The organism is Borrelia turcica IST7 (genome assembly GCF_003606285.1).
Classification (GTDB): Bacteria; Spirochaetota; Spirochaetia; order Borreliales; family Borreliaceae; genus Borrelia; species Borrelia turcica.
Genome location: NZ_CP028884.1, coordinates 692,057 through 749,727, shown reverse-complemented (window position 1 = coordinate 749,727; position 57,671 = coordinate 692,057). Strand labels below are relative to the sequence as shown.

The 57,671-nt window shown below is 29.5% G+C and carries 52 protein-coding genes (2 of these 52 running past the window's edge); 21 read left to right on the top strand and 31 right to left on the bottom strand.

What is annotated here, in order from left to right:
• Positions 1-48, bottom strand: partial view of a type 2 isopentenyl-diphosphate Delta-isomerase gene (fni, locus tag DB313_RS03570; protein WP_174220867.1) — the beginning only. It extends 1,017 nt beyond the left edge of the window; 48 of the gene's 1,065 nt are visible here — the first part of the coding sequence; it begins with the start codon at positions 46-48; its stop codon lies off the left edge, out of view.
• Positions 32-1,255, bottom strand: a complete 1,224-nt coding sequence (locus DB313_RS03565; protein ID WP_120104453.1) for a hydroxymethylglutaryl-CoA synthase — start codon at positions 1,253-1,255, stop codon at positions 32-34. The genes fni and DB313_RS03565 overlap by 17 nt, the downstream gene beginning before the upstream one ends.
• 95 nt (positions 1,256-1,350) lie before the next feature.
• On the opposite strand from DB313_RS03565, the gene mnmA reads away from it, so the two are divergent.
• Positions 1,351-2,415: a tRNA 2-thiouridine(34) synthase MnmA gene (gene mnmA, locus DB313_RS03560; protein ID WP_120104452.1), complete on the top strand. Its 1,065-nt coding sequence runs from the start codon at positions 1,351-1,353 to the stop codon at positions 2,413-2,415.
• A gap of 44 nt (positions 2,416-2,459) precedes the next feature.
• On the opposite strand, the gene DB313_RS03555 is transcribed toward mnmA, so the two are convergent.
• The 5 genes from DB313_RS03555 to DB313_RS03535 form a co-directional block, all read right to left on the bottom strand.
• Positions 2,460-4,361: a methyl-accepting chemotaxis protein gene (locus tag DB313_RS03555; RefSeq protein WP_120104451.1), complete on the bottom strand. Its 1,902-nt coding sequence runs from the start codon at positions 4,359-4,361 to the stop codon at positions 2,460-2,462.
• A 30-nt stretch (positions 4,362-4,391) separates the two neighbouring features.
• Positions 4,392-6,626, bottom strand: a complete 2,235-nt coding sequence (locus DB313_RS03550; protein WP_120104450.1) for a methyl-accepting chemotaxis protein — start codon at positions 6,624-6,626, stop codon at positions 4,392-4,394.
• Between the two features lie 158 nt (positions 6,627-6,784).
• On the bottom strand, positions 6,785-7,711 hold the full coding sequence (locus DB313_RS03545) for an ABC transporter permease (protein ID WP_120104449.1): 927 nt from the start codon (positions 7,709-7,711) through the stop codon (positions 6,785-6,787).
• Positions 7,683-8,834: an ABC transporter permease gene (locus DB313_RS03540; protein WP_120104448.1), complete on the bottom strand. Its 1,152-nt coding sequence runs from the start codon at positions 8,832-8,834 to the stop codon at positions 7,683-7,685. Before DB313_RS03540 ends, DB313_RS03545 begins: the two co-directional genes overlap by 29 nt.
• Positions 8,835-10,415, bottom strand: a complete 1,581-nt coding sequence (locus DB313_RS03535; protein WP_120104447.1) for an ABC transporter ATP-binding protein — start codon at positions 10,413-10,415, stop codon at positions 8,835-8,837.
• Between the two features lie 220 nt (positions 10,416-10,635).
• Between DB313_RS03535 and DB313_RS03530 the strand changes: the two genes are divergently transcribed.
• Genes DB313_RS03530 through DB313_RS03515 form a run of 4 tightly spaced genes read left to right on the top strand, consistent with a single transcriptional unit; the run spans position 10,636 to position 13,716 of the window.
• A complete protein-coding gene (locus DB313_RS03530; RefSeq protein WP_120104446.1) occupies positions 10,636-11,298 on the top strand; it encodes an HAD family hydrolase in 663 nt (220 codons plus the stop codon).
• A complete protein-coding gene (locus DB313_RS03525) occupies positions 11,295-12,158 on the top strand; it encodes a hypothetical protein (protein WP_120104445.1) in 864 nt (287 codons plus the stop codon). The genes DB313_RS03530 and DB313_RS03525 overlap by 4 nt, the downstream gene beginning before the upstream one ends.
• Positions 12,152-13,198 carry a hypothetical protein gene (locus DB313_RS03520; protein WP_120104444.1) on the top strand — a complete coding sequence of 349 codons (1,047 nt, stop codon included), beginning with the start codon at positions 12,152-12,154 and terminating at the stop codon, positions 13,196-13,198. Before DB313_RS03525 ends, DB313_RS03520 begins: the two co-directional genes overlap by 7 nt.
• Positions 13,195-13,716 (top strand): hypothetical protein, encoded by a 522-nt coding sequence (locus tag DB313_RS03515; protein WP_120104443.1) that lies wholly within the window; start codon positions 13,195-13,197, stop codon positions 13,714-13,716. The genes DB313_RS03520 and DB313_RS03515 overlap by 4 nt, the downstream gene beginning before the upstream one ends.
• A gap of 12 nt (positions 13,717-13,728) precedes the next feature.
• Here DB313_RS03515 and DB313_RS03510 read toward each other — a convergent pair whose 3' ends face one another.
• From DB313_RS03510 to DB313_RS03475, 8 genes are all read right to left on the bottom strand, one after another.
• On the bottom strand, positions 13,729-14,169 hold the full coding sequence (locus DB313_RS03510) for a response regulator (protein ID WP_120104442.1): 441 nt from the start codon (positions 14,167-14,169) through the stop codon (positions 13,729-13,731).
• A 48-nt stretch (positions 14,170-14,217) separates the two neighbouring features.
• The gene (locus DB313_RS03505) at positions 14,218-14,703 is read right to left on the bottom strand and encodes a chemotaxis protein CheX (protein ID WP_120104441.1); all 486 of its coding nucleotides are present in this window, start codon (positions 14,701-14,703) and stop codon (positions 14,218-14,220) included.
• Between the two features lie 11 nt (positions 14,704-14,714).
• A complete protein-coding gene (locus tag DB313_RS03500) occupies positions 14,715-16,046 on the bottom strand; it encodes a CheR family methyltransferase (protein WP_420808993.1) in 1,332 nt (443 codons plus the stop codon).
• Positions 16,047-16,054: 8 nt separating this feature from the next.
• Positions 16,055-18,634, bottom strand: a complete 2,580-nt coding sequence (locus DB313_RS03495; protein WP_120104439.1) for a chemotaxis protein CheW — start codon at positions 18,632-18,634, stop codon at positions 16,055-16,057.
• Between the two features lie 70 nt (positions 18,635-18,704).
• A complete protein-coding gene (locus tag DB313_RS03490) occupies positions 18,705-19,733 on the bottom strand; it encodes a flagellar filament outer layer protein FlaA (protein ID WP_120104438.1) in 1,029 nt (342 codons plus the stop codon).
• 95 nt (positions 19,734-19,828) lie between these two features.
• The gene (locus DB313_RS03485; RefSeq protein ID WP_120104679.1) at positions 19,829-20,365 is read right to left on the bottom strand and encodes a flagellar filament outsheath protein; all 537 of its coding nucleotides are present in this window, start codon (positions 20,363-20,365) and stop codon (positions 19,829-19,831) included.
• Positions 20,355-21,350: an N-acetylmuramoyl-L-alanine amidase family protein gene (locus DB313_RS03480; protein ID WP_174220866.1), complete on the bottom strand. Its 996-nt coding sequence runs from the start codon at positions 21,348-21,350 to the stop codon at positions 20,355-20,357. The genes DB313_RS03485 and DB313_RS03480 overlap by 11 nt, the downstream gene beginning before the upstream one ends.
• Positions 21,343-22,302: a glycosyltransferase family protein gene (locus DB313_RS03475; RefSeq protein WP_120104436.1), complete on the bottom strand. Its 960-nt coding sequence runs from the start codon at positions 22,300-22,302 to the stop codon at positions 21,343-21,345. Before DB313_RS03475 ends, DB313_RS03480 begins: the two co-directional genes overlap by 8 nt.
• Positions 22,303-22,361: 59 nt before the next feature.
• On the opposite strand from DB313_RS03475, the gene DB313_RS03470 reads away from it, so the two are divergent.
• Positions 22,362-22,994: a hypothetical protein gene (locus tag DB313_RS03470; protein ID WP_174220865.1), complete on the top strand. Its 633-nt coding sequence runs from the start codon at positions 22,362-22,364 to the stop codon at positions 22,992-22,994.
• Here the strand turns inward: DB313_RS03470 and DB313_RS03465 are convergent, their stop codons facing one another.
• Genes DB313_RS03465 through DB313_RS03455 form a run of 3 tightly spaced genes read right to left on the bottom strand, consistent with a single transcriptional unit; the run spans position 22,995 to position 24,210 of the window.
• Positions 22,995-23,432 carry a DUF192 domain-containing protein gene (locus tag DB313_RS03465; protein ID WP_420808992.1) on the bottom strand — a complete coding sequence of 146 codons (438 nt, stop codon included), beginning with the start codon at positions 23,430-23,432 and terminating at the stop codon, positions 22,995-22,997.
• Positions 23,429-23,842 carry a hypothetical protein gene (locus DB313_RS03460; protein WP_120104433.1) on the bottom strand — a complete coding sequence of 138 codons (414 nt, stop codon included), beginning with the start codon at positions 23,840-23,842 and terminating at the stop codon, positions 23,429-23,431. Before DB313_RS03460 ends, DB313_RS03465 begins: the two co-directional genes overlap by 4 nt.
• 11 nt (positions 23,843-23,853) lie before the next feature.
• On the bottom strand, positions 23,854-24,210 hold the full coding sequence (locus DB313_RS03455; RefSeq protein WP_120104432.1) for a hypothetical protein: 357 nt from the start codon (positions 24,208-24,210) through the stop codon (positions 23,854-23,856).
• A 103-nt stretch (positions 24,211-24,313) separates the two neighbouring features.
• Between DB313_RS03455 and era the strand changes: the two genes are divergently transcribed.
• Together era and lysS are read left to right on the top strand one after the other, a co-directional pair.
• A complete protein-coding gene (gene era, locus DB313_RS03450; RefSeq protein ID WP_120104431.1) occupies positions 24,314-25,186 on the top strand; it encodes a GTPase Era in 873 nt (290 codons plus the stop codon).
• Positions 25,187-25,259: 73 nt separating this feature from the next.
• Entirely contained in the window at positions 25,260-26,825 is a 1,566-nt protein-coding gene (lysS, locus tag DB313_RS03445) for a lysine--tRNA ligase (RefSeq protein ID WP_120104430.1), read from the top strand.
• Between the two features lie 95 nt (positions 26,826-26,920).
• Here the strand turns inward: lysS and gpmA are convergent, their stop codons facing one another.
• Positions 26,921-27,667, bottom strand: coding sequence for a 2,3-diphosphoglycerate-dependent phosphoglycerate mutase (gpmA, locus tag DB313_RS03440; RefSeq protein WP_120104429.1), 747 nt, complete (start codon positions 27,665-27,667; stop codon positions 26,921-26,923).
• Positions 27,668-27,879: 212 nt separating this feature from the next.
• Here gpmA and rpiA point away from each other — a divergent pair, with 212 nt between their 5' ends.
• Positions 27,880-28,566, top strand: a complete 687-nt coding sequence (rpiA, locus tag DB313_RS03435) for a ribose 5-phosphate isomerase A (RefSeq protein WP_120104428.1) — start codon at positions 27,880-27,882, stop codon at positions 28,564-28,566.
• Here the strand turns inward: rpiA and psgB are convergent.
• On the bottom strand, positions 28,553-29,698 hold the full coding sequence (gene psgB, locus DB313_RS03430) for a HemN-related non-iron pseudo-SAM protein PsgB (RefSeq protein WP_238614518.1): 1,146 nt from the start codon (positions 29,696-29,698) through the stop codon (positions 28,553-28,555). The two genes, rpiA and psgB, sit on opposite strands and share 14 nt — an antisense overlap.
• A 100-nt stretch (positions 29,699-29,798) precedes the next feature.
• Here psgB and DB313_RS03425 point away from each other — a divergent pair, with 100 nt between their 5' ends.
• On the top strand, positions 29,799-30,626 hold the full coding sequence (locus DB313_RS03425; RefSeq protein WP_120104427.1) for a DnaJ C-terminal domain-containing protein: 828 nt from the start codon (positions 29,799-29,801) through the stop codon (positions 30,624-30,626).
• 5 nt (positions 30,627-30,631) lie between these two features.
• Here DB313_RS03425 and DB313_RS03420 read toward each other — a convergent pair whose 3' ends face one another.
• Genes DB313_RS03420 through groL form a run of 6 tightly spaced genes read right to left on the bottom strand, consistent with a single transcriptional unit; the run spans position 30,632 to position 36,803 of the window.
• The gene (locus tag DB313_RS03420; RefSeq protein WP_120104426.1) at positions 30,632-31,783 is read right to left on the bottom strand and encodes a hypothetical protein; all 1,152 of its coding nucleotides are present in this window, start codon (positions 31,781-31,783) and stop codon (positions 30,632-30,634) included.
• Positions 31,784-31,806: 23 nt separating this feature from the next.
• Positions 31,807-32,706, bottom strand: a complete 900-nt coding sequence (secF, locus tag DB313_RS03415) for a protein translocase subunit SecF (RefSeq protein WP_120104425.1) — start codon at positions 32,704-32,706, stop codon at positions 31,807-31,809.
• Positions 32,690-34,450: a protein translocase subunit SecD gene (gene secD, locus DB313_RS03410; RefSeq protein WP_120104424.1), complete on the bottom strand. Its 1,761-nt coding sequence runs from the start codon at positions 34,448-34,450 to the stop codon at positions 32,690-32,692. Before secD ends, secF begins: the two co-directional genes overlap by 17 nt.
• 55 nt (positions 34,451-34,505) lie before the next feature.
• Complete coding sequence (gene yajC / locus DB313_RS03405; RefSeq protein WP_120104423.1) at positions 34,506-34,814, bottom strand: preprotein translocase subunit YajC; 309 nt, start codon at positions 34,812-34,814, stop codon at positions 34,506-34,508.
• A 15-nt stretch (positions 34,815-34,829) separates the two neighbouring features.
• Entirely contained in the window at positions 34,830-35,126 is a 297-nt protein-coding gene (locus DB313_RS03400) for a hypothetical protein (protein WP_120104422.1), read from the bottom strand.
• Between the two features lie 42 nt (positions 35,127-35,168).
• Positions 35,169-36,803, bottom strand: a complete 1,635-nt coding sequence (gene groL / locus DB313_RS03395; protein ID WP_120104421.1) for a chaperonin GroEL — start codon at positions 36,801-36,803, stop codon at positions 35,169-35,171.
• Between the two features lie 200 nt (positions 36,804-37,003).
• Here groL and DB313_RS03390 point away from each other — a divergent pair, with 200 nt between their 5' ends.
• From DB313_RS03390 to DB313_RS03380, 3 genes are all read left to right on the top strand, one after another.
• The gene (locus DB313_RS03390; RefSeq protein ID WP_120104420.1) at positions 37,004-38,698 is read left to right on the top strand and encodes a histidine kinase; all 1,695 of its coding nucleotides are present in this window, start codon (positions 37,004-37,006) and stop codon (positions 38,696-38,698) included.
• An 86-nt stretch (positions 38,699-38,784) separates the two neighbouring features.
• Entirely contained in the window at positions 38,785-39,321 is a 537-nt protein-coding gene (locus DB313_RS03385) for a ferric uptake regulation protein (protein ID WP_120104419.1), read from the top strand.
• Positions 39,318-40,301, top strand: a complete 984-nt coding sequence (locus DB313_RS03380) for an alpha/beta hydrolase (protein WP_120104418.1) — start codon at positions 39,318-39,320, stop codon at positions 40,299-40,301. Before DB313_RS03385 ends, DB313_RS03380 begins: the two co-directional genes overlap by 4 nt.
• Positions 40,302-40,332: 31 nt before the next feature.
• On the opposite strand, the gene DB313_RS03375 is transcribed toward DB313_RS03380, so the two are convergent.
• Entirely contained in the window at positions 40,333-41,883 is a 1,551-nt protein-coding gene (locus tag DB313_RS03375) for a PTS transporter subunit EIIC (RefSeq protein WP_120104417.1), read from the bottom strand.
• A gap of 48 nt (positions 41,884-41,931) precedes the next feature.
• Positions 41,932-42,627, bottom strand: coding sequence for an N-acetylmannosamine-6-phosphate 2-epimerase (locus tag DB313_RS03370; protein ID WP_120104416.1), 696 nt, complete (start codon positions 42,625-42,627; stop codon positions 41,932-41,934).
• A 146-nt stretch (positions 42,628-42,773) separates the two neighbouring features.
• On the opposite strand from DB313_RS03370, the gene ylqF reads away from it, so the two are divergent.
• The 5 genes from ylqF (at position 42,774) to DB313_RS03345 (ending at position 47,436) form a co-directional block, all read left to right on the top strand.
• Entirely contained in the window at positions 42,774-43,619 is an 846-nt protein-coding gene (gene ylqF / locus DB313_RS03365; protein WP_120104415.1) for a ribosome biogenesis GTPase YlqF, read from the top strand.
• 98 nt (positions 43,620-43,717) lie between these two features.
• Positions 43,718-44,764 (top strand): ABC transporter ATP-binding protein, encoded by a 1,047-nt coding sequence (locus DB313_RS03360; protein WP_120104414.1) that lies wholly within the window; start codon positions 43,718-43,720, stop codon positions 44,762-44,764.
• A 2-nt stretch (positions 44,765-44,766) separates the two neighbouring features.
• Positions 44,767-45,570 carry an ABC transporter permease gene (locus DB313_RS03355; protein ID WP_120104677.1) on the top strand — a complete coding sequence of 268 codons (804 nt, stop codon included), beginning with the start codon at positions 44,767-44,769 and terminating at the stop codon, positions 45,568-45,570.
• Between the two features lie 10 nt (positions 45,571-45,580).
• Positions 45,581-46,372 carry an ABC transporter permease gene (locus DB313_RS03350; RefSeq protein WP_120104413.1) on the top strand — a complete coding sequence of 264 codons (792 nt, stop codon included), beginning with the start codon at positions 45,581-45,583 and terminating at the stop codon, positions 46,370-46,372.
• Between the two features lie 26 nt (positions 46,373-46,398).
• Complete coding sequence (locus DB313_RS03345; protein WP_420808991.1) at positions 46,399-47,436, top strand: ABC transporter substrate-binding protein; 1,038 nt, start codon at positions 46,399-46,401, stop codon at positions 47,434-47,436.
• Between the two features lie 39 nt (positions 47,437-47,475).
• On the opposite strand, the gene DB313_RS03340 is transcribed toward DB313_RS03345, so the two are convergent.
• From DB313_RS03340 to zwf, 3 genes are all read right to left on the bottom strand, one after another.
• Entirely contained in the window at positions 47,476-48,816 is a 1,341-nt protein-coding gene (locus DB313_RS03340; protein WP_120104411.1) for a Na+/H+ antiporter NhaC family protein, read from the bottom strand.
• Positions 48,817-48,846: 30 nt separating this feature from the next.
• A complete protein-coding gene (locus DB313_RS03335) occupies positions 48,847-50,187 on the bottom strand; it encodes a Na+/H+ antiporter NhaC family protein (protein WP_120104410.1) in 1,341 nt (446 codons plus the stop codon).
• Between the two features lie 214 nt (positions 50,188-50,401).
• Complete coding sequence (gene zwf, locus DB313_RS03330; protein ID WP_120104409.1) at positions 50,402-51,838, bottom strand: glucose-6-phosphate dehydrogenase; 1,437 nt, start codon at positions 51,836-51,838, stop codon at positions 50,402-50,404.
• Between the two features lie 164 nt (positions 51,839-52,002).
• On the opposite strand from zwf, the gene DB313_RS03325 reads away from it, so the two are divergent.
• The 3 genes in view from DB313_RS03325 to recB are tightly spaced (at most 4 nt apart) and all read left to right on the top strand, a layout consistent with a single transcriptional unit that may run on beyond the window.
• Positions 52,003-53,448 carry a nicotinate phosphoribosyltransferase gene (locus DB313_RS03325; protein WP_120104408.1) on the top strand — a complete coding sequence of 482 codons (1,446 nt, stop codon included), beginning with the start codon at positions 52,003-52,005 and terminating at the stop codon, positions 53,446-53,448.
• Between the two features lie 4 nt (positions 53,449-53,452).
• Complete coding sequence (locus DB313_RS03320) at positions 53,453-56,677, top strand: PD-(D/E)XK nuclease family protein (RefSeq protein WP_120104407.1); 3,225 nt, start codon at positions 53,453-53,455, stop codon at positions 56,675-56,677.
• A gap of 4 nt (positions 56,678-56,681) precedes the next feature.
• A protein-coding gene (gene recB / locus DB313_RS03315) for an exodeoxyribonuclease V subunit beta (protein WP_120104406.1) crosses the window boundary here: on the top strand, positions 56,682-57,671 show its beginning. Its footprint extends 2,472 nt past the window's final position; the window shows 990 of its 3,462 coding nt (coding positions 1-990); its start codon is at positions 56,682-56,684; the stop codon falls past the right edge of the window.

Below are 57,671 nucleotides of genomic sequence, written 5' to 3'. Positions count from 1 at the left end.
CTCAATGTGTCGTCTCTTATTTTCTAATATATTAGGCTCGATACCCATAAACTCGGTATCCATCATCTCTGATTTCTTTCAAGTAAAATCCATAAGATTCGCCTGGAACTATCTTATTTTCAAAAAAATCCCTATATTCATCAAAATTTGCATTGTGTCTTATAGATAAAACTTTATCGACATTCCAAGTTTTAACAACAGAATGTGCATCATTCTCTACTGTAAGCTCATAAATAACCATAATATTACCAGAACCATAAGAACAAAAAAGTATTTTTTCTCCACTAATATCTTTCTTTGAAAATACTCGTTTTAAATAAGTCATCAAAGATAAAAATATTGAACCTGTATACAAATTTCCAACTTCCTTAGAAGCCTCAATAGAATCATAAAAATCTATTGACTCTAAATAAGCATTGCACACAGACTCGTCCTCACTATAATATTTCTTTAAAATATAATGCATTGAATCTATAGGCATTTTTGCAAAAGGTACATGCAAAACAAATCTATATTTAGAAAATAAATCTTTAACACTCATATTTTTCTTATACGCAAAATTTAACAAGGCCTCTTCATTTGCTCTATTGTAGCATTCAATAGAGTAGCGCCCCTTTACCTTAGCCTCAAGACTCCCAAATGGCCTAAAAAAATCATCGACATCATCCGTATAAACCCCAAATTCAGATAAATTAATAGATAATACCTTAGGATTCTGCTCAATAAGAATAGCCACAGCTCCAGCTCCCTGAGTAATTTCAGCTGTAGTAAGATTGCTGTAATGCGCAATATCACTAGAAAATACTATTCCATATTCAGACTTATCCAGGTGACTCAACATACTTGCAGCGCTATGCAAAGAAAGTGCGGTACCTGCACATGCATGTTGAACTTGATAGGTCAAAAAATTGTCTTTTAAACAAATACCAGCCGTTTTAAGAGCTCCATAGACATAAGACGATATTGACTTTGAATAATCGACTCCAGTTTCAGTTCCACCTAAAAACACTCTCATCCTTTCTAAATTAAGATCATTATTATCAAAAATAAACTTAACAGCAGCGCTAGCCATAGTAACGCTATCTTCATTAGGTCTTGTAAATCTAAATCCTTTCTGAAGGGTTGAATCTATTGCTCTATTAAATTTCCTAAAAAAATTTTCATCAGACTTATATAAAGAATTTTCTAAAAGAACAGAAAAATCCAAATAATTTAAAGGCAAAAAAAACCTAATATCACTTATACCTACTCTCATCGCCCCCCCCTACCAAAATGGATTTGCAGATATTATACTATAGATTACAAAAAACATCAAAATCAAATATGTTATAATTCAAAAAGAAATAAATTATGAGAATAGCAGTACTTTTATCTGGCGGAGTAGATAGCTCTGTAGCTCTTTATGAAATGATAAAAAAAGGATATAAGGATATAAAATGCTTTTATCTAAAAATTTGGCTTGAAGATGAACTTTCCTACATTGGAGAATGCCCTTGGAGAGAAGACATTACTTATGTAGACGCCGTATGCAAAAAATTTAATATACCATATGAAATTATCAATCTACAAGATGAGTATTACAAAAGAGTAGTAACTTATGCCATTGAAGAATTAAAAATTGGAAACACTCCAAGTCCAGATATATTTTGTAACACAAGAATCAAATTTGGTGCATTCTTTGAGAAAATCAATAAAAATTATGATTTAATTATTACGGGACATTATGCCATAATTGAGCTTAAAAACAATCATTACATGCTTAAACAAGCTAAAGACAAAGTCAAAGATCAAACTTATTTTTTATCTCATCTCTCTAGAGAACAACTATCAAAACTACAGTTCCCTCTAGGAAATCTACTTAAAACTGAAATAAGGGAAATAGCAGAAAAAATAGATTTACCTAATAAAAACAGAAAAGACAGCCAAGGAATCTGTTTTTTAGGCAAAATTAAATATGATGAATTTATCAAATATCATTTAGGAGAACTTAAAGGTAACATCATCGAACAAGAAACAGGTAAAATACTTGGAACGCATAATGGCTATTGGTTTTTTACAATTGGGCAAAGAAAAGGAATTAAACTTAGCAACGGTCCATGGTTTGTGACAGAAAAGGATATTGAAACTAATACCATTTATATATCGAACAGTAAAAATTACCTAAAACAAGGAAAACAAAAATTTCTAGTTCATAAAATAAACTGGATAAATAAACCATTAAGCCTTGAAAATTTAAGTGTCAAAATAAGACACGGTGAGAGGAAAACGCAATGCACAATAAAAATGCTAGAAAACAATATCTTGCAAGTTTCCTTGCAAGAAGAAGACCATGGAATTTCTCCAGGACAATTCTGTATATTTTATCAAGAAGACGAATGCCTAGGAGGAGCTAAAATTCTTAAAACATTAGTATAATAAATAAATTTTAGACCAAAGGGTCAAGTATAGAACTTGACCCTTTATTTATCAACCTTAAAGTAATCAACTGATTCTTTTAAATCTTTAACACTCTCCAACATCTTTTCTGACATTGCTGACAGTTCTTCACTGCTTGATGCTGTTGTTTGTACCAATTGACTAACTTGCTCTATTGCATTCTTAAATTGTCCTATTTGATTACTCTGATTAGAACTCTCTCTAGTAATATTTTTAACAAGTCTAGCTGTCTCTTCCATTCCAGGAACAATCTGCTCAAAATTATTACCTGCTCTACTTGCAATAGTCAAGCTTTTGTGTGCTATATCAATAATTTCTCTAGCAGAATCCTTACTCTGATCAGCAAGCTTTCTAACCTCTGCGGCAACAACTTCAAACCCCTTACCCTTATCGCCTACTCTAGCAGCTTCAATAGAAGCATTTAAAGCAAGCAAATTAGTTTGCCTTGTTATCTCATCAATAATTCCTATTTTATCTGTAATAACTTCCATTGCCCTAATAGCTTTAACAACAGATTTATGCCCTTCCTTTGTTCTCTCATTAGTATTAACAGCAATATTCTCGGTAGTAGATGCACTCTCAGTATTCTCAGACACACCCTGAGATATCTGCTCAATATTGGCTGTCATTTCTTCTAATGTAGAAGCCTGTTCTACTGCTCCAGAACTTAAATTTTGACTTGCATTTGCTATCTGAATTGCATTTTCATAAAGATAGTCAAGATTTTCAATAACTCCCTTTGCTACAGATGAAAAGCTAGTCCTTAAAAGCTCTAAGTTTTCATATAGTCTATAAAGCTCTAAGGTCTCCCATTTTAAAGGATTCTCCGCAACAGTAAAATCTCCAGAAGCCAATCTTTCAGAATAGTTCAAAATCCCATTCAAAGAAGAACCAAGTCTTGATACAAGATAAACAGTAACCAAACCAAGTGCCAATAAAGTAACTACAAAACTTATCCCCAAAATCAAAGTAGTAAGTCTACTCATATGATAAAAATCATCGGCAGTAACTCGTAAAAATACTATAAAGGAGATATTAGATAGTCTACCTTTTATTCTTTGCGCAAGTCCAACATATGGCTTTCCATTGTTATTAGGGTCAAAATAATGCATAACAATAAGATCTTTATTTTTCTGAATTAAATCCTCAGATGTGGACTTAACTATATTACTATAATAAGGATTAGCGGAAGATAAATTATCACCTGGCAACCAAGTATGATGCAAAAGAAACACACCCGTCTTATCATATACCATAGCTCGTCCAGTTCCTAATGCCCCAAAACTAATACCTTTAAAAGAATTATATATATGATCTGTTGCATAAAAGAGCATAAAATATCCAAGAATATCACTAGTCTCATAATCTCTTAAAGGAATTCCTATTAATATATAAGGAATTTGTCCTGCCTTATTCCTTATCTTAGAAACGCCCTTGACTAAACCTTCTTCAATAGATCCAGCTTCTGCTAAAAGAACCGAAGAGTTATATACAGAACTGGTTTCTTTTAACTTAAGAAAATATTCTTTATCTGCAACAGAAATACCATAATCACTATTATCTTTAACAGCAGTAGTAAATACTATCTCTCCCTTCTTATTAGTTATCATCATGTTACTACCTGTCCTAGCTAGCATCTCAGTTTGTTCCATAATAAATTCTATTCTCTTCGTCTTAAGAGCAGAAAATGCTTCAAATTTAGAATAAGAGTTTAAATACATTGAATTAATTTTTACCCTCTCTTCCATTGAAGAAACATAAATCCTTAAAGAATTTCTGACATTCCCAATAAGATTTTTCATAAGATCTAATTGTTGATCTGTCAAATTATTACTAATCAACATTCCAAATATGAAAAACAACACAGAAATAAAAATCGATATAAGAATACTAACAAGAAGCAATATCCTAGCTCTCAGTTTCATACATTACCACCTACCTCTACAAAAATAATTCTAAAAATCTGAAAAATCTTCATCAAAATTTAATTTCTTATCCACAACATCAATAGCTTTCTTAGGATCTACTCTTTTATTAATAGACTTATTATCACTTACATTTAAATTACTATACACATCATCCTGTCTATTTCCTAAAGATGCACTATTATCATTACTCACAACACCAATACTTTCAGTCGCAAAACCAGCATCACTATCATTAGAACTAAACTCATCAGAATCCGAAACATCCATTTCTTTAATTTTGAAAAAAGATACCGCATGCTTGAGTTCTTTGGACTTTTCAAGCATTTTTTCGGCCATACTTGAAAGCTCCTCACTACTTGATGCTGAAGCTTGAACAACTTCTCCAACTTGATCAAGAGCCATTTTAAACTGAGTGATCTGCTCATCCTGATTAGAGCTTTCCTCAGATATTTTCTTAACAAGATTGGTAGTTTCTTCTATTTCAGGTAACATATCCTTAAATATTAAACCTGCCTCTGTTGCTACTCTCGAATTTTCTTCAACCAGTTCACCAATCTCAAGAGCAGAAATTTTACTAAGATCGGCAAGTTTTCTAATCTCACTTGCCACAACAGCAAACCCCTTACCCTCATCTCCAGCTCTTGCAGCTTCAATAGCTGCATTTAAAGCAAGCAAATTAGTTTTTCTAGCTATTTCCTCAATAACACTAACCTTCTCAACAATAGCCTGCATAGCCACAACAGACTCTTCAACCGCTTTGCCTCCTATCTGTGAATTTTCATTAGTTTTTAAAGCAATTTGTTCTGTTTGTCTAGAATTATTAGCACTCATTTTAACTCCAGCTGATATCTGTTCAATGTTTGCTGACATCTCTTCAAGAGTTGATGCTTGCTGCAATGCACTAGAACTTAAATTTTGACTCGAATTAGCAACTTCAATGCTTGCTTTATTAACATAACCAATGTTACGAAGAACACTCGCAATAGCACTTGCAATATTATCTCTCATTTTAATAATTTGAATGCCTAATGAACTCAACTCATCAGAATATCTCTCATCAAGGTTATGATCTTTATCTAAATTTCCTTGAACTATTTCTCTTACTAAATTTCTAATCAAATCTAGCCTAAAACTAATAATTGTATCTATTCTTATTGCAAGAATAACTACTATTGAAATAATCCCTAAAATAGAAGTTATAATAAACCCAAAGGCCAAACTGTCAATAACCCCATAAATATCTTCATAAGGAATTCTTGCAAGCAACAACCCACTTTCTTCTCCAAGCTTACTGCTAACAGGTAACATAGCATAATAGTTATCCAACCCCATTTCTGGCAAATAAGCCCTCTCAATCTGATAAACAGGAGCCTCAGTTGCCACAACGGCCTGTCTTGGGGGTTTGGACAAAGCATCCTTTAAAACATTAACAAACTTTGAGCTAAGCTTCGAACTCTCATTGTATTCTACTAAAGGATTAGCAGCATGATTACTTGGATCTAAATAAAGCAAATTTCCTCTCTTATAAAATCCAAATCTAGTCCTATCTAACCTATCCCCAATAACATCATTAATTAAATAACCTACTAAATAACCAAGAACTACCTTATCCTCTGCAGAGTAGACAGGAACTACTATAGCAAAAGCCTTCTTTTCCTTTTGACGAGACTTCAAAGCCACTTCTCCCGCTATTCCCTCAGTAAGACCCGTGTACCAGCCAACAAAATTTAGTTTATCTTTTTTATAATCTTCTAAAGTTTTCTTAAAATATCTAGTGCCTGACTCAGATTGACCAAAATCCATATTATTTTCATGTCTTGTAGTAACAATTACCTTACCTTCAAAGTCAAGAAACGCAAATTCTTCATAAATAGTGTCTATTTTCAAGTCTATCAATGTCTTATATATTCGATCACGATACCTCCTGTTTAACTTAACAGTATCAAGAACTGCCTTAGAATGATCCCTCAGTTTGTCTATCTCCGTCCCTGAAAAGGTACGACCTCCATTTTTTAAAAAAGAATATTCATAAAGAGTTTCAAGAGCTATAGTAGATCCTGTACCATCAAGAATAATGTAAAATGTATCTAGCAAAGATTGCATAGCAAAAGTAGCTCTCCTTACTTGACCTCTTGTAAGTTGCTTATAATAATTTTCTACATAATTACCCAAAATGGACTTAAAAATCCAAGAAAAGAATAATACAATTACCATTAAACATATGAACAAAAACCCTACAAACTTGTATTTAATTTTCAACATAAAACTACCTCGTAAAACAACCAGTTATTTAATCACTTTAATAAACTCAAGATTAACAGATACCATTCATAATTTTAGAGCAAAAAAAATAATTCCCAAATAAACCTTAAATAATTTCAACAGTGTTTAAAAATGAATTTAAAGATATAGGAATAAAATTAATCTTGTTTATAGGGCAAACCTAAAGACTTAGGAGCATAGTTCTTTTTTGAAAAAAACATAAGACTTAAAATCACAACAACATAGGGCAAAATAATCAACACCTTAGGAGATACTATTAAAGAGAAAAAGGAAACTTGAGACACAACAACAACTAAAGTTCTTACAAAAGAAAATAAAAAACTACCCATTAAAATGCCAAAAGGCCTCCATTTACCAAAAATTAGCATAACAATAGCAATAAAACCCTGTCCACCTATAATTCCTTGCATATAACTTGAGGTAATTACAGTAGAGACCACTGCTCCCGAAACTCCTGCAAATAAACCACTCAAAAACACACAAAAAACCCTAATCATCACTACATTCACTCCAAGAGATTCTAAAACCTCTGGGTCTTCACCGCTAGCTTTAATTCTAAGCCCAATTTTAGTATATTTAAATATAATATGGAAAAGAATGACACATATTATTGCTATGTAAAGTGAGTATCTTTTTCCAAAAATCTGAAATATAAAAGATTTTTTATCTAAAATTCCATCAAAAAGTATAGGTAACTTAACATCTATTGGAGGGGTTGAAGAAGAACCAAAAATAAAAATCCCAAACAACATAGCAATAGCTGGTCCCAAAAAATTAATAGCCATCCCCGTTATTATCTGATCTGATTTAAGAAAAATAGTAAAAATTACATGAAGACCTGAAAGTGCAACTCCCGCAAAACCTCCAACAAAAATTGCAAATAATGGATTGCCATAAAAATATGCAACTGTAGCACCAACAAATGCACCAAGAGCCATTGTTCCCTCAAGTCCAATATTTATTATTCCACTTTTCTCGCTTATAAGGCCTCCCAAACCCGCTAAAATTAAGGTCTGAGAATTTACTAAAGTTTCACTAATTAGGAATATTGTTGCGTTTAACACTTTTTATACCCTCCAAAATCATCTTATTTAAAAAATGACTAGCAGAAATCACAAGTACTACTATACCTATCATCAAAGACACAATCGAAGAGGATAGACCCATCAAACTCTGTACTCTACTACTACCATAAAGCAAAATCGAGAATAAAATACTTGAAAATATTATTCCAATTGGTGAATTATTTGCTATTAAAGAAACAGCTATTCCATTAAGACCAGTACCTTCCATGTAAGAAAGCTTAAATATTGCCTTATTAACACCCATAACCTGTACAGCTCCCGCAAGCCCTGCAAGGGCCCCTGAAAGAAACATAGCAAATAGCAAAACTTTTCTAATATCAATCCCCACACGATAAGAAGCATCTATATTATGACCTATAGAGCTAATCTTAAATCCGAGTATTGTTTTACTTAATAAAACCCATATCAAAACAGCAAGAACAATTCCAATGATTATTCCAAAATTAAGAGGTGCCTTTAGTAAATCATTAATAAATGGGTTCTCAGCCCTATAGGCAAGTCCCTCAGGTGACAATTTCCAAGAACCAAAAAAGTCAATAAAAGCGCTTTCTCTTATTGACTTAGATAAATCACTATTATCTTTCTTAATAAAGGGTATGTCTATAATTATGTTATTTATATGAAATATGATCCAATTAAACATAATTCCTGAAATTACTTCATTTATATTGAATTTAACTTTTAAATACCCAATTAAAATTCCCAAACTTCCTGATACAATAAAAGCCACAAGAAAAACGCAAATTACATGCAACACAGGAGGTAATTTGAAAAAAAGCCCTGCCATTAAAGCTGCAATTGAACCAAGCATAAACTGACTTTCAACGCCAATATTAAAAAGTCCTGCTTTTAAAGCAATACCTACCGAGAGACCTGTAAAAATCAATGGTGTCGCATAGCTTAAAATGTAACCTAAATGCTTAGGAGAAGAAAACATAATTTCTATTATTATGTAATACATCCTAAAGGGAGAATAACCAAGAAGAGATACTACTAAACCAAGAATTAAAAATCCTAAGCACAATGCAAAAAAGTTAATAAATACCGGTGAATTTAAACATTCCAGAGCTATTTTTTTATATCTATGACCACCAACCTTCATCTAAGCCATACCACCCGTCATCATTTTACCAATAACATTAACATCAAAATTATCCTCCAAAACGCCTACAATTTGCCCATCATACATCACAGCTATCCTATCACAAACACTCATAAGCTCTTCAAGCTCAAGAGATACAAGAAGAACAGCCGTTCCTGCATCTCTTTGTTCCATTATCTTCTTATAAATATTTTCAATAGCACCAACATCAAGTCCTCTTGTAGGTTGTACTGCTAAGAGAACCTCAGGCCCTAAATTAACCTCACGAGCAACAATCACTTTCTGTTGATTGCCTCCAGATAAATTCTTAACTTTACATAAAATGTCTCTTGGTCTAATATCAAACGAATTTGTAAGTTGTCTGCTTATTTTTTTAAGAACACTCAAATTAAATCCAACAAACTGTTTTTTAATGGTATTGAGTATCTTAAATTTTAAGTTACTGCTCTTATTTTTATTCTTAATGTTTAAATACTTCTCATCATCAAAGCTCTTAATCCCAATATTTTGAAAAACACTAAAATCTAGGATAAGACCGTGTTTTTGCCTATCAGACGGTATATTCCCAATTTTTCTATCTATTATTTGTTTTACGCTAAATCCCTTTATAGACTCAAGTTTACCATCAGTCTTCTTAAAGATATCTCCACTAAATACTTCTCTTACGCCAAGAATAGCTTCAACTAATTCTTCCTGTCCACTCCCTTCAATTCCAGCTATTCCAAAAATTTCACTACTTCTAATATTGAAACTAACATTTTTAACTTTAAGCACACCTCTTGCATCTTTAACATTTAAATTCTTAACTTCAAGAATATTTGTATGCTCAACAAATTGCCTCCTAGATACATCAAGAACCGTCTCCTTGCCTATCATTAACTTAGTAATCATTTTCTCATCAACTTCAGAAACATCAAAAGTTCCCACAACTTTTCCAAGACGCATAATTGTACACTTTTGTGCTACAGCTTTTATTTCTTTTATTTTATGGGTAATAAGTATTACAGTATGTCCCTCTGAAACCAATATTTTTAAAATATTCATAAATTCATCAATTTCACTAGGAGCAAGCACCGCTGTAGGTTCATCAAAAATAATGATATCGGCATTCCTATAAAGAACCTTAATTATCTCTATTTTTTGTCCCATGCCAACGCTCAAATCTTCAATCTGCTTATCCGTGTCTATTTTCAAACCATATTTTTTAGAAATATTAAGTATCTTCTTTCGTGCTTTTCTGTAATTAATAAATCCAAATCTTGAATCTTCATATCCTAAAATAATGTTCTGTACAGCCGTAAACTTTGGAATTAACATAAAATGCTGAAAAACCATTCCAATACCATTACGAATAGATTCACTTGAATCCTTAAGGTGCAATTCCTTCCCTCTTAAAAATATTCGCCCGCTAGTAGGTTTATGCACCCCATAAATAGTTTTCATTAAAGTGGTCTTCCCAGCACCATTCTCACCAAGAATTGCATGTATTTCTCCCCTCTTAAAGCTTATAGAGACCTCATCATTAGCTACAAAATCTCCATACTGCTTAGTTACCTTATCTAGCACTAATATATCTTGCATTAATTAAGGCCTAACCTGAAATACATAAAAGGAAAACAATATTTATTCACCATTCTTACAAAATATAATAAAACTTAAATAGGAACATTGGCAATAACCTTGAGAAAAAAATTAAAGACAACTTAAAATATCTCAAATCATGAAATAAACTTAATAAAAGACAAAAAATAATGATAAAATAAATGCACAATACAATAACTACTTTCAAAAGGATTAAATCATGAAAATAAAAGCTTGTATTTTTGATATGGACGGAACTTTAATAAACAGCATTACAGATATTGCATTTTCAATGAATTCTGCATTAAAAAATTTAGGGTACAAAGAAATCAAAATAGATAAATTTAATAACCTTGTTGGAAGAGGATTCGATAAATTCGTAGAAAAAACTTTAGAATACCTTAGTATAAACTTTAATGATAAAAGTCTTAAATATAACCTTTATAAAGAATTTGTAAAAGAATATAATCAAAATCTTTCTTCTCAAACAAGAGCATATGATGGTATACCTGAACTTCTCTCCAAGCTTAATAAGCTTGGCATTCCTATTGGAATTTTAAGCAATAAAAACCACGAAGAACTCTTAATAGTAACAAAAGATATCTTTAAAGACATAAATTTCTTTGAAGTTAGAGGCTACTCTTCAAAATTTGAGGCAAAACCAGACCCTGCAAATGCACTTGATATGATAATAGAACTCAATGTTAAACCTGAGGAGATTGCATACATAGGTGACAGTGATATTGATATGATAACTGCTAGGAATGCTGGGTTTTTGCCAATAGGAGTTTCATGGGGATTTAGAACAATAGAGGAATTGCAAGACAGTGGAGCAAAATACATCATAAACAGTCCTTCTGAACTCTTGGACATCATAAAATGAATGCAAAGGCATATTTTCCTCATTTATATCATTATTTATTTAATCATGAAAGCGTAAAGAGCTTGTCTGTATTTGAAAAAGAAATTGAGATAATTAAATATTTAAAAGAAAATAATAAAACTATTTCAACATTTATAGATGAAGATTTTAAATCCGATCTTAATGTACTCATTCAATATGTTAAAGACAAAACAGATATAATAATTACTCCCTTGGTTTTGTCAAGCATTGAATCTATTGATTTCAATATTGTAAGAGAACTCTTTAGAAAAGGATTTAATAAAAATAATTTAGAATCAACATTTCATTGTATTAAAGCCAATTCTTATCTAAGAAAAGAATTTTTATACAATTTTAATGCCATAAGTAGCGGACTTATTACATTCTACATAAATAAACTCTTTGAAGATAAAAATTCTTACACAATATATCTAATCAAAAAAGAAAATGATATTCTTGATTCTTCAAAAATTATAAAAAACTACATAAAAATTCTACTCTTATTAAGAGTTTTAATAATTAAAATTTGCTTTGAAAAAGAGATAGAATTAAGTTCACAAAATATTAAAGACACAGTAAATTTAATCATCACAGAAATTGATTTTTTAGATGAAAATACAGGTCAACTAGTAACTCAAAGTTTATTTAAATATGAAAACTTAAGCAGTATGTCACCGATTGCTACATTAATATCCATTTTTTCAAATAGAGCAAGAATTCCAAATATTAAAAATAATAAAACTAAAGGTTTTCTAGGATATGATGAAAGCTGGTTTTCAATAAAACAATCAAGCTCAAAAGATTATGATCCAAGAGTTATTAAAGAACTTCTAGAAATAGCTAGGAAAAATAAATGGTAAAGATATTCTCAAATGTTTTAAAAGCTGCTTTAATTACTTCATTACTTGCATTCTTAATAGAAGAATTGTCAATAATACTTTTTTTGACCTATAAAATCCGATTTGGTCTTATATCCATCGGATTTTTATTCGATTTAATTTTTATCTTAATTTTTTTATGTAAAATTTCAAAAGCTTATTTTTCACAAAAATTACAAATATACATAAGGAATAATCTATTCTTTGACATATTACATTGCCTAATTCCCCTTATATTTTACAGTTCTCATCAAATTAAAAATATAATTAATCCTCATGAAACTATCTTAAATCCAATCATACTTTCTCTTTTTAAATTAAGATTTTTAAGACTTCTTAGATTCAATGATTTAATGATTGAACTTTATTATAATGAACAAGAGAAAAATTTAATACTCATTGCATTCGCTAGAACATTTTCAATAAGTCTTCTAATTCCATTCATATTTTTTATAATATTTTCAAGTACAAGCTTTGCAAATACAATTCCAGAAAAACAAGAATTTAATATCATAAAAAACATCTCAATAATAACTGAAAAAAATTATATTAAAGAAAAATATCCTTTTATTTTAATAATTAAAGATATGGAGAATACAATATATTCCAAATCCAATGACATATTTCTTTATTACAGTCCTAGTGAATACAAAATTATTGAAATAGACCAAACAAAATTTTACATAGATAAATATTTGCAAAGAAAAAATGATTCCATTCTTGGAATCTTCTTATTTTCACTCTTTATTTCATTTACCATTTTTTTAATGAATTTTTACAAATTTTTTAAAGTAAGTTTCTTAAATCCAATAATACTGATGCAAAAAGTGTTACAAGATCCAATTGAATATAGAAAAATTCAAATCCCTTTCCTATTCAGCGAAGAAAAAATATATGAGATGGCAAAAAAATTTAACAACATTTTACTAAAAGACAAGCTCAACGCAAAAAGAAGAAGCAAAATTCCCCTAGAAATAGAGAAAGTTAAAAAAATAATAAACATTAATAAGGAACAAACATGATAAAAAAAATATTTCTCTTATTTCTTATTAACACATCTCTTAATTCACGCTTAATCACAACTTCAATTGAAAAACGCGCATCCGAAGAAACTAAAAAATATTCTGCTTTTAATCTAATCTTAGAAGAAGAATATTACACTAAGTATCCTAAAAGTCAAAATGAAATACAGATATATGAACTAACAGAAAATTTTATAAAAAGTATTATAAAAGGTAAAGTTAATTACACTACAATAACTCCAGCTTACAGAGAAATCAATCAATATTTACTTAGAAGTGAAATTATTGACAAAAGCTTTTTAAAATATAAAATATTTAAAATCAAACCCATGGATACAGTTTTTAAAAGCTTAGCATTACTTTACACAAAAAAAGGGTTTTATAAGGTAGAACTATACATAGGAAATAACAAGAAAAATAAATTAGAAATTTTTAACTTAAACACGTCATATTTCATAAAAAACATGGATGAAATAAAAAACGAAATGATTTTTTATAGAACAAATTTAAATTTCTAATTATCAAATAAGTCACTTAACGAACACAGACATAACTCTTTGAAGAACCTTAGTTCTATCAAGAGGCTTCACAATAAATGTTTTTGCACCCTTAATTAAACAGTCCTTAACCAACTGCTCTTTCCCCAAAGCAGAAATCATTATCACCCTAGCATTCTTATCAAATTCCATAATATTAGAAAGACAGGTTATCCCATCCATTTTAGGCATAGTAATATCAAGAGTAACAATATCAATATTAGGATAATGATTCTTATACTTAATAACAGCTTCCTCACCATCAGCAGCAGTATCAATAATATTAAACCCCTCAGAAGTAAAAATTTGCGTAAGTTGCTTCACAGTAAAAACCGAATCATCAACAATCAAAACATTAAAAGGAATTCCAGTTTCATAGTTAATACCCTTTGGTTTAACTGAAGAATCCACAGCAATAGTAGTTTTCTGGATCATACCAAACCCTCTCTTCTAATAATAAGTAAACTTAACTCCATAATCATATCAAACCCTCTCTCTTATTGCAATATTAACTTCTATAATTTTGCCATCTGGCAAAGTAAAGGGTACAATTAAAGCCTCAGAACCTTTATTACTTATTTTCATATTCTCCCCATAAATAAAGGCCGGCGGAGTTATATCGAATATAAATCCCTTAGCATGCAAAGTAGTAACAAAATTGCCGGCAATAATATTACCAACCTCAGTAAGAGTAGCAGCAACCATTTCCTTAGTCTCCTCATCCTCAAAATCAACATACTCCTCAAAATTCAACTTAGAAGCAATAAAAAGAGCCGTATCAATATCCATGTCAATAACAATGCTACCCTCAACAGAACCTGCAAGTCCTACAATTACAGAGACTCCTTTTATTTTTTGATTGATTGACTTAAGTCCTGGACTCCCCATTTTAATATCTTCAACGAGCAACATATCTCTTAAAACTGAAGAAGCAGCATCCAAAAATGGCTCTATGTAATCTATTCTCATTCGTTTCTCCTTTAAATCTTTTTATACAAGTTAAAATGCTCTACAGATCTATCTTTTACAAAAATATCATTATCTTTAAGCTTCTCATTATCTCCCAAAATCAAAAGAGCCCCACTAACAGTCTTTTTTGCAATCGTATCTAAAATTAATACTTGCTCATCATTCTTCAAAAAACATAAAACATCTCTTAAGAAAATAATTCCCAAATTATCAGGGAACTCCGACAAAATGGCATCTGAATATTCGAACAAAATATTATTCATAATCTCTGCCTTAAATTTATAAATTCCCGGACTCTGTTCAAAGGAATTCTTTCTATAAATCTCGCTCAAATTAATTTCAGATTCTGAGAAAACTAAACTAGAAGTACCAATTACTCTAGTTAAATCATTATCAATAGCTATCACCTTAAACATTTTCTTATAAGATTCATATAAAGCATTCACAAAAGATATTGTCTCCTTTCCATCTCCACATCCAACCTCAAAAACATTTAAAATAGAACCAACGCCACCAATATTATTCACATGCCTTTCAATAACCTCGTCCTGAAATTCTTTTAAATATCTATCATCCCATAAGCATCCTGACGATTTTGAATAAAATTCACTTAAAAAAAGATTATAAGACTCATCACTAATATTAGTTATATTTAATTTTATCCCAACTTCTCTTAAAAACTCATCATTTACCAAATATGCATTGAAAGAATACTTAAAAAGATTATCTCTAATTACCTTCAAATCATCTAAAGAATCATTAGAAGATGAACTAAGTTCACCAAGATCTTCCTCTACAAATGGTGAATCAACATTTATTTCCTCTTCTAGTAAACGCTCATCTTCCTCATCATAATTAAAAACCTTGTCTATATCAAGAAGTACATACAATTTATTCTCATGTTCAATTACTCCCTTTATGTACTTTATAAGTGCATCTTGAGATAAAACAGGATGAGGATCTTGTATTAGAGAAGAATCAATTGAAAAAACATTATTGACCTTGTCAACAATAATACCAATCAATAAATCTTCATTTCTAAGTACCATAATATCTTCAAGTTCCCTTTCACTGGTCTTTAAATTAAACATTATTCTAAGATCAATAATAGATATTATTTCCCCTCTCAAATTATCAAGACCAACCACATATCTCCTAGCATTTGGAACATATGTAAAATTACTAGATTTTCTAATTTCTTTAACTTTCATTATATCTATTAAATAATTGTCATCACCAATATTAAAAGATACTACTTTAAAATCCAAGTTAACAAAATTAGACTCTCTAATCTCCTGTCTATTTAACTCATCATCTCCCAAATGAATCTCTTTTATGTCTATCATAAAGCCTATCCCTTCATATCCTTTAGCTCAAAAAGCCTAAACACATCAATAATTAAAACAACTTTACCATCTCCAAGTGTAGTAGCTCCAACTATTCCAGGGCTTGAAACATATTTATCCTTAATAGGTTTTACAACAAAATCTTCTTCTCCAAGAATAAAATCTACGATTATTCCTGCTTTTTTATCGTCAACGTTAATAACTATTAAAAACTTCTCAGATAAATCTTCATATCTCTCTATATTAAAAAGCTCATCAAGCCTAAGCACAGATATAATTTCTTCCCTTAAATTATACACTTCATGTTCATTTTCAAGCAGTTTAATATTTTCCTCACTAATTCTATGTGTTTCAAGGACACTATTTAAAGGAATAACATAAATTTCACTTCCTGATTTTACAAGAAGACCTTGAACAATTACCAGTGTCAAAGGTAACTTGATTTTAAAAGTAGTACCAACATCAATTTTTGAATCTATTAAAATAGTTCCATTTAACTTCTCAATACTCTTCTTCACAACATCAAGTCCTACTCCCCTACCAGAAACATCTGTAATCTGACTAGCTGTTGAAAATCCAGGAGAAAAAATCAAGTTAAGAACCTCACTCTCGGAAAGAACCTCATCTTTCTTAATTATTCCCTTTTCAATTGATTTTTGCCTAATAATACTTGGGTCTATCCCCCTACCATCATCTGCAATATCTATTGATATTATATTGCCTTCATTTCTAGCACGCAAAAGTATATGACCTACTTTATCCTTACCTTTCTTAAGTCTCTCATCAGAAGTTTCAAGTCCATGATCCATAGAATTCCTAACACAATGCATCAAAGGCTCTACAAGATCATCTATCACAGACTTATCAATCTCAGTATCCCCCCCCTCAGTATCAAGCTCTACAACCTTGCCCAATTTCTTTGATAAATCCCTTACAACTCTTGTAAATCTCGAAAAAATACCAGAAACTGGCAACATTCGTGTTCTTAAAACACTCTCATGTAAATCAGTAATTATTCTTGAAAGTCTACTAGAAGCAAATTTTGAATCTTGAAGAATTTTTAGAAAAGAATCCCTTAATTCCCCCATATCATGTAAAGTTCTCTCAATTTTATGATTCATTAAATTTTTTATTTGAGTTTCAACAGCATTTTCTAATTCCAATCCCATATCTTTAAAAACTACTTTCAAATCTATTAAAAAATTCCTTTGAAAACTTTCTTGATAATCATAAAAATAATTAAAACTATAAAGCAAAGATGTCATATCAGAATTTATTTGATTATAAGCTGATTTATTTATAACAGCTTCACTTACAAGATTTAATATAGAATCTATCCTTTTACTATCAATTCTAATTAAATTAACATTTAAAGGCGAACCCTTCTTAGATTGTTTAACAGACGCATCATTATCAATTTCAGTATTTAAAATACTGAAATCCTTAACATTCTCTAAATCAACCTCTTTAATCTCAAAACTAACAACAACATCCGATAAATCTACCTTTCTAGCAATGCTATCTGATGAAGTATCTGCTATTAAATAGTATATAACGACATCAAAAAATTTATCTGACAATAAATCAACATTATCAGGAATAGACTTATAAACCTCTCCTAAGCTTTTTAATGCTTGCATCATCTGTATTCCAGAAATTGTTGCCATAGGATTTTCCCTATTAAAATTCAATTTCACTTCAAATAATTTAGCATTTCCAATTTGATCTTTTAAGCTTAAAAGCTCCTCACTAGAAAGTTGCACTTTATCTTTAAATAAAAGATTAGATTGAACAACATTTTTTCTCTCACTTGCCTCTGCTTTTTCCAATTCACTATCAATATCAAGTTCTTCAATTGTATAATTCAAAACGACATCGGATATATTTATTTTTCTCTCTACATTATCAATACCTGAATATATCAAATAATAATCTACTCTGGGTAAAAATTCATCTGCAACAATTTGTTCATAACTAGGAACAGTATGAAGGATTGGAGCCAAATCTTTTAAAGCTTGAAACATCTGTATTCCAGAAATTGTTGCCATAGGATTATTTTCATTAAAATTAATACTAACCCTTAAAACCTTCTGGCCAAGTCCCAAACTTTCTCGCATATCATGAAGATCAAGAGATGAAAGCAAAAATTCATCATCACTTGCATCGTTCAAAGCCATTATAGAAGTTTTCTGGTCACTCTTTCCCAAAAAACCCATTAACTTACTTTTAAGCTCACTTACATCTTCTGAATAAATATTTCCATTAAGGCGTGCATCCAGCATACCTTTTATCACATCAAGTGAATTTAAAAGCAAATCAACAAGATTATTACATATTTTTAATTTATTGTCTCTAATAGCATCAAACACATCCTCAACAACATGAGTAAATTCTGAAAGTTCCATCATGTCAACCGAAGCTGAGCTACCCTTAAAAGTATGTGCTGCCCTAAATATTTCATCAATAGTTTCCGCATTATTAGGGTCATCCTCTAATGACATAATATTTTCTTCAAGAGTATCTACAAGATTCTGAGCTTCTTCAAAAAAAATCTCTAAAAGCTCCTCGTTTTCTGAATCTAGCATCAGCCTATTTTCCCTATCTTAAAGATTAATAGGACTAACCTTAAAAGATTAGCCCCATAACCCAAATTTATTATTTTACTTGAGTATTTGACTCAGCTTTTTTGTATTTGTCCTTTTCTAAAAAATCTTGAAAAGAACCCTCTGGCATTGACACATTTTCCCTAATTCTTAAAACCCTTTTAAAAGTTTCTTGTGCCTTTAATTTACGAAGAGACTCTGTCCCCTGATCCTCATAAACTTTAAATACAGATTCATTATCAATATCAGAGTCTAAGGAAACACTTAATTTATCATAAATAACTCTCACATCTTTAACATAAAAAATAAAATTCTGATTCTTTGAACTATGTGATTTTGATACCCTAAAAGCCTTAAATCTCATTTTACTTGAAGCAATAGGATAATTCGGAACATCATCTTTAACTATCCTAGAGTTTATATTTGGAATATAAATAGGATTTGACCAAACCAAATCAGCCCAACCTTTAAATTTCAAGGTTCCTAAAGGATAAGCATATTCCATCCCATTCATATCTTCAAATAAAACTTCAAGATCTACCTCATAACCCAAACTATAAACAGTTACCTTAACTTCTTTCATAGTTTTAACATTGTCAATAAGCCCTTTACCCAAAAATTGATTTCCATCCTCACCAGAATAAAAAGGAATCTTAAATGGAGGTAAAATCATAGCAGAAGACTGAGAATAACTAGGAAATAATACCCTTACCCCCAATACTGTATCACCAGCATATCTCTTAGAATCACTCTTCACAACAGCCGGCGCCACAAGAGAATTTCTTACATAAGCTTGCATTCTAGCTGAAGGGGTCAAAAGAACACTCCAATTATTTATTCCAAGATCTATAATCATATCCTCTGGTTTAACAATACCTGAAGCTCCAGAATAAACATAATCAACATAGCTTGTAAGATCTAGCTTGGTTGAGCTTGGGTCTTTTGCAAGTTCCGCAAAATCAAGAACCAATACACCAGGCTCACCCTTCTGCTCATTGCCTCTCTCAGTAGCTTCCTGTCCAAAAATAGGACTAAATAGAATAAGAAATAATAAAATAAAAACAACTTTTAGTTTTGTCATATGCACAAACTCCTTCTCTAAAAAATAATTTAAATTATTCCTTTTTTAATTTTCTTTTAACAAAATACCCAAGGCTCGAAAAATTATCGTTCTTATCATTTTAAAATATATCCTTCAACAAAAACGATAAGATCCTTCACATAACCAGGATAGTTAAAATTAATTGTTTCTTTTAAAGATTTAATAAATAAATTTACCCTAAGTTTACCAGAGTCATAATCACTACCCATATCAAAAGAATCATAAAACTCTTTTGATATATTTATAAAATATATATCATTACTCATAAAAGAGTATAAAAACTTGGCTTTCCTTGTGTCCAACAGCAAAGAAAATCCCTTACTATTACCTAACAGAAAATCTTTAACTAAAAAATCCAAATTTTCTTTAAGAGTTTGTCTTTTCTTTAAATACCTCAAATCAGAAATCAACTCATTCTCAGAATAAAAATAAAAAACCTTTCTAGAAAAAATATTATCATAATTTAAAAAAATCATACATGAAGAATAAAAAAAACTTAAAAATAAGAGTGCATAAAGCATCCTAAGAGAATATTTTCCCTCCTTAAGATTAAGATATTCAAAACAAACAGACTTATATTTTGTAAATATATCCAACATGCTATTTTTCATAAAATTCAATAAATTTAATTAAAGACTTAAGTATTAATATATTCACCTTACTCATATAATTGTAATCCAAAATTAACCTTGCATCAGAAATATTCGACAAAAATCCAATTTCAATTAACACAGCAGGCATACTACTATTCTTAATAACAAACCACTGCTCTTCTCTAATTGATCGTACCTTAGTTTCATCTATAGCACCTATAAAAGTTTCATATAAAAGCTCAGCTAATTTTTTTGACTCATATTTATACTTAATGTCTAGTATATCATTAAGTTCTCTTAAGTATCTATTACCTTTAATATCATATCCTTTAAAATTTTTTACAACTTCCCTTTTTGAATTCTCAGGAAGATACCAAAACTCAATTCCCCTAGCTACAGGATTTGGAGCATTATTTGCATGTATCGACAAAAAGATTACATTATTTGGGAAATCTGGTTTAATTGCATTTGCAAACTCAGCCCTATCTTTTAATGGTATAAAAACATCATCAACACGGGTTAATAAAATATTTCTATCTAAAAAATAATTACTTAAAATCTTATATAAATGAATAGAATAAGTTAAAGCAAAGTCCTTTTCTAGAAGGGTAATATCATGGCCATCTATCTTATGCGTAACAACAGCACCTCTATCATGACCACCATGACCAGGATCAATGACTATCGACATTATTCTTGGCTTACTATAACTTTGCAAGGACTTAAAATGATTTTTAATCTGCATCAACGCCCTTTTAGTTATTAAAATCTCACCCTTCCTTAAAAGGATAGGATCAATGTAAATATAATAGCCAGTAGATGAAAGACCATATTCAAAGCCTATCTTAAATTTAAGATATCCCTTCTCATGCTTAACAGTCAAAATATCATTTTCAATATTAAAGTTAAACTTAAAGACCCTACCATCAAGTGCATCAAGTATATTAAGATAAGAAATCTCTTGAGCTTCTAAAAGCACGCAAACAAAAATCAAATTAATCAATAATATTATTTTCCCAAAGTTCAACTGCACTCTTTAAATCACCTTTAAACCTTAAGCTATTTTTAATAGTTTCATTTTTTATCTCTCTAAATTCTCTGCTAAACTTCAAAGGATTAATGCCATATCTTAAACAGATTTTAAAAAATCTTAAAAACGAAAACTTAATTCCATTCCCAATAAAAATTGGAACGTGATTTTTAAGCAAAAAAATCAAAAAACTTCTATTTTTTGTTAAATCTTCTGGGAAATTTAAAACAGTATATTGTATTCTAAGTTTTCTGTAAATATAGACACTCTCTCCAAAATAAATAGCTCTAAGTCCAAAATCCAATCTTTGAAAATATTCATTTTTAATTCTCTTATCAAAACCTCCAAGTTGAATAAACTTTTCCTTAGAGTAAAGACCGCAGTAGTCCATAGTAATTAAAGTTTTCTCATATTCCTTCTCAGAATTTATTAAAATTACCTTTAATTTTTGCTGTTTATCAATAGTGGGAAGAAAAACAGAAGGCACAACCTCTTCTTCTTTATCAAAAAATTCTCCACCAACAAGAAGTACATTTTTTTTTACTATCTCGTTAAATATATTAGGAATCCAAAAAGGATTTAATAAGTACATATCGCTCTGCAAAACAAAAACAAAACTACAGATGGATTCTTTCATAGCCAAGTTAACCTTCTCTCCAGAATTCAAATCATCAGAAAGCAAGATAAACTTTAATTTATCATAAGTATCTGAAATAAACTGAAGAGAACCTCTATTGCTCTGTTTTTCAATAGAAATAATTTCTCTTATAAAATCAAAATTAGAGAGAAATTCGAATAAATCCTCTCTAAAAATTTTTGTACCCCTATTTAAAATTACAAAAGAGATTCCAAAAGTAGACCTTTGTACATAATTATTCTTAGACTGAACAACTGTATAAGAATAGTCATTACTTTTAAAATACATAAACTTACTTTAAAAATCCTTACAATTAAATTATAATTAATTACATGGCCAGCACTAAAATGTTAAAAATAAGCATTTCAAGCATCAATATCTTAAAATATACCATAATTCTTATTGTTTTAATACTTATCTGTTGCAAAGATAAGAATATAAACTACGATAAGAGAATAAAAAAAATACTTGATAATAATAAAATTGAATATAGAATAGATAAGGAAAATGATTTTATTGTATTTAAACCCTTGGATGGTACAACAATAGAGATAATAATTAGGTCAAAATTAAATTCATATCAAAATTCAAAAATAAGAGAAATATTTGGAGTCGTTGAAACATTTGATGTGAATTCAAACAGAATTAACGAAATATCAGAATCTTTAATGAATGATAGCTATAATAACCGAGTTTTCGGATCATGGGAAATTATTCATGATCCTGAAAGAGGCAATAACTCTTTAGTATACATTGTAAAAGCCGAAGAGAATGCTAAAGAAATTTTTTTACTTGATGTGCTTGCGGAAGTTGCATCAACAATAGATATTTTTAAAAAAGTAATAAAATCCAATGATACAGAAATTAGTAATATCAAAAATGAACCTAGTGAACTTGATAATGAATTACAAGAGACAAAAAAAGATGATATGAAAGGCGACACTGTAGAAGAAGAACTTCAAAAAATAAAAGCAAAGTAATTATTCTATTCTTACAGAATTAATATCAAAATTGAATTTAACCCTATCACCTACCTTAATTTTAAATTTAGAAAAAGAACCTGCCGGCACCTCAAGAGCATATTTAACCTTGTACTTAGAATCTATATTTTTTTCTGAAAATGGAACTAAACTGTAAATTTCCTTAATAATGCCTCTAGAATTAATATATGCAATCTCAAGTGGAATAGGAGTATCTTTCATCCAAAAAGATAAATTTCTCTCTTTATCAAACATAAAAAGTATACCATTATTTTCATTTACATTTTTTGTCCCCATGTAGCCCTTAGCTCTACTAAAATCATCAACTGCAAGCTTAACAAAAAATTTAACATCATTAATAGTAATTTCTTTATCGTAAACATGTTCTGCACAGGATATACAAAAAATGAAAACAAAAAATGAAAAAAAAGCTCTCAGGACTTCCTCTCTTCACCAACATAAGATTTTAATGTCATCCTTAAGATATTCCCATTTAAAGCAATAACAAAATCACCAATATCCCAAAAATAATTAAAAGGAGTTACAATATTAGCTTCTCCAAACTTTTCCTTCACACTAAGGAAAATAGCATATTGAGAAATTAACTTTTTATCAAAAACAAAAGTATATGAATAAAGCTTATTTTTATCAAAATTAAAGTAAGCATATCTTATATGAGTCTTGCCATCAAATTTTAAAATTTGTGTTTTAGCGTAAGGAAATTCAACTTCTTCAACATCATAATAAAAAATAGAATTTTGACGAACATTATTTTCTACAGAGGCAACATTATCCCCCATCTTAAAAGATAAAAAAATAGAAAACAAATAAACAATTGTGATTCCCATATTAAATATCCTTAGAAAAAAAGAACATACATAAAAAACAAAACTATTAAAAAACTCGAAAATAAATAAAGCATGGTATTAACTGTAAGTTCAAAATTAAATATTGGCTTAAAAAGAACAACATTATTCCAAGTACGCTTAGGTCTTATTCTCTGCTTTCTTTTAAAGGGAGGTTCTTTAAGTTCTTCAAAAGGACTGTAATTACATTTAGGACAACCCTCTCCAAATTCAGAGACAATTCCAACATATTCGCAATTCGGACACTCAATATCACCCAACTTAGAGTGACAATTAGGACACTCACCTTTATTAAGCCCAACTTTTTCCCCACATTGCTCACAAAAAACTTCAAAATTGCCTTTTTTCAAATGATAATCCTTTAGATGAAGTTTTAACCAAAATAACTTAAAGATAAGTATACATTAATTGTCATAAAAAATATATTATTATATTTAAAGTAGGAAAATTAAAATGAAATCAGGCTTTGTAGCAATAATAGGTAGACCCTCAACAGGAAAATCTACTCTTTTAAATTCAATATGTGGACAGCAAATATCAATTATCTCTTCTAACCCACAAACCACTAGAAATAAAATAAAAGGAATATTTACAGATAAAAAAGGTCAAATTATCTTCATAGACACTCCAGGTTTTCACTTAAGCAAAAAGAAACTCAATATAGCTTTAATGAATAATGTATATTCTTCAATAACAGAGGCAGACTTAATCCTTTACATTATTGACATTCAAGATGAACCTGCCGATGAAGAAAATGAGATTTTAAAAATAATTCTCAAGTCTAAAGTCAATTTTCTAGTAGTGATAAACAAAATTGACATTCAAAAAACAAAGATAAAAGAAATAATGCTATTTTTAGAAAAAGAAGGTATTACGCAAGAAAATATTATTAAAATATCTGCTGAGAAGAAAATTAATATTGAAGAACTCAAAAATAAGATTTACGAAAATTTCAAAGAAGGGCCTCTTTACTATCCAGAAGAATACTATACAGACCAAGAAATGGATTTAAGAATTAGTGAAATAATTAGAGGAGTGACAATTAAAAACCTTAAAGAAGAATTACCATATTCTTTATATGTAGATATTGACACTTTAGAAGAAAGAAGGCGAAGTCTTTTCGTTAAAGCAAATATTATTGTAGCTGGAGAGAGTCAAAAGGGAATAATAGTTGGTAAGGAAGGAAAAGGAATAAAAACAATCGGAGAAGAGGCTAGAAAGAAGATATCAGAAATATTTGAAAGGCGGTGCAATCTATTCTTACAAGTTAAATTAAAGAAAAACTGGAATAAAGAAACCAAGCTAATTCAAAGACTAATAAATTAGAAATGGCATATTTTTAAAACTTGAAACAAAAAAAACAGAATGATAAAATTAATGTTTAAGCAGGAGTAATATTATGAAAACAGCTCACTGGGCAGATTTTTATGCAAAAAAGATCATAGAAGAAAAAGGCAAAAAAGAGCGATATACAGTTGCATCTGGCATTACTCCATCAGGTACTGTACATATTGGAAACTTTAGAGAAGTAATTTCTGTTGACCTTGTAGCACGAGCTTTAAAAGACATGGGTCAAAATGTGAGATTTATCTATTCTTGGGATAATTACGATGTATTTAGAAAAGTACCTAAGAATATGCCAAATCAAGAATTACTTACAACCTATTTAAGGCAAGCTATAACAAGAGTTCCTGATACAAAAACAAATGAGTCGAGCTATGCAAAAGCAAACGAAGTTGAATTTGCAAATTACTTACCCATAGTAGGAATTAATCCAGAATTCATAGACCAATCCCTAAAATACATGTCAAGTGATTATTCAAGTCAAATTAAGTTTGCACTAGACCATAAAGACGAAATAGCACAAGCTTTAAATGAGCATAGAACAACAAAACTAGAAGACAATTGGTATCCTATTAGCGTCTTTTGCACCAAATGTAACAGAGATACTACAAGTGTAGAAAGTTATGATCACTGTTATTCTATTGAATATTGCTGCGAATGCGGAAATAAAGAATCTCTTGATCTGAGGAAAACATGGGCTGTAAAGCTTCCTTGGAGGATTGACTGGCCTATGCGGTGGAAATATGAAAATGTTGACTTTGAACCTGCTGGAAAAGACCATCATAGTAGTGGAGGAAGTTTTGATACTTCAATCAAAATTGTAAAAGTTTTTGGAGGTACTGCTCCTATAACATTTCAATATGACTTTATATCAATCAAGGGACGAGGCGGTAAAATATCTTCATCTTCTGGTGATGTTGTATCTTTGAAAGATGTCCTTGAAATATATACGCCCGAGGTAACAAGATTTTTATTTGCATCAACAAAACCTAATATAGAGTTTTCAATATCATTTGACCTTGATGTAATAAAAATATATGAAGATTACGATAAATTTGAAAGAGTATACTACGGAATAGATACAATTAAGGAAAGTAAGCAAGAAGCTTTTAAGAGAATTTACGAATTATCTCAACCAAAATTACCAGACAAGGAAATTCCTTATCAAATTGGATTTAGACACTTAAGTGTACTTTGTCAAATTTTTGAAGGAGATAAAGAAAAGATTTTAAAATACTTAAACGATGTACAAGAAACTCAAAAAGAAAAGCTTATTAATAAAATTGACTGCGCCTTTAACTGGGTAAAAAACTATGCACCTGAAGACTTTAAATTTTCACTAAGATTTAATTTTGATAATATCGAACTCTTAAAAGACAATAATAAACAAGCAGTAAAACAATTATTAGAATTTTTGAAAAATGATTTCGAAAATCTAACCGAAAAAGATATTCAAAATGAAATTTATAACATTGCACGAAATAATAACATTGAACCTCCTTTATTCTTCAAGCAAATTTACAATATACTAATTAATAAAGATAAGGGACCAAAATTAGCAGGATTTATTAAAATTATTGGTATTACAAAATTTGAAGAAATTGTAAAACAGTTCATTTAATTTTAATAAAGCTTCCTCAAAGAAACACAAGAGGTCAATTAAACTACTATTAACCTCTTGTATCAGTATTCATTTCACTTAATATAATAAATTCTTTATTTAGCCTTCCCTTGATTAGCAACAGATTCCATGGCAGCCTTGATCTTGTCCTCATCACCCAAGTAATAATGTTTAATAGGTTTTAAATCCTTATCAAGTTCATAAACCAAAGGAATACCAGTGGGAATATTAAGTTTTAAAATACTGTCCTCACTCATATTATCAAGATATTTGACAAGAGCTCTTAAAGAATTGCCATGAGCAGCAATAATAACCCTCTTACCTTCAAGAACAGCCTTAGCAATCTTATCTGTCCAATAAGGAATAACCCTAGCAACAGTATCTTTTAAACACTCTGTTGAAGGAAGTTCGTTCTTAGGAATTCCCCTATATCTTAAATCATGGATTGGATGTCGCTTATCAGACTCTTCCAAAGGCATAGGAGGTACATCATAACTACGCCTCCAAATTAACACCTTATCCTCTCCATACTTTGCAGCCGTCTCAGCTTTATTTAACCCCTGTAAAGCTCCATAATGTCTCTCATTAAGTCGCCAAGATTTCTCTACATCAATATAAGATTGACCTAATTCACTTAAAATAATATTCAAAGTATCATTTGCCCTTACTAATACTGAACTAAAAGCAATATCAAAAGAATAACCTTCTCTTTTAAGGACTCTACCACCATCCAAAGCTTCAGCAATGCCCTTTTCAGAAAGCTTAACATCAGTCCAACCTGTAAAAAGATTTTCCCTGTTCCATTCACTCTCACCATGTCGAACTAAAACTAATTTATACATAAAATCTCCTAAGAAATGTTTGCATTATTTTAACAACACCTTAAATTATAAGGTAGCACAAAATAAAATTAATGTTAATAATACAAGTATTAACCACTATCTCTATGAGAACCAAACACTGAACAATGCCATTTAAATATATAATATTAATTATATTATCCTTAATGATATAATTAATATTACATTTTTAAGGATGTTAAGGATAATTCATAATGGAAGATCAAAAAAAAATAGTTGCGCAATACGCTATTGATAATTATGTAAAAAATAATATGCATCTTGGAATTGGAACAGGTACAACTGTTTTTTATGCAATTAAATATTTAAGCGAAAAAATAAAATCCGGAGATTTAAAGAATCTAAAACTCTATCCAACAAGCAGTGACACTAAATATTTACTTGCAAGAGAAGAAATCTCATATGTATCTAAGTTTGCAACATTTAGCAAAAATATAGATATCACAATTGATGGAGCCGATGAAATCTTATTAGAAAAAAAAGCGTTAATTAAGGGCGGGGGTGGTGCTCATTTAATGGAAAAGGTAGTAGCTTACAATTCTGAAGAGTTATTAATTATTGCAGATGAGACAAAAATTGTAAAAGCTTTAGGAGAAAAAACGTCCGTACCAATTGAAGTGGCTCAAGATTCTATTGAATTTATTATGACCAGATTAAAAAAAATGAATTTTAATCCTATATTAAGAACTTGCAAACTCAAAGCAGGACCAATAATAACTGACAACAATAACTATATCTTAGATGTAGCAATGAATATTGAAAATCCTGAAGGAGTTGAGAAATACTTTAAACTATTCCCAGGAATACTTGAAATTGGTATCTTTAATCATAAAAATACTAAAGTTATATATTATCAAAATGGACAAATCAAAGAAGCTTAAATTTTACTTTAAAAGAATTGTTAGTTAAATATTCTCTAATCACTCTCAGATAAAAATCCAACCTAAATCTTTCATGTCCATCTAAATAAAGAATATTATTACTAAAAATAACTGCCTTATTTAGACTTAAAAGATGCTCAATAAATTTAACAAAATCTCTTTGCTCATATATAAACCTACGCTCTAAAAGAGAAATGTCAAGACCTTTTTTAGTACCAAAATTTGTCATAAAATGATAAATGAAGAAATCTAGGTCACTTAATATCTCAAAAGACGCAGAAGATTCTTCTATGCTTAAAAAATTATTATCTTTCCTTATGATAGCCTTAAACTCATCACCATCAACACCAATAAGTAAACTCACGGATTTCATTCCAAGACCTAAATATGGTTTAAGTTCCCAATATCTTAAATTATGTTTACTCTCATGTCCTTTTAAAGCAAAATTTGAAATCTCATAATTTATGTAACCATTGTTTTCCAAAAAGTCAAGAGCATAAAACCAAAAATCTTCAGCGCTATCCTTATTGTTATCACAAACAACATCTACAAAAATATTTGTAATAAAATTTCTCTCCTCAATTGGTATTTCCGAAAGACATATATGTTCAGGTGTACATCCCACTAATCTTACTAAATCAAGCTTTAAATGTTTTTTTTCTTGATAAGGAATTTGAATATTTAAGTCAATATTCAAATCAAAATTAAATTTACGAATATTATCAACTGCTATATTGACCTTTTTAAAAGATATATGAGAAGCACCCATAATCCCTAAAAACTTTGAAGAAAAACTTTTTACATCAAGACTAATTCTGCTAACAGAAAAATCATTTAAAATTCCTAAAAGAGAAGGCGTAATATCTTGAGGACGAACTTCAAATGTAAACTCGTCCAATTCAATAAAATTAATACTCTCAGATAAAGAAGCTAGAAAAGGCTCTAAATGAGAACCACTCCTGTAAGGCAAATCCTCATATTTAACATAAAGTGTTTTAACTTTTGGATAACCCAAATTTTTTAAATAACAACCTAACTCACTTAATACCTTGCCATAATACGAATACTCAAAACAATCAGTAAGATCAATATAAACACTCAAATCACTTAAAGGTAAAAACTTAATTACCATATAAACTATCTTTAAAAATTTAAATTTGATTATAACATAAAATATTAAAATAAATTACAATAACTTCAGTATAAAATAACAAATAAGGACAGAGGCTTTAATGACTAAAGACTATTACAACATACTTGGATTACAAAAAAATGCTACGATTGAAGATATAAAAAAAGCATATAAAAGACTAGCCATAAAATACCACCCTGACAAAAATAAAGGAAATAAATTTGCTGAAGAAAAATTTAAAGAAATAAATGAAGCTTATGAAGTCCTATCTTCTCCTCAGAAAAGAACCAATTATGATAATTTTAAAAACACCAATTATAACAGAGAACCTTCTGATAAAGGATTTAAGAGTACTCGTTCTGAATCTTTTGAAAATTTCGACTTTTTCTCAGACATCTTTAAAAGCTCTACAAGAGGGGTACCTAAAGACAAAGAGATAACTATTAATATTTCATTATATGATGCCTACATGGGAGGAAAAAAATCAGTAGTAATAAACAATGAAAGAATTGAAATTCATATTCCAAAAGGCACAATAGAGACTACTAAATTAAAGATTAATGGCAAAGGTGATATTAATCCAATTTCTGGCAAAAGAGGTAACTTAATTGTAAAGTTCGACATAGCAAATTATAAAAATTTTAATTTAAAGGGACGAAATTTAGAAACAAACATTAATGTATATCCATGGGAAATAGCTCTGGGCAGTGAAAAAATTTTTGAAACAATTGAGGGTAAAAAAATAAAATTAAAAATACCAAAAGATATGAAAAATGGAGAGATTCTTAGCTTAAAGGGTCTTGGTATGCCAGCACTTGGAAATACCATCAAAGGAGATCTTAAGGTTAATATAATAGTAGAAGTTCCCAAAATAATTAATGACGAAGTAAAAAAAATTTATGAAAGACTGAAAGAAATATACACTTAGAAATTCTAATCAAACAAATGTTCAAAATTTTTCAAATTTTTTTCCCACTCAAGCTTAAGTTCTCCAAGTTTATTTATCTTGAGTTCATATTCTTTAATGCCCTCCTCAATATTACTAAAATTTTTATTAATATCTATTGAACATTGAACAATATCGCCTTGACGAGGAGCAAGAGTAAAAAATGTAAATTTCCATCCTCCGGCATTTATTGTAGATATTATCCTTTTTTGAAAAACATAATCTGAAATTAAAACAAGTTTTTGAAATTCCTTCCTACGCAAATAAATAAACTCATTCCATTCATTAAAAATGGCATCGGGTAGTTCATCTAAGCCAATTTCAATAATATTATTTATTGACAAGAGTATGTGAAGTGTTTCCAATAAATTTAAATAATAAGTCTCAAAACACTGAATAGTAATATCTAGCAAAGAAACCTTAACAAGTAACTTAGATATATCAAGACTATGTTCTTTCATAATTCTTGATATTTTTTCTTTCGTATGCTCTATAATAAATTTCTTATGTGTTTCTTTAATGTTTTTGTTTATTTTAATCTGCTCTACTTTTTCATAATAATCGCCAATTTCTTTATTGATTAAATTCAAATTATTGTTATTAGCTTCATTAGAAAAGAAATCAAGCGTACTTGTAAGCCTTTCTAAAAATTCTTGTTGAATAAAAAAAGTAGCAATTTTTATGCAAGAGCATGATGTCTTGCTTTTCTTGTCAAATTCTTCAATCTTTTGCCTAATATCTACCCTAAAGTTCAAATATCTAAGTTTATCTAAGAATTTATTAAAAAGTTCTTCATCACCTAAAAGTGTCTCGCATTCTAAGTCTAAAAGTTCAGATTCTGGATAATACTTTTTTATTAAATTTTTAATAATATTTAAAGCATCATAAAAGACTTCCTTATTGAAATCTAAATTTTCATTTGATTTTGAAGCATTGCCAGCAACCCTCATGATATCTTTATAAATCTTATCCAAAAATACAATTTTATCTTTAAGCAAATTAGCATCATTAATAAGACTTGATTGTTCCTTGTAAGAATAATAGTTTATTAAACTATACCTAAAAATACTGAAATTGAGATGTTTTTGAAAGTCGAAAAATCTATAAAACCCCAACGAGCCAAAATCAAAAAACTTCATATCATCATATTATAACAAAAACATTATTTAATCTTTTTATAAAGACTTAAAAGAATAGGAGATGCTATAAAAATTGAAGAATAAGTACCAACAACCACGCCTACCATAAATATTAAAGAAAAATCTTTTATGGCACCCTCAGTAAAAATATAAATAGATAGCACAGCAACGAAAGTAGTAATAGATGTTAAAATGGTTCTTGATAAAGTTTGTTTAATACTTATGTTTAAAACATTTAAAAATGAAGTACCCGTAAGTTTCTTAGAATTTTCTCTAATTCTATCAAAAATAATTATAGTATCATTCAGTGAATATCCAATAATAGTTAATATTGAAACAATTATTGAACTGTTTACCTCTATCCTAAATGTACCCAAAAAAGCAATCACAAAAAATATATCATGTATTGTTGCAAATATTGACGCAATCGCATAACTCAATCTAAATCTTAACGCCACATAAACTAAAACAAGTGTAAATGTTAGACAAACCAATAGCATTGATTTTGTCCTTAAAGTAGATGAAAAACTTGAATCAATAAAATAAGAGTCAAGTATTTCAACATGAGATTTATATTCTGTCTCTAATTTTTCAAGTAAAGTGTTTTGTATACTCTTTTTAAAATTATAATCAGTAACATCTGATTTTACTATAATAGAAAAATGACTCCTAGAATCATCACTTGAAATAATTTCATTAACTTCAAATGTTTTATAAACTGAAGATAATATCCTCTTAACTTCATCATCTTTAATGCCCGGTTTATCTATGACAAAATTAATACTAACTCCTGAAGAAAAATCTATTCCCCAATTATATCCATTATGATACATAAAAGTACAAACAAAACCTAAAAAAATCACAAAAAGACTAACTGCTAAAACTCTATTTCCGTATTTCAAAAAATTAAACACTTTTTGCATAATTTGAACTCCAAGAGATACTTACATATTTGCTTTTATTGCAAGAAACAATAACCTCTAAAATAAACCTTGAGAAGATTAAACTGCTAAAAAGAGATGCTACAATACCCACAGACAAAGACCACGCAAAACCTTGAATGATTCCTGTTCCAAGAAGAGTCAAAAATAGCACAGCAATAAAAGTTGTAACATTTGAATCCATTATTGTCCAAAAAGCTTTCTTAAACCCATCCTCAAATGCTCTTTCAAATTTACGTCCATTTCTCATTTCTTCTTTAATACGCTCATAAATAATTATGTTAATATCAACAGCCATACCCATAGTTAATACAAGACCTGCAATACTTGTAAGAGTTAAAGTAAAATTAAAAGCCGATAGAATTGCTAAAATTAAAAATATATTATAAACAACCAATGAAAATCCCGCTACAAAACCACTAACCTTATAATAAATAAACATAAACAGAAACACCAAAACAAGAGCAAGAAGAGATGCCTTTATTCCAAGTTCGACTGTCTTCTCTCCAATAGTAGGACCAATAACTCTAAGATCATCTATTTTTATTTCAACGGGAAAAGCCGCCGTTTTAAATACAAGTGCAAGTTCATTAGCCTCTCTCTTATCAAAAGAATCTCCCTGAATTGAAACATTACCTCCAGCAATAGCATAACTAATACCCGCTACCGATTTAATCTTACCTTCCATAACTACAGCCAAAGCCTTCCCAATATTCCTTTGGGTAAATCCAAAAAATTTTTCACTCCCCTCGTTATCTAAATTAAATGTAACCATATCTCTACCGGTTCTATGGTCGTTTGATACCCCAGCATCCCTAATATGTGCACCATCAAAAGAATTTTCAACACTAGAGTCAACAACATAATAACGAACACTAGATTCATCATCAACACCATAAGAATCTTTAACATACCAAGGGAAAATTTTCTTATTCTCTCCAAGATTCATACTTTCTTTAATGTCAAAAATAGAAAAAAGAGGCCCAGACTCCAATATCTTAGTATTAAGTATAGAAGTATTTTCATCGTCAACAACATAAAAAGTTAAATTACCTTTACCACTTAAAAGAGAATCAACACGATATTCATCTCTCTCTCCCGGAATATCTAAGAAAATTTTACTTCCACCTGCCTCTCTTGTAATCTTAGGCTCTGTAAGTCCAAAAGTATCTACTCTCTCTTTCAATATTTGCATTGTACGTTCAATAGATTCTTCCTTTTCCAAAGAACTCAAACTTCGTCCCAACTTTTTCTCAAGACCTGAATAATCAAGAGAAATAGTAATACTCATTCCTCCAGATAAATCAAGACCAAGCTGTATTATTCTACTTTTATCCCTTTTTATACTCTCATAATGTTTATAAATTTCAAGGCTAAGTTCTTCAATATCAGAATCAGTTAAAAACCCATCTCGCAAATCCTTAACACTTAAAGACCCAGGAAAAGTTTTTCCATAAACTTTATAGTTATTCTTTGCAACTGGAATTAAATATTTTAAATCATCCGGAAGCTTAGCATCCGGATCCTTTTGATACAATTCTTTAAGCCTAACAAGAGCATCAAAAGCCTTCTTCTTGGAATAATCCTTCAAAGCTTCCTTTGAATATGAACTAATTCTCTTATCTTCATCTTCCATAAAGAAATACCACTTTAAAGTGGGAGATATTAAAAGATAAGCAAAAAATGTTACAAACAGTATTAGTATAAATTTAGAGAGTTTATTCATTTTAATATACCTTCATATTTTAATTTAAAATGTAATAAAGTTGCCTTTTCTAGCTTTAACTTTTACCTTCAACTTTTTCAGAAATAACCTTTTCAATTGAAGTTTTTGCAAATTTTACATCAGAAGTTGCACTCAACTCAAGAACAACCTCAGTATCACTAATCTTTTTAACGATTCCAAAAATCCCGCCTACTGTTAAAACCTTATCACCCTTTTTAAGGTTTTGTATCATTTCCTTCTTTTTCTTCTCTTCTTTACGTTGAGGAGATATTACTAAAAACCAAAATATAGCAATTACAGGAACAAAGACCAATAAACTCCTAAAAAAACTACTGCTATGGCTAAATTCTTGCAATATAAACATAAAATCTCCTAACCTTTATACATAAATAACTTTTATCTTAGAAATATCGTCCGGATATACTACTCCAAAGAGGAGCTTAAGCTCCTCTCTTTTACTATAATTAGATTTACTAATCTTGTTATATCCTTCAATTAAATACTCAATAAGAGAATCATCATCTCTATAAAGAGCTTTACTAAAAGCACTCCTATAAAGTCCAAGTTCAAAAAGTTCTTCTACACTCTTACCTTTATGTTGTCTTAAAAGCTCCTTATCTATTATTGCCTTAGAGCCATCATATCCAATGCAAAATACAAATTCATTTTCACTCAAGTATAGCTCCTTAACACAAATACACTCAAAAGCGAAACTAACCTACATCATTCCCATTCCAGGATCCATAGGATACCCACCACCAGCACCACTCTTTTCTTCCTTAACTTCAGTAATAGCACATTCTGTTGTTAAAAGTAGTCCTGCAATTGAAGCTGCATTCTGAAGAGCACTTCTTGTAACCTTAGCAGGATCAATTATCCCACTCTCAATCATATTTACCCACTTAAACCCAGCTGCATCAAAACCAAGTCCCTTTTTTTCCGTTCTAATCTGGTGAATATAAATAGAACTTTCAAAGCCAGCATTAGAAATTATTTGTCTCATTGGTTCTTCAAGGCTTCTCTTAACAATCTCAAAACCTTGCTTTTCCTCATAACTAAGCTTACTTGTATCAATAGTATCAAGATACATAGCCACCTCAATAAGAGTAGCGCCTCCACCAGGAACAACACCCTCCTCAACAGCAGCACGAGTAGCAGATAAAGCATCCTCAACCCTATGTTTCTTCTCCTTAAGTTCTACTTCAGTAACAGCACCAACATTAATAACAGCAACACCACCAACAAGCTTAGCAAGACGCTCCTGAAGCTTTTCTCTATCATATTCAGAGCTTGTCTCTTCTATTTGTTTCTTAATAAGCTCTGTTCTCTCTTTTATTTGTTCTTTATTTCCAGTGTTAATAATAGTAGTATTATCCTTATCTACCTTTACTGATTTAGCCTGTCCAAGTTGTTCAAGCTCGACATTTTCAAGAGTAAGTCCCAATTCTTCACTAACAAGTACTCCCCCAGTAAGTATTGCAATATCTTCAAGAATCGCCTTACGTCTGTCACCAAACCCAGGAGATTTAATTGCACAAACCTTTAATGCCCCACGCACACTATTTAAAACAAGAGCAGCAAGAGCATCTCCCTCAATATCCTCAGCAATAATTAATAAAGGCTTATTTGTATTTAAAACCTTTTCAAGAACGGGTAAAAGTTCCTTAATAGTACTAATCTTTTTTTCGCATATCAAAATAAGAGCATCATCAAAGCTCACACTCATGTTTTCTTTATTTGTAGAAAAGTAAGGAGACAAATATCCTCTATCAAATTGCATACCCTCAACATAAGAAATTGTAGTGTCAAAAGTCTTTGACTCCTCAACAGTAATAACTCCATCTTTTCCAACTCTATCCATTGCCTCAGCAATTTTCTCACCTATTGAATTATCATTATTTGCAGAAATAGACGCAACCTGTGCAATTTCTTCCTTAGTAGTAATTTTCTTTGCAGACTTACGGATCTTATCAGCAGCCAAAGATACAGCATGATCTATTCCCTTCTTTATTCCAATTGGATTAATGCCAGAAGAAACATTCTTAAGTCCCTCTCTAGCAATTGCATAAGCAAGTACAGTAGCAGTAGTAGTTCCATCACCAGCCACATCATTTGTCTTAATAGCAACTTCCTTTAAAAGTTGTGCCCCCATATTCTCAAAGGAATTTTCAAGTTCAATCTCACGAGCAACACTAACCCCATCTTTAGTAACCGTAGGAGATCCAAATTTCTTATCAATTAAAACATTTCTCCCCTTAGGACCAAGAGTTACCTTTACAGCATTTGACAATTTTTCAATGCCGCTGAGTAAACTTTTCCTAGCATCTTCATTAAAATACATTTCCTTAGCCATAAATTTTACTCCTTTTAAGTATCAAAACTAAATTTAAACCTAACATTATAAAGTTAGCATAAACTTCATACATATCACTATAAAAATATAATTTTTTTTTATTCATTAATCAAGACTAAAATCACAGAAACTATCTAATAATTTACTGTGAAACAAATATCATTTATACTAATCTCATATATACTTATATAAGATTTCTTATGTTGTTTAGAAAATTTAGAAGATCAAATACCTATATTGTCATTATCTCAATAACTGCTTTTGCTGAAAGCAAGTTGTATTCTATCTTATCAAATACAAAATACTTAATTGAAAATAAAAAAATATATTATAAAATACATTGGACATTTCCAACATACTTTTTTGAAATTTTAAAATTAAATCCAGAACTAAATGAATGGTTTTTTAAAAGACTTAAAAATAATGAAGATATTTATATTCCAAGCACCTACAGCGGTAGCCCCCATGAATACATGTTACACGACGAAATACATGTAGACCTATATTGGGCTTTAAAGAATCCATTTAGTAGTGGATATAAAGATTTGTTCAAAGATAACCCACCTATGTTTTATATATATAAGATGGAAAAATTAAGAAAGAAAGTACTTGAATTATATAGAAAGCTTAATTTTAACTATATAGAAGGAATAAGATATGCAAAAAATAAGAAAAAGTATTTAGTTTTTTACAAAAATAATTGTCAATTCTTATCCGAAATTCAAGACCCCGAAATACGTAAGAATCACATAAATACACTTCTTTACTTTCACGAAATTAAAGAAGTGTACAATAATCAAGAATTAAAGAATTTTTTACTCTCCTTAAAAGAACTAGATACGAACTTTTATAGCATCAAAATACAAAACCTAGAAGGTACTAAAATAGTGACAGACTTCCTAGAAATTCCAGAATTTAATTCATTAAAAGAACAAGCATTAATTCTACAATTTCAAAACAAAAGATTAAAAGAATATCAAATAAATGAAAACTCTTTAAAAGAATTTTTAACCAGTAAAAACTTTGACAATCACTCAAACAATTTAGAGTCTATTACAAGCAAAAACCTTGAATACAACATGGAAGGAAATTTTACACTATCTCATTCAAAATATAATGTGAAATTTGAAGAAGGAAAACTGAGCAAAATAAAATATAAAGAAAGAAAAGCTGAATTTTTAGACTCTTGTAGAACCTATTTTAAAGTTTCATCAAAAAAAGACATCATTATAGAACCAACTATTGAAAGCTCATTTTCATTCTCAAATGAGAAAATTTTAGGAGTTAGACAATATTTAAATTTCAATACTAAAGAGAAATCAATAATTGATTTCTTTTTAGACGAAAACCTTGCAAGCTTTTTTATATCCATCAAAATAGTATGGCCTTCTGATATAAAATTGGATGACAAGCTTTTAAAGACAACCAACAAAAATTATTTACTTGAATATTCAAGCCTAGAGATACCCATCTTTGAAGTTGATAAAGAAACAAGCATAAAGATTACTGCAAGATATAATGACTATGACACTTACGAAAAAATTATTGAAACAAAAAAAGATATTAAAGGGTATATTAACGGCACAGAATTTTTAATATCTAAAGGAAGTGACCAAAATAGCAATTTTTTTATTAGTTTTTTACATATTGAAAAATATATTATATACACAATTAACTACAAAATTGCAAAAAGAGGAAGTAAGAGATGGTTTATTTTAAATATAGGAGGCTCTTACAATATAGTAAAAACCGAAGATTTGAATGATTATTCTTTGAGCCTGAATTTATTATTACTCCCAATGAATAATAATTTTGATAACAAAATAAAGATAAATTCAAAAATAAAAAACCTACTCTTCTACCCAAACATAAAAAATATGAAAATAAATAGCTGACAGTAGTAAAATATTCATAAATCGTTATAAAATTATTTCATAAGGACATTAAAGTACTTAATCTTAAATAATAAAAGGTTTATTATATGGATAATGACACAATGGAAGTGCATTCCACTTTGGAAAAAGTAGGTATTACTAATGACCCTGTCTTGTTAAAAGCATTAACAACAGAGTTGGGAATGAAAGCTTCTCATTCAAGGAATAGGATAATTTTACATATAGCATCAAATCCAAGGGAATATTTTACAGCAAAAGAAATTTATAATAAATTAATAACAGAAATACCAAGTTTATCAAAAGCAACAGTATACAATACACTAAACATTTTGAAAGAACGCAATATTTTAAAAGACATAAAAACGACTGACCAGAAAGAAACAAGGTTTTACCTAAGTTTGTCTTCTACAATAGCTCACTTTAAGTGTAATAAATGCAACCAAGTTTACCCTATACAACTTGATGAGATTAAAGATATTCTGAAAGACAAACTTGGAGAAGAATGGAGAACTAAATCTATTGAAATCATTTATTCAGGGGCATGTAACAATTGCTCCCAGAAATTGAGTAAAGAAAATTTAGACACTCTTTACGACTCTACTCATAAGGAAAATAATTTATGAACATTAAAAATGTTATTTTCATCTTTATATTCTTACTTCTCTTAATACTAGTCAGTCCAAGAGTAAAATTTAAGAATGAATTTATAAAAATCAAAGTTCCTAATAAACTTGAAGAACTGGATCAATACTTATTGTTTGAAGAATCTAAGTTCAATTTAGAAGAAAATACAAAAAAAGAAATCATATGGAACAAAGGTAAAGAAATAACGGAATATTCTGTTGTTTACTTTCATGGGTTTGGGTCATCCAAAAACGGAATTTATCCCGTTCCACATAACATAGCCAAAGCTTTAAATGCAAATATTTTTTTTACAAGATTCAAAGGACACGGAATTGACGAAAAAGATGCACTTAAAGGTGTTAAAACTCAAGACTGGTTAAGGGATATTGATGAAGCTATTCAAATTGGGAAGTTAATAGGAGAAAAACTAATAATTATTGGAACCTCAAACGGTGGAGCTGCTGCTATTTGGGCATTAGAAACCTACCCAACCGAAATACATTCTACTGTCTTAATATCTCCTAATATTTCTCCTAAAGATAAGAGAACAAACTTAATTTACTATCCTTGGGGACGCCAAATTGCATATCTTGTAACAGGTGGATACAACAAGTTTGAAACAAGAGAAAATAAGAGAGTCGAACACGAAGTGGTTAAAACATTTCATTCAAAATTGCAACAAGTAGATTCAATAATTGCAATGATGGGGCTTGTTAAGCTAATTAATTCACATGGATTTGATAAGATAAAGACCCCTATGATAATAATTTATCCTCCTAAGGATCCAACAGTAGATTCTAGCAAAATAAGTCAGTTTATAAGTGAGTATGGAGGCTATAAAAAGGAAATACCTATTACACTTATTGAAAGTTATCACTCTCATGTTCCTGTTGGGAATCACAGCTATAGAAGTGCTCAAAACACATCTTACTTCACAAAATATGCAGTTGATTTTATTAAAAAAATAAAAAGCAAGTAAATCACTTGCTTTTTATCTGCATTCATCAAACTTAATTATCAAGAATCTCTTCTATCTCATTCTTAAGTACACTAACTCCAGGCCCATAAATTACCTGAATTCCACTACCCTTAACAAGCACTCCCTTTGCTCCAGTATTCTCCAGAGTATTTTTTAAAACCTTAAGAGGATCTTTGACAGTAACTCTAAGCCTTGTTGCACAACAATCAAGCTCAACAATGTTATCAGCTCCTCCAAGACCTGCAATCACTTGAGATGCAACAGTTCCCTCACTGGATTCTTTCAAAGAAGAAGAAGATGATGAATCATTAGAATCCAGAATATCTTCTCTTCCTGGAGTCTTATAGTCAAATCTAGATATCAAGAAAGTAAAAGTAATGTAATATAAGAAAAACCAAAAAACACCTACCATTGGAACTAATATCCAATTTGTTCTTGAATTCCCTTGTAAAATTCCAAAAAGAATAAAATCAATAAATCCACCAGAAAAAGTCTGCCCTATTGTAATTTGCAAAATATGAGAAAGCATAAATGCAAAACCATCAAACACAGCATGCATAACATAAAGAACTGGTGCTACAAATAGGAAAGAAAATTCAAGAGGCTCAGTAATTCCTGTCAAAAAGGAAGTCAAAGCTGCAGACAACAAAAGACCAAAAACTTTTGTTTTTTGACTAGGTTTTGCAAGTCGATAAAGTGCAAAAGCAGCACCGGGCAATCCAAACATCATAGTAATAAATCTTCCGCTCATAAAACGACTTGTTCCAACAAAAAATCTATCAGTACCTTGAGCTGCAAGTTCAGCAAAAAAAATGTTTTGAGTTCCCTCCACTAATTTACCATTAACTATCTCAGAACCACCAAGACCAGTTGTCCAGAAAGGTAAATAAAATATATGATGAAGACCAAAAGGACCAAGCATTCTTAAAAAAACACCGTAAATCAGAGTACCAACATAACCTGTTGAATCTACCAAAACACCAACTTTACTAATTCCAGACTGCATAAATGGCCAAAAAACAAACATAAACACAGCAAGAAGAATACTAGAAAAAGAAACTATTATCGGTATAAACCTAGACCCTGAAAAAAACCCAAGAACCCTTGGAAGTTCAACCTTATTAAACTTATTGTGAAGATAATAAGTTAATATACCAACAACAACTCCTCCAAAAACACCTGTTTCTAAAGTTTTAATCCCAAGTATTAACCCAACAGCTCCGCTTGATAAGACTTCAGCTTTTCCTGACATATCAACTAAAATACCAATAGTAGCATTCATAACAAGATATCCAATAAAAGATGCAAGTCCTGCCGTTCCCTTGTCGGATTTTGCAAGTCCAACAGCAACTCCAATTGCAAATATCGGAGCTAAATTAACAAAAATAATAGCACCCGCTGTACTCATTATTTTAAATGCTGACTGCAAGAAAAATATATCTAGAAAAGAATATGCACTAACAGTAGCCGGATTAGATAAAGATCCTCCAATTCCTAAAAACAATCCCGCTGCAGGAAGAATAGCAATAGGCAACATAAAAGAACGCCCAAATTTTTGAGCATTCTCAAAAAATTTTCCCATAAAAACTCCTATTTGTCTAAAAAGACACAATAAACATTATAAATATTTTCAAACTTTCCCAACCTCATTTATCTTCTCAACAAAACTTTTTGTAATTTCCATAGGCCTTGTAATAGCACCTCCTACAACAACAAAAGAAACCCCCAACTCAAAGGTCCTCTTAGCCTTAAGAGGTGTATCAATTTTACCCTCAACCACTAATTTTGATTTAAAATTACATTTGAGTAATTTCTTTAAAAAGGAAAAATCATCATCTGCAATATTTAACCCATCGGTCTCCTTTGTATATCCATGCAAAGTTGTACCAATAAAATCAAACCCAAGTTTATCCGCATTAATAGCTTCTTCCAACGAGCCAATATCTGCCATTAAGAGTTGATTCGGATATTTCTCTCTTATCTTATTAAAAAAATCAGATAATAAGAGTCCATCGGGACGCTCTCTTAGAGTAGCATCAAGAGCAATGACATCAACTCCTTCCCTACATAGTTCATCAATTTCCTTCATAGTAGGAGTAATAAAAACAGAAGAATTATCATAAACTCTCTTAATAATGCCTATTATCGGTAAATTAACCTCTGCTTTTATTTTGTTAATATCTTCTATCCCATTAGCTCTAATTCCAACTGCTCCTCCCATCTCTGCTGCTAAGGCCATCTTAGACATAATAAAACTACTATGTAATGGTTCACCCTCAAGCGCCTGACAAGAAACAATTAAACCTCTTTTAATCTCTCTATTAATATTAAAACCTCCTATAACCTAACTTTTTATAAAAATTTTAAATTATGCTCTATATAATTTTTTTAAAAAAACATAATTAATTATAGATTTAAGAACACAAAAATACAAAAATTTTATATCTGCTTAAATTAAACTATAATTTAAAAATGTCAAATAAAATAAACTGGTTTCCTGGCCACATGAAAAGGGCTTTAGAATTAATCAATGAAAATCTTAAGAGAACAAATATTGTATTAGAAATACTTGATGCTAGAGCTCCTCTTAGCAGTAAAAATCCACTAACTGAAAAATTAATTAAAAATGCAAAAAAGGATAAAATAATACTTCTAAACAAATCAGATCTTGCACTTGAAAGAGAAATTTTAAAATGGAAAGCATATTTCGAGTCTATTGGGAACAATGTGATAATTAGCAATATTTACAAAAAAGGAATGAAAAAACAAATCATAGACATCATAAAAAAAACAGCAAATGTGAAAACAATTAAAACTTATACAGAAAAGATAAAAGTTTTAGTAATTGGAGTTCCAAATGTTGGCAAATCATCAATAATTAACCTATTAGTAGGGCGAAAAAGTACAAGTGTTGCAAACAAACCAGGGCATACAAAAAATATACAAATCGTTAAAGTAAATGAAGAAATTAATATCTTTGATATGCCAGGGATATTATGGCATAATTTAGAAGACCAAGAGATTGCAAAAAAACTCGCAATCTTAGACATGATAAAAGAGAAAATAATAATAGACAACACGGAACTTTCACTCTATTTACTTAAAGAAATGCACAATAATAATAAAAATAAATTATTGGATAAATATAATATAGACTCAACAGAGTCACTTCAAATTTTAAAAGAATTTGCAAAGGCAAGAGGATTTATAAATAAAAACTGCGAAATAGACATTGAACGAACATCAAAAACACTAATAAAAGAATACAGAGAAGGTAAATTTGGAAAAATCATACTTGATACTAAATTACCAAAATAAACATTAAATAAAAATTATTTACATAAGAATTAATATAAAGTATAATCTACTCTCATGCAATTTATTGATGCATGTATAAAAAAGGAGGGTCCCATTAGTTGAATAACCTTATCTTAGAGATTAAAGACTTAAGTCATTACTACACTAATAGTAGTAATAAAACTCTAGATACAATTAATTTAAAAATCAAAAAAAACGAATTTATTACCCTACTTGGTCCATCAGGATGCGGAAAAACCACACTTATTAAAATATTAGGAGGCTTTTTAAATCAAAATGAAGGCGAAGTTTACTTCCTATCAAAAGAGATTTCAAAAACTAGTCCTAATAAAAGAGAGCTCAATACTGTATTTCAAAATTATGCACTATTCCCACACATGAATGTTTTTGACAATATTTCATTCGGCCTTAGAATGAAAAAAATAAATAAAAATTTAATTAAAGAAAAAGTAAAATCATCTCTTTCTTTAATTGGCATGCAAAAATTCGCTTATAGGAACATCAATGAGTTATCTGGAGGACAAAAACAAAGAGTTGCAATTGCAAGGGCAATAGTTATGGAGCCTAAACTTTTGTTATTAGATGAACCACTATCTGCACTCGATTTAAAGATGAGACAAGAAATGCAAAGAGAGCTTAAAAACATACAAAGAAAGCTTGGAATCACCTTTATTTATGTTACTCATGACCAAGAAGAAGCCTTAACAATGAGCGATAGGATAGTTGTAATGAATGAGGGAGTAATTCTTCAAATTGGAACTCCTGAGGAAATTTATAACGAACCCAATACAAAATTTGTAGCTGATTTTATTGGAGAAAGTAATATTTTTGACGGAACATACGAGAAAGAATTTGTTGTTAATATGTTTGGCAAAGATTTTGAATGCCTTGACAAGGGATTTTATAATAAAGAACCTGTTGATCTTGTAATACGACCAGAAGATGTAAAGATACTACCCAAGGGCAAAGGACATTTAAGTGGAATTATAACCTCAGCAATATTTCAGGGTGTACATTACGAAATGACACTAGAAATTGAAAAATCTAACTGGTTAATTCAAAGCACAAAGCTTACAAATGTCGGTGAAGAGGTTGATATATTCTTAGAGCCTAATGACATTCATGTAATGGGTAAAAAACAATAATGATGAATAGAATAACATTAATTTTATATACTCTATTCTTATCCATATTCATTATAATCCCACTTCTAATAATAATAACCCTTGGATTCCTTAATGAGAATAATGAACTTACATTTGCAAATTTCAACAGACTGCTAGAACCAAGCTACCTAAGAATTTTCTCAAGAAGTACTAAGCTTGCATTAATTGCAACCATTTTTTGTATTCTAATTGGATACCCTACAGCATGGTTTATATCAATATCAAAAAAAAGCACTCAGAATATACTCATAATAATGATAATACTTCCTATGTGGATTAATACCCTACTTAGAACTTACGCTTGGATAAGAATATTAGGAAAAAATGGAATTATTAATAACTTGCTCGAAGTAATGGGACTAGGCAATATAGATTTAATCTACAATGAGCAAGCTGTAATAATCGGGATGGTATACAATTTTCTGCCCTTTATGGTCTTGCCAATATATACAGGACTTTTAAAAATCAAACCTGAATACATTGAAGGCGCAAAAGATCTTGGAGCAAAAATGTGGCAAATTTTGCTCTACATAAAGATACCATTAACATTATCTTATCTTGCTACAGGAATAATCATGGTATTTATTCCCTCAATTACAGTATTTATTATCTCAGATTTATTAGGTGGCTCTAAGCAAATTTTAATTGGAAATTTAATCGAAAAACAATTCTTATTTGTAGAAGACTGGCATACTGGAGCTGCTATTTCATTTATTGTAATGATAGTAATATTAATATTTAATCTCACAATACTTAAACTAATGCAAAAAAACAATGTGGAATAAGGGTATCAATATGCTAAATATACTAAAAAACACTTTTTTATTCTTTACATTTGGATTCATCTATGCACCCATAATAATTCTAGTAATTTACTCTTTCAACGCAGGCGATCATGGTTTTTTTTGGCAAGGATTTAGCTTAAAATGGTACAAAGAAGTTTTTGCATCACAGCAAATAAAAACCGTAATATATAATACTCTAACCGTAGCAATAATATCATCTTTAATATCTGTTGTAATTGGTGTTTTGGGAGCTTATGGCATTTATAAAACTAAAAATAAAAGAATCAAAACAATTTTGTTATCAATCAACAAAATACCAATAATTAACCCTGACATTGTAACAGGCATTAGTTTGATGACATTTTATTCAGCTATAAAAATACAACTAGGGTTCTCTACAATGTTAATGTCACACATCATGTTTTCAACACCCTACATAGTAATAACCATTCTACCCAAGCTATATTCACTTCCGGAAAATATTATTGATGCAGCCCGTGACCTTGGCGCATCAGAGAGTCAAATATTTAAAAACATAATATTTCCAGAAATAATTGGAAGCGTGGCAACAGGTGGGCTTATTGCATTTACATTATCCGTTGATGATTTTCTAATATCTTTTTTTACAACAGGACAAGGCTTTAACAATTTATCAATACTTATAAATTCCTTAACAAAAAGAGGAATAAAACCTATCATAAATGCAATTTCTTCTATGCTATTCTTTGTAATACTTATTCTTTTATTCATCATTAATAAATTTGTAGGAATTAAAAAATTAACAACAGACACAGAAATTTAGATAAAAGGAGTTTAATTTTGAAAAAGATATTAGCAATACTAATCTTAATAATTCTATCTTGTTCTTCTGGAGAGGAAAAAGATACTCTTAATATTCTCAATTGGGCAGAATATATTGATGAAGACTTATTGGCTCAATTTGAAAGAGAAAATGATATAAAAATAAATTATGAAATTTTTAATAATAATGAAGAAATGATGGCTAAATTTAACAATACAAAAGGTTATTATGACATAATAGTACCCTCAGAATACTTGATTGGTGAATTAGCAAGTGAAAATAGAATTGAAAAAATAGATCACTCAAAATTGCCAAATGTAAGAGATAATCTATTAGAAGAATTTACAAACTTAGAATATGACCCTGGCAATACTTATTCTATACCTATATTTTGGGGAGTAATGGGAATACTTTACAACAAAACAAAAGTTGATATAAAAGACATGAATGGATTTGATATATTATTTAATGAAAAATATAGCAAAGAAATTGCAATGTTAGACTCCCCAAAAGAAAACATTGGAGTTGCTCTTAAACAACTTGGTTATTCCTTTAATGAACATGACATATCTAAAATAAAAGAAGCTGGAGAGATGTTAAAAAAACAAAATCCCTTATTAGTAGGCTATTTCTCAGATATTGCTGCAAAATCACTCATACTCAATGGTGAAGCATCTATTCAACTAACATGGAGTGGAGAAGCACAAGATGCAATAATAAAAGGCTCAAATCTAGACTTTTATGCTCCTGAGGACACAAATCTTTGGATTGACGTAATGGCAATTCCATCAGATGCTCCTCATAAAGAACTTGCTTATAAATTTATTAACTTTCTTTATGAAAATGAAGCATCTTATGCAAACTTTCAAGAGACAAGATATAATTCGCCAAACAAAAATGTATTGAGTCGTTTAAAAGAAGAAGCAAAAAGTAACCCTGAAATAAACCTATACTTGGAAGAAAAATTTCTTCCAAAAGATTTTTCAAAATTAGAGGTATTTAAACAAGTACCTAGAAAAGTAAAAGAAGAACAACTGAAAATATACGTAGAATTAGCTTCATAAATACCAATTAAAGAGAAACAACCTTTTAAGGGTTGTTTCTTAAGTTCTAGCAAAACGCAAAATATGATTCTTTAAACCAAATCCAGCTATAGATAAAATAATAATAATGCCCAAAAATGCTTGATAAAACAAAAATGAAATGATATCAATTGGAGATATAGTCCCTTTTGCAAGATTTATTACACTTATCATGTGCATGCCATACGGTAAAGCACCAATGAAAGCACAAGAAGAAACCGAAAGCAAGGCCGCACATCGTTTAGGACACACTGCATTGTCCTCAGATATACCCTTAGTAACAGCTCCATTAACTAAAATAGCAAGACCACTATTTGCAAGAAATCCTGTTACCATAATTATTAGAAAAGTAACTGTAAATTCAGCACTCCTTTTGCACCTAGCTAATCGCTTTAACTTATTTAAAACCCACTCAAAGCCTCCATGTCTAATAGTCATGTAAGAAACTCCCCCTGTAAAAATAACAAGAATAAGCATATCGCTCAAATCCAAAAGGCCCTCATTAATATTTTTAGCCATTGAAAGCAAGGTCAAATTACCATAAAAAATACCAATACTACCTGCAATCAATATTCCAAGAAATAAAACTAAAAATACATCTACACCTAAGAACGCAAAAGTCATAACAAAAAGATAAGGAAGAACCTTTAAATAACTAATCTCACCAAGCTCACCTACAACATCAATATTTTCAACAGATGAACCTACAACAGCAAAAGCTATTGTTGCTAAAACAGCAGCAGGAATTGTAAAATAGGCTCCACTTTTAAAAACATCTCTAATCTTAACTCCCTGAGTACGACTTGCAATAATAGTTGTATCTGATATTAAAGACATACTATCACCAAAAGCACCTCCTCCAAGCACAGCACCTGCAACCATTGGCAATGGAATTCCACTTTTATTTGCTATTTCAAGTCCGATCGGAGTAATAGCTACAACAGTACCCATAAAACTACCAGTTGAAGTAGAAAGAAAAAGGCATATTAAAAATATACCTGCTACCAATAAATTAGAAGGTATATATTTAAGTCCAATATTGGCTACAGTTTCAATACTACCTATCTCCTTACAAACAGAAGAAAAAGCACCTGAAATCATAAATATTAAAGAAATAAATATAATATCAAACTGTGAACATCCTTTAATAAATTCATTTATCTTATCTGTAAATGAACCCTTAAATAAAAGAAACGCTACAACAACACCTAACAACATAGCAACTACTGGCGGCATCTGATAAAAAGCCATCTTAACACCTTGAATTTCTAAAACTACTCCCGTTCCAATATAGATAACAATAAAAACAAGAAAGGGAACAAGTCCTAAAAAATTTGGTTTTATACAACTAGTAGTATCCATTTTTAAACCTCCTACATTACTTAAATAAATTCAATTCTTAGAAAAAGACCAAGAAAACCTTTTAATATCAAGACCAACCATAGATAAAATAACAAAAAGTAGCAAAAATAGCTGATAAATTAAAAATGATATAACACCTAAGGGAGAAATAAGCCCATCAAAAAATCCTATTAAAATAATCATTTGAGCACCATATGGAATAAAGCCCTGAAAAATACAAGAAAACATATCCAAAAGAGAAGAACTTCTATAGGAGGGTATTTTATTCTTAACAGATATTTCTTTTGCAACTCTGCCACAAATAAGAATAGCTATCGTATTATTAGCTAGAAAAATATCAACAACAGAAGCAAGTGATGCAATTGCAAACTCTGCAGAACGTCTGCCTCGTATTAAAGTCTTAAGCTTAACTAAAATCCACTTAAATCCTCCATTTTTAATTACAATAAAAGAAACTCCACCTGTAAGTATTGAGAGAAAAATTAAGTCACCCATGCCTAGAAATCCCTCACTAATTTTTTTCATCACATACAAAAACTGCAAATTTTCATAAAAAATACTAATAACACTTACAAAAACAATACCTATAAATAAAACAAAAAAAACATTTAAACCTAACAGGGATAAAACAATAATAAGAAGATAAGGCACTACTTTAACTAAATCTACTGAACTACTAATCAAAGATTCAACATTAGATAAATCACTTGAAAGAAAATAAAAACCAAAAAAAGTAAGTATAGCTGATGGGAAAGCATAAACAGAACTAGCCTTAAAAACATCTACAATGTTACTCCCCTGAGTACGACTTGAAACAATAGTCGTATCTGATATTAAGGAAAGATTATCTCCAAATACAGCACCACACATAACAGCAGCGGCCATTAAATTTAAATTAACACTGCTCTTACTTGCAACCTCAAAAGCAATTGGCGCAATAGCTACAATTGCTCCAACAGAAGTTCCTGCCGAAAAGGAAATAAAACAAGTAACTAAAAATATCCCTGAAACAATCCACCTAGAACCTATATACTTAAGTCCAATATTAGCAACCGCCTCAACACTGCCTATTTCTTTACAAAGAGTAGAAAAAGCTCCTGCCAATAAAAAAATAAGACACATTAAAATAATGTCATATTGAGAAGCACCTTCAACAAAACTATGAATTTTATCTTCAAATTTCCCCTTAAAACCCAAAAATCCCGTAATAGATGCAATAAACATTGCAACACTTGCAGGAAGCTGATAAAAAGCCATTTCTACACCCATAAATTCTAAATAAACTCCAGTTCCTAGATAAATTACAACAAAAACAATAAAAGGCAAGAGCCCTAAAAAATTCGGTTTAACCTTAATGTCAACATTCTTCATACAAACATCCCCTTAAATACAAAAGAGTATATTAAAATACATTAATTACTGATAATCAAATAAATATATTCTTGTAATTCTATCACAAATAAATCAATATTTTAGTATTTATTAAAAATAATAAATTTTGATTCAATACAAAGGAACAAAATTATAGTAGAATTATTATTTTAAGCTTACTTTTATTTTTACATTAAGTATTTAAATTTAATATTTACATGCTGCGCCAAAAATGACCCTTTTCTAAAATCATATTTGCCTGAAGTGGTCCCTCGGACCCATAAAAATAATCCCAATTTTTAACATTTCCCCACTTATTAAGAATGTCTGATACAAATTCCCAAGAACTATCAATCTCATCATTACGAGCATACAAGGTTCTATCTCCTAAAAAAGCATCAAGAAGCAAACGCTCATAAGATTCTCCAAAAAATTTACTAAATGAAGAATGATAAGAAAATTCCATATTGGCTTCCTGCATCTCATAATTATATCCTGGTCGCTTAGTATTAAACTTAATTTCAATTCCATCTCTTGGTTGGATTCTAAAAATCAAAGCATTTGACATATTATTTAACGTAGTATTAAAAAGAGTGAAATCGGGCTTTTTAAACTGAATATATATTTCTGAAAATTTCCTTACAAGGGCTTTTCCCGTTCTAATATAAAATGGAATACCAGACCAACGCCAGTTATTAATAAACACTTTCATTGCCAAATAAGTTTCAGTATTTGAAGTCTTTAAAAATTCCGCCTCTTCTCTATATCCTTTTTTCAAAAAACCTTGTACTCGAGAACTCACATATTGTCCTTTAATAATATGATTTTCTATTTCCTCTTTATTGAATTTCTTCAAGCTCTTTAAAACCTTAACCTTCTCATCATGAATAAAGTCCGAATTAAATCCAATAGGTGATTCCATTGCAACAAGACTTAAAAGTTGCAAAATGTGATTTTGGAACATATCTTTTAAGGCACCTACAGAGTCATAATACTCAAATCTACCATCAATACCTACTTCCTCAGCCACTGTTATCTGAACAAAATCCACATAACGATTATTCCAAATATTCTCAAAAATAGAATTTCCAAATCTAAATGTAAAAATATTTTGCACCGTTTCTTTGCCCAAATAATGGTCTATTCTATAGATTTGATCTTCTTTAAAAACAGAGTAAAGAAGTGAGTTTAAACACCTAGCCGTATCAAGACTGTTACCAAAAGGCTTTTCAAGAACGATTTTAGAATATGAACTAGCATCCATTAATGAATATGGCTTTAAATTTTCAATTATTGCCCCATAAAACTCAGGAGCAGTAGAGAGATAATACACTCTCTCTCTTGTTTTTCCCAAAAGATTAAACAATCTAGAATAAGCTTCCTTTTCTTTAAAATCTCCTGCCAAATAAACAAAAAACTTCAAAAAATTATCTACTAAAGCTGTTTCCTCTTCTTGCCACAAAGAATCTTTAATATAAAGTCTCAATTCCTCATCAGTAAATTCTCTACGTGAAAATCCAATAACCCTAAAATTGCTAATATAACCATCTTTATATAAACTAAAAAGAGAAGGAATAAGTTTCCTTCTTGATAAATTCCCTGTAACCCCAAATATTACAATATCAAAATCAGATACATTCTTTTCCATCACAAAATATCTCCAATAAACAAATTATACTATTATTACTAAGCCAAAAACTATGAAATACTCTTCACAAGAACATTCTCTCTTATTTAAATCCAATTTAAGAGCATATTTAACAAGGAAATCTATAAATTAGAATGCAAATATTGGCATGGTGTATAATTTAGAAAATGAATAACATGTCCTTATTTACAGATTTTTATGAACTTTCAATGATGAATGCTTATTTTGTAAAAAACATCAATCCAAAAGCAAAATTCGAAATGTTTTTCAGAAAAACTCCATTTAAAAATGGATACATAATTCTAGCAGGAATGCAAACATTAGTTAACATTCTAAAAGAACTTCACTTTAAAGAAGAAGAAATTGAATACTTAGAAACACTAAAGCACTTTGATAAGCAATTTTTAAAATACTTAAAAACACTTAAGCTAAACATAAAAATAACCTCAATAAAAGAAGGAAGAATTGTTTTTCCTTATGAACCCATACTAATTGTTGAAGGAAACTTAATCGAACTTTTACTAATAGAAGGACTTATTTTAAACATCATAAATTTTGAAAGCCTCATTGCAACTAAAACAGCAAGGATTAAAGAAGCCGGCGCTCAAACTTTAGCTGAATTTGGCCTTAGACGAGCTCAAGGAATTAATGGCGCCCTCTCAGCAAGTAAAGCCGCCTACATAGGAGGTGCTAATTTTACAAGCAATGTTCTTGCAGGATATAAATATAACATTCCTGTTACTGGTACAATGGCTCACAGCTGGGTAATGAGTTTTAAAAGTGAAGAAGAAGCTTTTTGGGAATATGCAAAAACATATCCAAATAATGTGAGTCTGCTTATTGACACTTATGACACACTTAATAGTGGACTTAAGAATGCAATCAAAGTATTTAAATCCTTAAAGACAAAGGAAAACCAAAATTTCTCTGTCAGAATTGATAGTGGAGATCTTGAATACTTAAGCAAAAAGGTAAGAAGAGAACTTAATGAAAATGGATTACATGAAGTCAAAATAATTGTATCTAATGAACTTGATGAAGAGATTATTATGTACCTAAACTCAATTAATGCTCCCATTGATTTTTGGGGCGTAGGTACTCATTTAGTGACCGCAAAAGGAGACCCCAATCTCTCAGGAGTGTATAAATTGATATCAATTAAACAAAACGGTGAATTTATACCTAAAATGAAAATGTCAAATAATATCGAAAAATCAACACTTCCCTCTACGAAAGGAATTGCTAGAATATATTCTAATGAACAAATGATTTTTGACCTAATCTTTTTAGAAGAAGAACAAGAAGAAATAAGGAAAATGTTATCTTCTAAAAAAAAATTCACAATTTACCACCCCTTACAAGAAAATATGTTCAAAGAAATAAAAACATATGAAAACTTCGAATTTTTAATGGATACTAGCTTTGAAGTTAATAAAATTAATCAAATATCAGAAACAAGCCTAGAACATCTAAGACATAGAGTTCAAAATGATCTTAAGCAAATTGACCACACATATAAGAGGATAATAAATCCCCATATATATAAAGTAAGTATTACCGAAAACTTAAGAAACTTAAGAAATAAACTAATTAAAGAAAGCAAAACTATATAAATTTATGTATAAGATATATAAAACAAACAAAGTTTGCACAATTTACAATAAAATCCAAGAATTAATTAGAAATGATGATATTTTCAAAAAAGAAACCATCATCATTATAAAAAATAATGTCCTAGAGGATGAAATTAAAAAATATTTAGCGACTCTAAATGAAGTTTCATACAATCTCAATATAAAACAAAACATGATGAAAACGATATACAACCTTTTAATAGAAAACCAAAATATCAAACATTTCCTAGCAAACAATACATTACTTCTTTACTCAGAGACAGAAAAATTTATTCTCTACAATATACTAAAAGAAAATAAAATAAAAAATATTAACCAATTCAAATCAACCAAAAACAGATATATTTTCGCTTCAAAGATAATAATTTTATTTCACAAATACTATGCTAAATTTTCTAAAATAATTGAAAATTGGAGACAAGATGAGCTCTTATTTAAAGACAAAAGTAATGCTCGATATGAATCAATGCAAAAGGAAATGTTTCAAAAACTATTTGAAAACCAAATCAACATCTTTGACTTATATAAACAAATAGAAAATGAAACAACAGGCATACCAAAGAGCATTGAAACAAAAAGACTAATAATTATTGGAGAGACCAAAGAAATTGACAGAAAAATCTTATTTCACTTGCAAAAAATCTTCAAACTTGAAGTATATGAACTCATTTTAGAAGATATAACTTCATACAAATCTTCTTTAATAGAAGAACTACTTCCAATAAAAATAGAGAAATACAACCTAGAAGTACAAATAGAGGAAGAAATTGACACTAAATTATTTGAAGAGAAAAACTTTTTAGCAAGCTTTAAAAATAATATCATAGCAGAAAACTCTCTATTAAGCACAGATAACAGTTTTAAAATCATAGAGGCAACAACACAAAAACGAGAAGTAGAAATTCTTGTAAACAATATTTTACACTCAACACAAAATAATAATTTAAAACTAAATGACATTGTAATAACCTGTCTTCCAAAAGAAATGGATTTTTACCTACCATACATAGAAGAATTTTTAAATAAATACGAACTTGATTTTAATGTATTAGATTCCAAAGATATTTCAAAAAGCAAAAGCGTAATGGCATTAAAAAAATTAATGAATCTATTCATTTCACACAGAGGAACTATTAGTAACTTTAACAGAAAAGAAATAATTGAATTTTTAAGCAATACTAAAGTTATGAATAAATTCAATATCTCAACAAATGAATTGCAACACTTAATAACATTTAGCGACACCATGAACATTAATTTTGGAATGAATGATACTCATAAAGAAAACTTATCCTACGACAAAACATTCCTAAATTCATGGGAAGATGGTTTTAACAGATTCTTAATGTCTGAAATTTTTAATGAAAAATATGAAAATGAAAATTTTCAAGAAAATATAAGCTTTCAAGACCCCGCTTCAATAATACAGCTAACAACAATAATAAGAAGTCTGTATGAAGATATAATCTATTTTAGAGGAAGAGAATACACAATATATGAATGGGCAGAAATAATAGAAATATTTATAAATAAATACATTAAACTTGAAGATGACGACAAAATTGATGAATACATAAACACAAGAATACAATATCTCAAAAACTTTTCAAGAGATTTTAATGAAAATATTTACAAAGATTACATGGAAAAAGTTAAAGATACAAAAGTTGAATTTGCTCTTTTTAAAATAATGCTTGAAGAAAGTTTAGAACAAAAATCATATCAATCAATCAATCAAAATGTAGGCATACTTGTTGCAAGCTCTGATAAAATTGAGTATTTACAAAAATCTGAAATCCACTTTCTAGGAGCTGACAAATTAAACTCAAACATCACCTTTGATAACATGAACTTACTAAATGAATATTATGATTATGCCAATGTAGAACAATACAACATCTCAAATTTAATTAATATAATTTTTGCAGCATCAAACAAATTTTACCTCTATTATTCACTAAGTAAATCTTTAAATCCAGATATTAACAAACCTAAAGTAATACACAAGATAATAAATCACATTAAAAATATGGGACAAGAATTAGAAATTGAAAAACACCCAAACGAAAATTATGATTTTGAATATTTTAAAGAGAAAAACCCTAATTGCCTAATAAATTATGATACAAATGCCTTCAGCATTGCAGAATCACTAAAGAAAGGAAATCATAGAAAATTTATACAGAAAAGAGTCAAATTAAAAGAACAAATTCCACTAAAAATAAAGGATATCAATAAAGCTATAACTAATCCATACAAATACTTTTATGAAAAAATATTAAATGTATATATCAAAGACATAAGCCAAATCAATGAAATCAAGGAAAAACAAGAAGAACAAATTATAGATATTCTTAACTTTAACTACAAGTTAATGGATAATTTCATGCCAATACACGAATATATAAAAGATGAAATTAATGAATATCAAATACTTAAAAGAATAGATAATATCATTGAACATCAAATTCAAAAAGGGATAGTTCCTTTGAATTTTAAAAAAGAAAGACTTAAGGAAGAATTCATATCAAAATTTAATGAGATAAAAAATAATATTGAAATAAATTTTCAAGAATTTTTTAAAATGGAGGCGGTCAACACCACATTAAATAAAATAATACCTATCAACTTTGAAGACACAACACTAGAATTTAAGTTAGATGGAAAACTTCAAAATATATATAAAATTGATAATAGATATTATTACTTCTGTTTAGAAAAAAAAGAATATAACAACGACGCAATTATCGAGAAAATAGACCTATACATGATAGGATTATTTTTAAAAAACAAAATAGAGAACATAGACTCAATTCAAGAAATAAAAATCTCTTATGAAACTGCTCAATTATCACTTGATAATGCATATGAAAACACAGAAATAAACCTACTAGATCTTGAAAATCTACTAAAACAAATAGCATATATTTCAAGCTACCCTACTCCCATTTATAGGGACTTAATACATAAAAGTTTAACTAAAATAAAAAACATAAATGAATTTCCTACCGCACTAAAAGCACAAATAGAATACCCTCAAAAAAGTATTGCTCCCACAAAAAAGATGGAACATGTTCTTACTCAAAAAGATATAACATGGTGTCCTTATTACAACAGATTCCAAGACACCAATGACTTAAACATAGATGAAAACTTAGAAAAATTACTAAAAGACTTTTATATTAAATTTATGAAAACACAAAGTTAATTTTATGCAAGAAATAATAGATAAAATTAAATACAATGAAAAAATACTAATTGAAGCCTCAGCAGGAACTGGCAAGACTTATACACTTGAGCACACTATTACAAGCTTACTAACAAACAAAATATACTCTCCAAGCGAGATCTTGGTGTTAACATTTACAAAAAAAGCAACAGAAGAAATGCATGTCAGAATACTAAAGTCAATTGAGAATGCATACAACAATTCAAAAACAGATAAATTACTAAAAGAAATTTACGAGCAATCAAATAAAATTTTTATCTCAACCATACACAAATTTGCACTATATTCTCTAAACAATTTTCAAATTGAAACAGAAAACTTCTCTCAATATAGGGTAAAAGAAAATTTCACATCAGAAATAGACGAAATAGTCTATGAATTTTTAAGAAGAACAGAACTGCTTAAAAAAGAATTAGCAATAAAGCATTATGAATTTGAAATCTTTACGTCCAATTTTGCAAACACAAACGAGACGATTAGATACATAAGAGAAGCTTATAAAAGAGACAAGACACAAGAGCTTGGAGATTGGATAAAAAAACAAACTATTTTTCAAAATATACTTACCAATAAAGACAAATTAATTTACGAATATAACCTAATAATAGAAGAACTAAATACAATGACTATGGAAGAAAAAAGAACTTTTCTTAATAAACATAATCAAGGAACTAAAATCTCAGAAATAAAATATAGGCATGAACAGGACATAGTAAAAATAACAGAAATACTTATAAACAATCAATTCTTACATAAAATAATCACATCCAATATTAATAAAAATACTACTCTTTCAGATAAGGAAACATGGATTAAAAACTCTTTAATAGAGCTTAGCCATAAAACAAGCACAGACACGGAAGAAAAAGCAAACCAAAAAACCCAAAAAAAAAGCAAACTCAGAAAATACATTAAGTTAAGTGTTGAATATAAAATACTTAAATATATAGAAAGAGAGCTTGCAAGTACCATT

Coding starts and splice junctions, on each gene's coding strand:
- DB313_RS03555 (WP_120104451.1), bottom strand. CDS start 4,361: ATGAAACTGAGAGCTAGGATATTGCTTCTTGTTAGTATTCTTATATCG.
- DB313_RS03565 (WP_120104453.1), bottom strand. CDS start 1,255: ATGAGAGTAGGTATAAGTGATATTAGGTTTTTTTTGCCTTTAAATTAT.
- DB313_RS03390 (WP_120104420.1), top strand. CDS start 37,004: ATGTTGTTTAGAAAATTTAGAAGATCAAATACCTATATTGTCATTATC.
- ylqF (WP_120104415.1), top strand. CDS start 42,774: ATGTCAAATAAAATAAACTGGTTTCCTGGCCACATGAAAAGGGCTTTA.
- DB313_RS03340 (WP_120104411.1), bottom strand. CDS start 48,816: ATGGATACTACTAGTTGTATAAAACCAAATTTTTTAGGACTTGTTCCC.
- DB313_RS03380 (WP_120104418.1), top strand. CDS start 39,318: ATGAACATTAAAAATGTTATTTTCATCTTTATATTCTTACTTCTCTTA.
- era (WP_120104431.1), top strand. CDS start 24,314: ATGAAATCAGGCTTTGTAGCAATAATAGGTAGACCCTCAACAGGAAAA.
- DB313_RS03385 (WP_120104419.1), top strand. CDS start 38,785: ATGGATAATGACACAATGGAAGTGCATTCCACTTTGGAAAAAGTAGGT.
- yajC (WP_120104423.1), bottom strand. CDS start 34,814: ATGTTTATATTGCAAGAATTTAGCCATAGCAGTAGTTTTTTTAGGAGT.
- DB313_RS03470 (WP_174220865.1), top strand. CDS start 22,362: ATGTTAAAAATAAGCATTTCAAGCATCAATATCTTAAAATATACCATA.
- DB313_RS03495 (WP_120104439.1), bottom strand. CDS start 18,634: ATGCTAGATTCAGAAAACGAGGAGCTTTTAGAGATTTTTTTTGAAGAA.
- DB313_RS03355 (WP_120104677.1), top strand. CDS start 44,767: ATGAATAGAATAACATTAATTTTATATACTCTATTCTTATCCATATTC.
- DB313_RS03510 (WP_120104442.1), bottom strand. CDS start 14,169: ATGATCCAGAAAACTACTATTGCTGTGGATTCTTCAGTTAAACCAAAG.
- DB313_RS03525 (WP_120104445.1), top strand. CDS start 11,295: ATGAATGCAAAGGCATATTTTCCTCATTTATATCATTATTTATTTAAT.
- gpmA (WP_120104429.1), bottom strand. CDS start 27,667: ATGTATAAATTAGTTTTAGTTCGACATGGTGAGAGTGAATGGAACAGG.
- DB313_RS03535 (WP_120104447.1), bottom strand. CDS start 10,415: ATGCAAGATATATTAGTGCTAGATAAGGTAACTAAGCAGTATGGAGAT.
- lysS (WP_120104430.1), top strand. CDS start 25,260: ATGAAAACAGCTCACTGGGCAGATTTTTATGCAAAAAAGATCATAGAA.
- DB313_RS03490 (WP_120104438.1), bottom strand. CDS start 19,733: ATGACAAAACTAAAAGTTGTTTTTATTTTATTATTTCTTATTCTATTT.
- secD (WP_120104424.1), bottom strand. CDS start 34,450: ATGAATAAACTCTCTAAATTTATACTAATACTGTTTGTAACATTTTTT.
- secF (WP_120104425.1), bottom strand. CDS start 32,706: ATGCAAAAAGTGTTTAATTTTTTGAAATACGGAAATAGAGTTTTAGCA.
- mnmA (WP_120104452.1), top strand. CDS start 1,351: ATGAGAATAGCAGTACTTTTATCTGGCGGAGTAGATAGCTCTGTAGCT.
- DB313_RS03460 (WP_120104433.1), bottom strand. CDS start 23,842: ATGGGAATCACAATTGTTTATTTGTTTTCTATTTTTTTATCTTTTAAG.
- DB313_RS03420 (WP_120104426.1), bottom strand. CDS start 31,783: ATGAAGTTTTTTGATTTTGGCTCGTTGGGGTTTTATAGATTTTTCGAC.
- DB313_RS03520 (WP_120104444.1), top strand. CDS start 12,152: ATGGTAAAGATATTCTCAAATGTTTTAAAAGCTGCTTTAATTACTTCA.
- DB313_RS03550 (WP_120104450.1), bottom strand. CDS start 6,626: ATGTTGAAAATTAAATACAAGTTTGTAGGGTTTTTGTTCATATGTTTA.
- DB313_RS03540 (WP_120104448.1), bottom strand. CDS start 8,834: ATGAAGGTTGGTGGTCATAGATATAAAAAAATAGCTCTGGAATGTTTA.
- DB313_RS03475 (WP_120104436.1), bottom strand. CDS start 22,302: ATGTATTTTAAAAGTAATGACTATTCTTATACAGTTGTTCAGTCTAAG.
- DB313_RS03530 (WP_120104446.1), top strand. CDS start 10,636: ATGAAAATAAAAGCTTGTATTTTTGATATGGACGGAACTTTAATAAAC.
- psgB (WP_238614518.1), bottom strand. CDS start 29,698: ATGGTAATTAAGTTTTTACCTTTAAGTGATTTGAGTGTTTATATTGAT.
- DB313_RS03485 (WP_120104679.1), bottom strand. CDS start 20,365: ATGAAAAATAGCATGTTGGATATATTTACAAAATATAAGTCTGTTTGT.
- DB313_RS03320 (WP_120104407.1), top strand. CDS start 53,453: ATGTATAAGATATATAAAACAAACAAAGTTTGCACAATTTACAATAAA.
- DB313_RS03375 (WP_120104417.1), bottom strand. CDS start 41,883: ATGGGAAAATTTTTTGAGAATGCTCAAAAATTTGGGCGTTCTTTTATG.
- DB313_RS03425 (WP_120104427.1), top strand. CDS start 29,799: ATGACTAAAGACTATTACAACATACTTGGATTACAAAAAAATGCTACG.
- DB313_RS03515 (WP_120104443.1), top strand. CDS start 13,195: ATGATAAAAAAAATATTTCTCTTATTTCTTATTAACACATCTCTTAAT.
- rpiA (WP_120104428.1), top strand. CDS start 27,880: ATGGAAGATCAAAAAAAAATAGTTGCGCAATACGCTATTGATAATTAT.
- DB313_RS03325 (WP_120104408.1), top strand. CDS start 52,003: ATGAATAACATGTCCTTATTTACAGATTTTTATGAACTTTCAATGATG.
- DB313_RS03505 (WP_120104441.1), bottom strand. CDS start 14,703: ATGAGAATAGATTACATAGAGCCATTTTTGGATGCTGCTTCTTCAGTT.
- groL (WP_120104421.1), bottom strand. CDS start 36,803: ATGGCTAAGGAAATGTATTTTAATGAAGATGCTAGGAAAAGTTTACTC.
- DB313_RS03335 (WP_120104410.1), bottom strand. CDS start 50,187: ATGAAGAATGTTGACATTAAGGTTAAACCGAATTTTTTAGGGCTCTTG.
- DB313_RS03350 (WP_120104413.1), top strand. CDS start 45,581: ATGCTAAATATACTAAAAAACACTTTTTTATTCTTTACATTTGGATTC.